Raw genomic sequence first — 57,671 nt, forward strand, 5'->3', positions numbered from 1 at the left:
AAATATCAATATCAAGTTCATCGGCTGAGTCACACCAAAAAGGATAGAGTTCTCTTAATTTTAGTGGATATCGCTCGCTATAAAGCTCATCGTCAATTTCGCACATATTACATAATTCAAATGAAGACCAATTTTCTTCTTCTTCTGTCAAATAGTACCAAATACCACTTATGGAATTCATGAAATGAAAATATCTGTCATAGTACTTAGGATAAGCATCTTTATTTTTGTTACGAGCATTTACACAAATATTTACAGGTAGTTCTTTTATTTTTTTCTTTTGATTCACACATAAGATATTTAAATCATAAGACATTTCTAACTCTCCTATCTGGTAACCTAAATGCTAGGACATCGTCAATTCAACGAATAAGCCTTTATGACTATTCGTTTCTGAGAGCAAATAATATTTAATCTCATTATCTAAAACTATTCCAGACACCTATATCACCACTATCGCTATCTTGGAAAGTATTTTCTATAACTTCCAGTTATTTATAAGTCCTTTACAAAAAAAGGAGAAGGGAAATTACTTCTCCTAAAATCTGGACTATTATCTAAGTAACAATTGGCTTTCACTTATTAATCAACTAAATAAATATCGAATTTCTTAAGAGACATCACTCCACTGAAAGTTTGAGTTTCTTCACCCCAGTATCCGATTACTCGTTCCACATCATCTTCCCAATGAGATAACCAGCTTATCATTCCAACAAAATTCAATTCTGCGCTTTTAATCCCTGCATTATAGGATTTACATGTTATTTGAAGGAAATTATTGATGATTATACTTTACAATGTCATTGTTCAACCAATCTAAATCTGTCATATAGTCATTCAATGCATTGGGATTCGTAATCACATACGGAAACTCAAACAGGAGGGATATCTCTTTCATAAATGACTCGTCATTTTTTAGACATTCATTTTCAATGTCTGCATTAAAAAAACTACTACTAAGCAGATCATTCTTAGCCTTTTCTTTTTCTGAGTTTGATATTCTAAAAATTTAGTTCTTCATTTTATTCTCCTATCCATAATAGGTCCCTTTTGAATACAATATTATTCCCCAATGTAGCTTTCGCTTATTCTTTCTAAAAAGGAGACTACTTATGGTTTTGGTACCTTTACACTTTCAAAGCTAACATTTCCACATAATATCTTTAAAAATTCAGTTTCGTTGTTGACTGTAAATATTCTTATACAAACTTGACTATCTAATTCGACTGTTGTTATTTTGGTAATGGTGAAGTGACTGAAATTCAACACGTTATTGTTCATTTCATAAAGTTCTTGTGGAATTTCAAAACTTACTTCCGTACAATTTTCAAAGGTTAATTTAATATGCTCTTCGGTTTCTTCTGTAAAATAGTAATCTAAAAGAAGACAAAAATTTACCAGGCTATTATCAAAGTATAAGTTTTCAATGATACTGTCGATAAAATCATAGTCATAAAAAAATTTTTTTATTCTTTGCAATTTGCTTTTTAAGCTCATATAAAGCCCTCCTATAGATTATTTAAAGTAGAAATGTGTCAAATTACGTACTTCTTGTTTATTTGCATTTGATGGGAATTTCCCTGTGTTGTCTAAATAATTTCCTCCCTTATTTTGCACTCTAAAATAGGATTGCCCATTTGAAGGTGACTTATGCACTCTAACAACTTCACCAGTAGAAGGATTTCTTAATATAGTAGCTGGTCCACTTTTCTTTCCCCCGGCTTCAACAGTTTTTTTCCAACCTTGAGATTCAAGTTGATTTATTAATTCGTCTGGCTTATATTTTTTTGCTAAATCAGAAAAATTATCCCCTGTCCATTCTACATTTTTACCAGACCCATTGCCCTTACCTGCATTAGCACTTACTATAATCCCACCAATCCCGAGGACCCCAGTGGCTGTTCTCATAGATATAGTGTCTCCAACAATAACTGCACCATCACCTGCAAAGGTAGTCCTTAAACCCGGAACAGTAAATTCAGGAGCTAACAGAAAAGCCATAAACGTGGAAATTGATAGGATTTCCTTTGCAAACTTTTCTTCGAGCGCGTCCAGATCCTGTAAACCATTGATATGTTGCCTCGCAGCTTCCGGAGCCATCCAAACTGCTTGTCCGCCGTTGTTAACCCAAGGAACTAGATATCGTCCAGCGCTATCTGGTTCCCCTAGAATTCTTTCTAGGCTATCTTTTTCTTTTGGTTTACTAAATCTAATGTTGGTAAGACTAGAAGTCATCGCACAAAAACGTGTTATTGTATTTTGGTAAGCTCTGTTCCAGTTTAGTAGTAGGTTTCGGCCTTCCATAGTTTTTGGTAGTCCTTTATTCCCAGTTGCTTTATTATAAGCAATATTGATCTGTTGCTGGCGATAAACATTTTGTGCAACTTGCTTTACAGCATTCCCAAAACCAAAGCTACTTGAAGATGATTTTCCAGAAATAAAGCTATTGTTATTTCTTACACTTGGATAAGGATTTACTCCAATAAGATACTTGACATTTTCGACAGTTCGTTTGACGCTATTAACAATCCTGTTAGCAACGGACTTCATTGTATTTCCAAACGACTTAACACTAGCAAACATTTTTTTCTTATGCCCAGTCGGATCTGTATAATTAATCGGATTATTCTCAACATAGGTATACCCATTTTGGCTAAGCGGATTGTCTTCTTCCCCTTCGTAACTATCTTGCGTCAGGAAGGTTCCGGTTTGACTATCGTAGTAGCGTGCCCTTAGATAATTATACCCTGTTATGTCTTGTGCTTCACCTGTATAACCATAAGGATTTCCAGTGTCATCTACTTCTTCTGGCATTCCGAATACTGAATAGCTATTCGTGCTATTGAGTTCTCCATCCTGCGTCATGCCTGTCACACTGCCTCTAGCATCCGTCAGGTATTGGTACTCATCTTTTGTTTGTTCATTCTTATAGCTGAGTCGTTCATTCCCATAGGTATAGGTTTCGCGGGCTTTTAGCTCATCATCATAGGTTTGAAGCACTTGCGTATTCTCTTGGTTAACATCATTTACGTAGTTGCGAACTTCGTAATAGTTGTAGCTATCCTCTCGAGTCGTATAAGGAATCAATACTTCCTGTACCTCAGAAGAATAAGTCACTTCGCCTTCACCTGGCAGGTTGCCTAAGCTTGGCGGATTAACAACAATTCCTTCCTCATTTGCCCGATCCTTCGCAATTTTTTGATGATACGCATGTGAGACCGTGTCAAAGACATCCATCCAAAGATTACCCACTGTTTCCGGCAAACTTGAAATTCCTTGAATAACATTCTCGCTAAATCCGTACCAGAAGAGTGAATTTTCTTCCCCATTCGGACTTGTTTTCGGCGATTTTCTGCCACCAGTGTTAGGAACCGTGTTAGACGAAGGGGCCGATTCACCTGAAGAAGATTTCTTCGCATCCTTTTCTTTTCGCTTAAAGAGCTGATAAGCTGTTTCATCTTCTGTTCGGCTAGCAGTAAATACGCGATTGTCATCACCATCATACAGAGCTGCCATCAGGAGACCTTGATTGTCTTTTACCGCAAGCAAGCGATTTTCTGTATCATAGATATAATCTAATACTTCATCGGTACCGCTTTGTTTGATCCGATTACCATTCTTATCGTACTCATAACGGATGGTTTGTTCAGGATTTTCCATACTGATCAATCGATTATTGTCATCATACGTAAAATTAGTCGTTTGTTCTTTCCCATCGATGGTTTCCGTGCTGGTTAGTTTGTTTCCAGCTAGATCATAAGAATATGCGTAGCTGGCTAACTCATTCTTTTTCTTCTTATCAGAGACCGTCATTTGAGCAACTTGACCAAGACTGTCATACTCATAGGTTTGAACGATAGTTTTGCCATCTTGAATAATCGTTTCTTCAGAAACATAATTATCTGCATCGTAAGCGTACTGATAAGAGGCAATTGTTTTTCCTTTCTTATCTTGATGGACGATTTTCTCCACTCGATTATCCAAACGATAACTTAGCGTTGAGACTGTTCCATCCTTACGTTTGATCTTCGTCATGTTTCCTGCTTCGTCGTATTCATAGGTGGTCGTTTTATTGTCACTATCGGTTACCTTTGTTAGTCGATCTAATTCATCGTAGTTGTATTTAACTTCTGATCCATCCGCATAGGTTAGTTTCTCGATATTTCCATAATCATCGTAGTCGTACTTGATTAGACTACCATCACCTTGACGAACACCAGTGATTTCATCTTCTTCATTGTATTCGTAATTCGTCTGACCGGTTAAATCATTCATAGATACCCGACGACCTTCTGCGTCATAAGTATACATGACCGTGCCATCCGATTTTTCTGAATAATTCACCTGCAGAAGCTGATCTAACTTATTGTAATCGTACTTGATCGTTTTCCCGTTGGCTTGCTGAACACTATCCAGTCGATTATCTACATCGTAGGTATACTTCGTCGTATCTCCCAAGCTGTTTACTTTTTCGATTACATTGGATAATTCATCATATTTGTACTTCGTAACTTTGCCATTTCCATTAGTAATTTCAGTTACATTTCCGACCGAATCATAGGCATAACTAGTTTTAGAGGCTTTATCCCCTGTCCCAGTAGTTGCTTCGATTAATTGATCAGCCTTGTCATAACTATAGCTGTTTACCCGCTGTCCACCGGAAGTAACGTTGGTTAGGTTATCATTCCCATCATAAGCAAATTCGTTGAAGGCTCCTTCGCTGGAGGTTACCTTTGTTAGTCGATTGTCTTTATCATAATTGTACGTTGTGATTCGTCCAGCTGTATCTGTCTCAGCGATTAAACGGTCTTCTTCGTCATAACTATTGGTGGCTACTTGTCCTAATGGATTAACGGTTTCTGTAAGATTCCCATTTGGATCGTATTTGTAGGTTTCTTTGCGTTTGCCATTAATTGTTCTTGTGGTTAATTGTCCCACAGGATCATACTCGTAAGCTGTTTGGCGACCGGTTGGCTGAGTCACTGTTTCCAAGCGATCTAACACATCATAGCTATAATTTGTTTTTATACCGCTAGGGCTTACTGCTTCAACTAAGTTTCCAGCATCATCGTAGTCAAAAGTAGTGGTTAAATCAGCAGGATCAGTGGTGGTAAGCAGTCGTCCAGCTTCATCATAGGTGTACTTGGTGGTACGTTTGGATTGATCTTCTTGCTGAATCAAATTGCCAGACACATCATAGCTATAGCTTTGAGACAATCCTTGAGGCGCGGTCTGTTGACTTAGTCGTCCAAGCTTGTCATAGGCATAACTGTATTTTGCGCCATTTGGCAAGGTACGATTGGTCGCCTGTCCATAGAGATCGTTCTCGTAGGTTGTCTGGTTCCCGTTTTCATCGGTTTCCGACAAAAGACTGCCCGTTTGGTCATAGGTATATTCACTTACACCACCAGTTGGTTTTGTAACACTTGCCAGACGGTTCATTTCGTCATAGGTATAGCTGGTCGTATTTCCTTCTCCACTTGTTTCTGTCAGTGGATTGCCCAGATTGTCATACGAATAACTCTGTACAGCTCCTGTTGGACTAACCTTCTCCATTAGACGATTCAACGGATCATATTTTAGTGCCGTTGTATTTTCTTTGGCATCTGTATAAAGAATTAAGTTTTGATTGGCATCGTATCCGTAGTTGGTTTTTTCACCATTTTCATCGGTAATGCTCGATACATTTCCCAGTACGTCATATGTGTAGGTAATGACTCCTCCGGCTGGATTCGTTTCTGTCACAATTTGATTAATATCATCATAAGTGTAGGAGGTTACCCGTCCTTTCGCATCCGTTGCTTCTTTCAGATTGCCATTTTTATCGTAGCTGTACGTCGTTAGTTTTCCTTCGACATCTGTCGAGGTTAACATATTCCCCATATCATCATAGGTGAAGGCTTCACTTGTTTTATCGGCATATTCTACCTTGATTAAGTTGCCTTGAGTGTCATATGCATACGTAGTGGTTTCACCTAGACTATTAGTTTCTGTGAGACGTTTGCCGTGATTATTGTAGGTATATGTCTCATCTAATCCTTGATTGTCCTTCACATGAACCACTCGATCACTTGTATCATATTCGTACTCAGTGACTAAACCGTTCGAATGTGTTTCTTTCACCAAACGGTCAAGAGCATCGTAGCTGTTGGTTAAGGTTGTCCCATCCGGTTTTTCAATTTTTTCTGTTTGAGCGGTTGGGGTGTAGGATAGCTTGTAAACATTCCCATTCTCATCTGTGATAGCTGTTGGATAACCAAGTTCGTTATAGGAATAAGTTTTTTGGTTGCCAAGAGCATCTGTGGAACTGGTTATTTGTTCTATCTGATTATAGGAATAGGTTGTTTTATTTCCTAATCCATCCGTTACAATTGCTGGCAGATTGTGACCGTTATACGCAGTGCTGGTTGTGTAACCTGCTGCATCAGTAACACTCGCCTGGTTGCCATTACCATCATAAGAAATCGATGATTTGTTCCCAAGTGCGTCGGTAATTGTTTCCAATGCGCCGCCTTTTGTATACGTATAAGAAGTTTTCTTCCCTCGAGCATCAGTGAAAGATAAAATATTTCCCATTGAATCATAGGTGTACGTATTTATTTCTTGGTTGGGATGAGTCACTTGAGTTACATTTCCCAATGAGTCATAGGTATAGCTGGTAGTTCGTCCGTCTACTGTTTCACTTAGCTTGTTACCATTAGCATCATACTCATAAGTAGAGACTACTCCAGCCTCATCAGTACTCTTAATCACTTGGCCTAGATCATCATATTCCATGATCACTTGGGTTCCATCAGGATGTTCCGTTTTAATGAGATTACCGGAGGCATCATAGGTATTGCTGGTTAACTGATTCAACGGGTCCGTAATAGTTGCAATTTGATTAGCTACTTCATCATAGGTGTAGGTAGTAGTACTTCCTGCTTCATTAGTGTCGCTCAGCAATCGTCCTAGTGGATCTCTTTGATAAGTCAACGTTTGACTGGCAGCATCGGTTTCACTTAATAAACGGTTCCGCTGATCATAGACATAAGTGGTGCTATTCCCTTCAGCATCGGTCATTTGGATTCTATTGCCGACACCATCATAGACATATGAATAGCTGCCTCCTTCACCGTTAGTCTTCGTTAAAGGATTTCCGACAGCATTATAGGTATAACTCGAAGTAAAACCATTCCCATCAGTTTGAGCGATCACTTGACCAGCGCCGTCAAAGGTATACGAGGTCTTCTGTCCATCTGGTGTAGTTTCACTGGTTTTCCGTCCCTCATTATCATAGGTCAGCGTTGTGACTCCACCTAAAGGATTCGTCATACTAACTGGAAGACCATGAGAATTATAGTCAATAGTTGTTGTTCCTTTAAGGGGATTCACTATTTTATTTAGGAATGCCCCAGAATAACCATAAGATGTTGTATTTCCTTCAGAATCGGTTGTGCTAGTTACACGTCCTTGTTTATCTACTTCAAAAGCTGTACTCGGGCGATCATTGATTTGAATAGCTTTTAAATTACCAGAGCCATCGTACGTATAAAGGGTTTTCTTGCCGTCGAAGTCAACTTCACTGGTAATATGATTTTTTGCATCATAGGTTGCTTGTTTTACAGCACCATCAAATCGTGTTTCAGTTAGGATATTTCCATTGTCATCGTAGGTATAGCTAGTGGTCTGACCTGCTTCATTTGTCTCACTCATCAGCCGGTTAGCTGCATCATAGGTGTTAGAGACACTTGTTCCATCCGGATAATCGATTCCTGTTGTCCTGTATTGCTTATCATAATGATAGGTGGTACTATTTCCATTCCCATCCGTTGTAAATGTTTGCCCATTACTATACTCAAGAGTAGAAACTGCGCCTGTGCCATCTACCTGTTTTACGACACGGCCCTCTTTGTCATATGTGTTTTCAATAATCTTAGTGCCATTTCCATCATACCAAGCAGTCATCAGGCCTTCTTTGTTGTACTCATAACGAGTTTTTACACCTGTTGAATCAGTAAAACCAGTCAAATGTCCATTGTCATCATATTCATAGGTTAATTTGGACCCATTAGGCACAGTAATACTTCCGATATACCCTTCTTCGTTCATAGAAACATTGTAAAGAGCTCCTGTAGGATCAGTGATTGCTGTTAATTGTGCATTCTTATTATAATCAAGCTTAGTAACGTTCCCTTTTTCGTCTTTCTGACTCGCTAGAAGACCAAAATAATTAAAGATTTTTTCTTGATTTTCACTATCTGTAATATGGTATTCTTTGACAGTATATTTTTCATTGCCATTGCCAAAATCGGCTTCTTTTGTTTCTTTGTCTTTCACTGACAGAGTTAAGTCGTAACCTTCAGGCGCCACATACTTGTTGCCCTCTTTTTTAAACTTTAAGATACTGCCATCGGTCCGCGTATAATAAAGATTGCCTTTTTCATCACTGGTTACCTGCTCGTTGTAAGCAAACGACCATCCTCGACCAAAGAGACTATTATAATCTGCCCCTTTTGAATTGTATGAACGGGTTATCTCGAAGTCGCTAGTAAAACTCGGAATCGATACATCTGTACGATCTAGATAAAAATTCCCAGTATTAAGGTTGATTGGTTCAAATCCAAACTCACAATGCAGCCCTCGCCCCATTAATAAGCTGTCAATATCTTCTTTTGTTCCATCAGATAGCTTTGGTGGATTATAGGGCTTATCTGCATTCTTTTTCGGATTACGAATAAAGAGTGTATTATTACTCAAAAGGAGCATATCCTGCACACGGTTATCATAAACAATTTGTGCCAACGGAACGCCATAATAAGCCGCTATTTTAGGCAGAGTATCATATTGAGTAACCTTATAAACAACGAATTTTTCGCTATTCTTCTTTCCGCTGCTATTTCCATCCTTTTTACTCTCAGCGTCTATCGTATAAACTTTATTAAAATCAGGACTAGTAAACGGGATCCCAGTTTGCCAATTGGATAATTTATCTCTATATTTAGTTGTTCCCTTTGGAAAATATGAATCAAACAAGCTTGAATTAGGATACTTGTAGGAGTAACTTGCATAAGACTGCCCACTATAGCTCTTTCCTGCATCACTCAATTCGTAATCGACAATCGCTCCGGGAGTAGTTAACCCGTCTGAAAACACCCCTTGAAATTGCAGCTTCCCGCTTTTGTCTGTTAGCATCATGGAGCGAAGTGCAACAGAAGTATCCTTAAGTGGATAATTTGCATCAACCGGATCCGGAATCGACCAATTAATCGTCATACTTGGTCGTTTGTCCGGAGTGAAGTCTACCTGTCCTGGGCCACCAGTTGAATAAGTTGTGTAGAAGGCTCCACCATAATCATTTTCATTCGTTGCTTGTACAACGATTCCATAGTTTGGACTTGTTCCTTGAACCCAGCTGTTTACCGCATCTCGAATATCAAAACTATGCATTCCATGCTTTGCTGGACTAATCGCATTTTCACCTGTGGGTTCTTGCGATAAACCTACAGAATTATCCCAGGTTAATGCGTTAATATCAAAATCCTGAGTAAGCTTGTAGCTGGAAAACGTTGCATTGGTTTGAGGATACTGGATATATTGGTACAAATTATAGGTAGCATTATCGATTTTTGCTTCTTTCGGAATCTTCGAAAAATCATAATTTACTTTGGTATAGATTCTGGTACGACCTACGTCCTTGGCATTCCATATACCAGTCATCGCTTGTGTAATATATCCAACATACCCATAGCCACGTCCCTGATAGGTTCCATGAACAGAACTGGTTACCGTATCAATCAGGTTTTCAGTCGGAACTGTTACTGTAGGATCGATTCGAACAGGATATGCTCGATTCGTGTCCTTAAGCCATTCTTCACTTGCATCAATTGTTAGTTCATACTTATCTTTTTGTTCTTTTAAGCTTAACTGAATCTCATCACTCGTTTCCCCAGCACTATCGATCATTACAGGAGCAGACAATACAAACAGAACTTCCTTTTTTCCTTTTCTGGTAATAATGACCTGATTGTTTTCTACAGTTGCTGAGTATTTATCAGAAGAAAAATGGTAAGTAAACTGATGCTTCTCTCGCCATTCCTCCAAAATAATTTCTTCTTTGACGCCATTATCAGTAATTGTATACTGGACATCATCTGCTTCATCGACATTGTTGTACAAAAGAGCATTTTCTTTTACTGTGGCATTTTCGTAGGTCATATCTTTAGGAATTAACTCTAGCGTATCTTCTCCTTTAGAAACTTGAATCCCTTGATTTTTATCTACTTTACTAGGCAGCACAACATCTACTGGACTGCTGTTAGGTTTAAAGACTGTTTCATCACTTTGATTATCGGTTATCAGACTTAAATCAACAGGTGTTTCCGTCCCCTCGTCATCTTTGTATGTTTTTACATCTCCGCTAATATAAGTGATGAAATGTGTTTCATCCACTTTATAAATTTGTTCTTGTCCATCTACTAAGATCGGTTCGCCATACTTTTCTCTTAAGGCTTCTTCTTCGATACTATTCTTTTTCTCTTCTACTTCGGGTAAGCGAACCTCATAGTCTTTGGGTTCTTCATCTTTATTTTCCGTTGGCTCTTCCGGTTGGGTTTTACCTTCCTCTTCCGACTGCTCACTAGAAGACTGACCTGTTTCCTTTACCTCTTCAGTAGAAGGAACCTCAACTGAATTTCCTGCATCAGGAACAACAGATTCTTGAACACTTTCAATCGTATCCTTGTAATAATTTTCTGCCTTGCTTTGATCAACGGCTTCTTTAATATCCTCTGCATATGCAATAGGCATACTTCCCATCAGCAAGCTGACCAGCGTGACATACTTAACAAAATTTCCTACTATTTTCTTCATACCATTACCCCTAACAAAATTTTAAGATCGGATTAATTCCTTATAAACAACTCCTATTGCAATTACTAAGTCAGCAACAAACATCGCTAACGAACCCATCGTTGGAAAAGTCAGACTAATCCCTATAGATATACTTAATAGTAGAAAGACACCCAGTAACATTTTCTTTAATGATGGATTTTTCCAATTAAAAGGTTCTTCTAGCAGAAGAGTGAGACAATAATAGATAAAAACAAACCGAAAAACTCCTTGTATATAAGTGGTTACAACCCAAATGAAGCTTTTCACCCATTCATAGCTCATGGACGTAGACCGATAAATCCCCTCTCCGATTAAACCAAGGACAACTCCAGAGATCAGAATCAGCAGTACGTAATTTCTAAGTGCTATACGTGTCTTATCCTTAAAAGAAACGCGTTTATAAAACTGGTAAAACAAAAACAGCAACAGGCCTAAGCCTACACTTATCGTCAAAACACCTAAAATATAAAATAGATTGGCCTTTCTGCTAGCATTAAACATAGAAATCAGCAGCTCATTTAAAAACAAGTAGCTGCCCATTCCATAAAGCATTAAGCCTAAAACATACATAAAAAAATAGCGTTTTTTTGGTGCTATCGCTAATTGATTTTTAAACTGGTTTTCTTTCTCTTTCAATCGCGTGAACAACAAATCTTCTCCCCCCATCTTTCGCATCACAAGTAGATAATATTAATAGCCTGTCAGTAGGTTTTCTCTTTAATTCACAATAATTCCCACCTAGCTCTACAGAAAGCTCTTTGATTTTTCCAAAATAAGCGTTTACGTTAGTTTTATTCTCTAGCTGAAACGTATGATAGATATGTTCATCGGTAAAACTGTATGCCGCAAAAACCTCATAAGAAATCTTTTCCTGCTGTGTTTGGACGGTTACTCGTGTATTTTTGTTAAAAAATTCAGAATCGGCAAAGTATGATAGTGTGCCAAACATAGTCCCATCCTGTGTGGCATGACCATAAATAATAGTTGCCAAATCATTAAAATCCTTTGCATTTACTCGTTCTGTAAAAATTGCGCCATAGATCGATTCGTTATGATCGATATCATGGCTAAGATAGTAGCTGTCATCAGTTGGATGCTGGGCAACAGGATAATCAATATTCGTACCGTCAACGTGTAGATACGCATAAACCTCTTTGTCATTGCTTAGAGAACTAAGCGTTTTTTCCGAAGCGGCCTCCATTGACAACTCATTTAAGTGAGTCAGTTTAGCCCAACAGAGACATAGAATACCTAGTATTAAAATAAAAGTAAGGAATCGCTTCAATTAATCACCTCTCCTTCAAATCTTATTCGCGAAGAAACTTGAAGCTCGTACTTCGCTTCAAGTCATATTGTCATTCACAGCAAAAATACTGCAGCCGATTTTCCAAACGAAAAAAGACATTCCAAATACCAACAAACTTAACCTACTCACCGCTTTCAATTCACCCACTTACGCACAAAATAATCTTTGCAAGGAATATCCATCCCTATGCTCTTTTGTTTCCCTAATAGAGTACGAGTTACTTACTTGATAATCTCTAAAGTATTTACTCAAGCATGAATTCATTTTTCTCACCAGAATTGCCAGACAGGTCTTCTCCCACAAAAATAGCAAATCCATAACAAAAATGACATATTAATAAAAGTATAAAATATTTATATATAAGAGAAGGCTTTTTATCATAAAAGACTCTTTTTAGTTCATAATCGGCCTTTTAGAGAGGTTTTATCAGGTTGATCTTCAGGTGAATCCAGGTAAATCTTAGAGAAGAAAATAAAGGAGAGAAGTTTCATCTACAAAAAAAACAATATATAAACAAGTTATATATAACTTAAAGAATTTATTCAGTTTTTTTAGCACTTGTATAACTCTAGACATTATCTGTCGTAAAATCAGCCCTAGCAAAAAAACTTTGTGTTACTAGTTTCTTGAAAAGCTGCTTTTAAACAAACATTTTTCCAGAAAAAAAGCCTGAATTCCAGTCTGTTTTAAATAACCCGCGTTTTCTATTTCCTTTCCATTGACATTTGAGAAACAAGCCTTTAGACTATAATTTACAATAACTGAATACGAGATGCCTCAAATCAATGAGGTAGAGGTCGCGAAGCTTATTAATCCTGTGGAGTGCAAGAGACATGAAGAAGCAGGTCTAGGAAGTTTCGCCGAAATGTACAGAATTCTCTTTTTGTTCTGTATGTTGGGACGCAAGCGAATAACTTGCGGACTGTCTTAGCAGTGATGCTAAGTTGCGCTATGTTTTGTGAGAGGGACATCTTCTTATAGTTGCAAGCGGCCTTTGTTTTCTGGCGGCTTTTTTCTTTTTGCTGGATTTACTTCGCAAGGACAGGCACCCATCTCGTTTATCATAATAAAGGGGAGAAAAACATGAACAAAAAGTATTTTTCAGTTATCGCATTTATTGCTTTATTTGTTTCATTTTTAGGTCTGCCGCTCGTGTCACATGCAGATGATAAAACACCAGAAGGAGAATTACGGGTCGGCATGGAGGCGGGTTATGCTCCGTTTAACTGGACACAAAAGGATGATCGCAATGGTGCGGTTCCAATCCAAGGAGATAAATCCTATGCTGGTGGTTACGATGTTGAGATCGCCAAAAGAATTGCTGACAAAATGAACCGTAAGCTGGTAATTGTTAAGACTGAGTGGGACGGCCTATTGCCTGCTTTGCAATCAGGTAAAATTGATGCCGTTATTGCAGGGATGTCTCCTACAGAGGAACGACGCAAGGAAGTCGATTTCTCAGATGAATATTACGAATCTCAGCTAGTTATCATTACCCGCAAGGATTCAAAATATGCCAAAGCTAAGTCATTAGAAGATTTTTCCGGCGCAAAAATTACTGGTCAATTGAGTACCTTCCATTATAGTGTAATTGATCAGATCCCTAACGTAGACAAGCAGCAAGCGATGGATAATTTCCCAGCCATGCGGGTAGCCTTAGAATCTGGTACCATTGATGGTTATGTGGGTGAACGTCCTGAGGGGGTCACTGTTGAATCGGTCAATCCCGACTTGAAAATGGTGGAATTCCCAGAGGGTCAAGGCTTCCAAAACAACCCTGAAGATGTTCAAGTGTCTGTTGGGATGCGTAAAGGTGATCCGCTATTAGCTGAAGTGAATCAAATCCTGAGTGAAATTCCGGCGGATGAACGTACGGACATTATGGACCAAGCAGTGAAAAATCAACCTGCCAATGAAGAGGTTGCGACTAACGAAGACGGCAGCCAAGAAAATGTCTTTGTTCGTATTTTGAAACAAAACGGTATGATGTTCTTACGAGGAACTGGTATGACCCTGCTATTGGCAATTGTTGGTACAACTGTTGGTACTGGTATCGGCTTGTTAATCGGAGTCTTCCGTACGATACCTGAATCAAAAAATAGCGCCAAACGCGGGATGCAAAAGGTATTTGGCTGGCTGCTGAATGCGTATATCGAAATCTTCCGCGGTACACCAATGATCGTTCAATCCGCCGTTATCTACTACGGAATTGCGATGGCTTTCGGAATCGACTTGAACCGAACTGCAGCTGCTTTGTTCATTGTTTCTATTAACACCGGGGCTTACATGTCTGAAATTGTCCGTGGCGGTATTTATGCAGTGGATAAAGGTCAGTTTGAAGCGGCTCATGCAATTGGGATGACGCACGGTCAAACGATGAGCAAGGTTGTATTGCCACAGGTTTTACGAAACATTTTACCGGCAACTGGTAATGAATTGGTTATCAATATCAAGGATACTTCTGTTTTGAGTATTATTTCTGTTTCTGAGTTGTTCTTCCAAGGGAAATCGGCAGCCGGAACGAACTACATGTTCTTCCAAACTTATTTCATTATCTGTGTGATTTACTTTGTCTTAACCTTCTCAGCCACTCGCCTGCTGCGCCTTGTTGAGAAGAAAATGGATGGCCCAGATGCTTACGCACGTTTAGAAGAAACGGACGTTGCGGTTGAAGCAGATAAATAATTATAGGAGGTATTCTTATGGACAGCATTATTCAAATCGAACACTTGAAAAAAAGCTTTGGCGATAACCTCGTCTTAAAAGATATTAATATGAACGTAAATAAAGGCGAAGTTGTGACGATTATCGGCGCCTCTGGTTCTGGTAAATCAACATTCTTGCGCTGCATTAATTTACTGGAAACCCCAACTGACGGCAAAATCCTTTATAAAGGAGAAAACGTCTTAGCGGATGGCTATAATCTGCCAAAATATCGTACACACTTAGGCATGGTTTTCCAATCCTTCAATCTGTTTAACAATATGAATGTTTTACAAAACTGTATGAGCGGCCAATTAACCGTCTTGAAGCGCAACGAAGAGGAAGCGCGCAAGGTAGCCATTGAAAATTTAGAAAAGGTTGGCATGTCGCGTTTCATTGATGCGAAACCAGCCCAACTATCTGGCGGACAAAAGCAGCGGGTAGCAATTGCCCGAGCGTTGTCCATGAATCCTGAGGTAATGCTGTTTGATGAACCAACCTCAGCGCTAGACCCAGAAATGGTTGGTGATGTGTTAAGCATCATGAAAAACTTGGCAGAATCTGGTTTAACCATGGTTGTGGTAACCCACGAAATGGCCTTTGCCAAAGAAGTTTCTGATCGGGTTATCTTCATGGATCAAGGGTTGATCGCTGAAGAAGGCTCACCAGAGGACATCTTCGTTCGACCAAAGGAAGCCCGCACCAAAGAATTCCTGCGTCGTGTACTTCATCCAGAACCATAAAGTGCGAAAAGGAGCTTGATCATTTTGATCAGGCTCCTTTTTTTGCAGGAAAAATTTTATGATAATACTCGTCGGCCTTTCGGTAAGACACTACCCACAAAGCAGATACTAAGAAGCGTCCCAGCATGCCAACTGCTGGATAGATGAACACTCCTACCAGTAGAATCAAATTAATAATCATTGATAAGCGGCTGCGCTTGTCTCGACTTAAAACCTTCACAACGTGACTGTTCGCATCGTTGGCTTGAATCACTTTCTTTGAAAAGATGCCAAACGAAAAACTCCACATCCCATAAACGACAACATACGCCAATTCAGGCCAAAACTGATTGGGATTGCGTCCTACCCAGCTGGTGACAGCCGGACACAGGGTCAACCAAAACAGCCAGAAAATATTGGCCCAAATTACCCCATAATTAATTTTTTCTGTCATTTGCATGACTCGATGGTGATTTACCCAAATCACCGCAACGAAAATGAAGCTGACCACATAGGCCAACAACGTGTTGAATATGCTGTAAAGCGAGGCAAACGTTGGTGGATCTGGAATCTGAATGTCCAGAACTAAGACGGTCAAAACAATCGCCACCACTCCATCGGTGAATGCCTCCAGCCTTGATTTTGTCATGTTTATCACCTTCAACCACAGCATACACGAAAAACTCATTTTCTGCATAAATTTGATCTTTTATCTGCCTCCGTATCTATAAACTGACAGTTTTTAACAAATAAAGTACAATGTAGACAAGTATCTGCCGAATTTCGGCCACCAAACTTGTAAAGGAGGAAATAAGATGCTTTATGAAGAATTGATGTTTGATTCATCGCTCCTTCTACGTTTTAAAATTTTCCATTATTTAAATCAATCCAGTATGCAAATCTTTCCCATCAGCCAATTATCTGATGAAATGGATTTGAATTACCAGCAAACCGTCATTGAATTAACTGAAATTGACCAAGAATTAAAAGATATCCATCCAGAACACGAAAGTATTATGTTACGGGCCGGAAAGATTAACTTAGAAAATATTTCTGCTACCCTTGATGAATATCGGTACCACTTATTGAAGCAATCAGTCCCTTTTCAATTTATTCTGTATTTTTTGAATGAAGAATCTCCAACGATTAAAAGTTTTTGCGATAAGTATTTTGTCAGCCGCTCTACTGTTTCTCGTAAAATTGATCGGTTGAAACGCTACTTAAAAACCTTCAATTTACGTTTTACTTACACGGAGGCAGGAATGTCTGGAGATGAACGTCTCATTCGAATTGCCCTTTTTGATATTTTATGGTTAGGAACTCGGGGGTTAGATTATCCGCTGAATGTTAATCAACAATTGGTGGATCAAGCGGTTGAAGCCTTTCAATCTTATTTTCCGCTGTCTCGTACATATTTTGGCGTACGGGAATTGCGTTTATTCGCGGGAATTTCCTTAATACGTCTAAACAAACAACATTTTACTAAATACGATGCGCGCTACAATTTCTTAATGAAGGACAATCCTTATTATGATTTCGCTTCTCTCGGAAAATTAATTGACGTGCAGCTAACTACTAGACAATTAAAGGGTGAATCCAGCTTCATTTATTTTCTCGCTCATTATGCGCCGTTCTACACGATTCGTGATGACAACAGCTTGAAACAAACCATTCATGATTTTGACGCTCGCCCGAATCCAGTGAATGACTTTGTCAATGAATTCCGCCGGTTTGGCAAAAAGACACTATTTCCAGATAAACCAGAAATTTTAGATGACCCATTGATTATTGGCAATCTGTTAAATATTACCTTTGCCTATTATGTTTTCCGTCAACCATTTCCAAATATCATGAGTATGGTACTGAAGTCAAATCAAGAACAGACCCAGGGCGAACATGTCTTGGAGCAAAATATTATGAGCTTTATGCAAACCGCCGGTGAAAATCCTGATTATCAGTTTATACGTTCTGTTCGTGTACTTTTAGGTAAATCCTTTAAGCATTTACTAATGCCTAGCTTCAATCAATTTCCTTATGCTCAGAATTTGAAGCTTGGTATCGCCATCGAACACAATGCTATGTTTGTTCGCGAGCTGTATCACTTTTTAGACGACCTGCGTTTTGTTCAAGCAGAGCCTTATGACGCTTCCTTGAAGGAGGATTATGATTTAATCATCAGCTCCTCCACGCTGCTAAAAAATGAAAATTCAATGCTGCCAATCTATGTTCTCGATCATAACTATAGAGAAAAAGAATTGATTCCTTTATATATGAAGCTGCGAGAAATTTATGGTCAAAAAAATCGCGCCAAATCAAAGGCGTAATAATTCGTTAAGGAAAAAGAGAAATCCTGCGAACAAAATTCATCGATTTCCTATTCTTTGATCATAGTTCTGTCACATTTAGCTTGTATTATATAAGCATACCAACAAACAACCCTAACACTTTTTCATTTTTTAACTCCTTGCCTGCCGGCCACCCACCGGCAGGCTTTCTTTTTACCAGTCCAACTTTTCGCAGTTTTGTATGGAGCGAAAATAATTTAGTAATTAAACAGCTATGCATTGGCCGTGCTGTTTAGTTGGATGGTATGCGTACGAAAATAAAACTCATTTTTCATGTTCTTAGAAAAATGATTCCCTTACTTGTGAGTTAGCTGCCAGTCCAACTTTTCGCAGCTATATTTAGTAAAAAATCCTTTATCAACATTTACACAAGTCGATTGTTCAACCTGTTTAGTTGGATAATCGCGTACGAAACTCTTTTCTCTGCGGTTTATTGATCCAATAGAAAAAATCAATTTAAACTTATTTGATAGTTTTTTTTGACTGTCTATTTGATATTGAGTTTATTTTTTAGCAATCTTAGTGAAATTGAGTTTCCGAAAGTCTTATATGGATAATTTTTTTCAACTTTTATAGTTTTCCAATACTTCGTTCACAGTTCTTTCACATTTTTCTTGTACTATATATGTATACCAACAAACAACCCTAACACTTTTTCATTTTTAACTCCTTGCCTGTCGGCCACCCACCGACAGGCTATTTTTTTGATAAAAATAAAATAAGAAATTAATACTGAAGGAATTACTTGCAGTTTGAAAGATTTAATCATAGATTGAAAAGTATTCAAAATAGTCTTTCAGATTTTACAGTTTTCCAACACTCCATTCATAGTTCTTTCACAACTTGCTTGTATTATATAGGTATACCAACAAACAACCCTAACACTTTTTCATTTTTAACTCCTTGCCTGTCGGCCACCCACCGACAGGCTATTTTTTTGATAAAAAATAAAAGAAGAAATTAGTACCGAAGGAATTACTTGCAGTTTGAAGGATTTAATCATAGATTGAAAAGTATTCAAAATAGTCTTTCAGGTTTTACAGTTTTCCAACACTTCATTCATAGTTCTTTCACAACTTGTTTGTATTATATAGGTATACCAACAAACAACCCTAACACTTTTTCATTTTTAACTCCTTGCCTGTCAGCCACCCACTGACAGGCTATTTTTATCTAATTTTTTAGGCAATTCTAAAGTTTTCCTTGCCTATACGATTTTTCAACGTTTGTCAAGACTAAATTCATGACTTATTCACATTTTTCTTGTAGTATATAAGCATACCAACAAACAACCCTAACACTTTTTCATTTTTTTAACTCCTTTTCCCGTCGGCCACCCACCGACGGGTTCTTTTTTTGCCAGTCTAACTTTGCGCAGTTCATTTAGTTCGAGCAAAAACCTGTGATGATTCACAAATTTACGCTCGTGCTGTTTAGTTAGATGGTAGGCGTACGAAAATCATTTTATTTTTCGTGCTCTTCGAAAAATGATTCCCTTATTCATGAGGTAGCTGCCAGTCTAACTTTGCGCAGATTATCCAGCTCGAAAGAAATTTAAAAGTTATCCTCATGTTTATATACATACTGTTTAGTTAGATGGTAGGCGTACGAAAATTTTTTCATTTTTCGTGCTCTTCTAAAAATGATTCCCTTACTTGTGAGTTAGCTGCCAGTCTAACTTTTCGCAATTCATTTAGTTCGAGCAAAAACCTGTGATGATTCACAAATTTACGCTCGTGCTGTTTAGTTAGATGGTAGACGTACGAAAATGTTCTTCTTTCCTATACTAGGTAGCTGCCAACCTACAATTCAAAGTCTTTATCAAAAGGCTCAGGCCTTATTTTTTTACCGTAAAATCTTTTCAAACACAAAAAAATGGAACCAGTCTCCTGATTCCATTTGGTTTGATTTATCTATTTTTTCGTTTCGAATAATGGGCTGACTGGTTTGTTTTCATGGATACGTTTGATTGCATCCCCCATTAATTCACCAACACTGATTTCATCAATTTTGTCGATTTTGCGATCATCTGACAAGTAGATTGAATCAGTAACTACTAAATGCTCAATTGCAGAGTCTTGGATACGTTGCATTGCTGGACCTGATAAAACCGGATGCGTACAAGATGCATAGACTTGTTTTGCTCCTGCTTCTTTTAAAGCATTGGCTGCTAGGGTAATGGTACCTGCAGTATCGATCATATCATCAATAATCACACAAGTTTTACCATCAACATTTCCGATGATATTCATTACTTCAGCTACATTGGCTTTTGGTCGGCGTTTGTCGATAATCGCAATTGGTGCCTTCAAAAACTCAGCCAGCTTACGCGCACGGGTTACACCGCCGTGGTCAGGAGAGACAACAACTACATCATCGCCGCAAACCCCTTGTTCAACAAAGTAATTAGCGATTAAAGGTGCCCCCATTAAATGGTCCACTGGAATATCAAAGAATCCTTGGATCTGTGAGGCATGCAAATCTAAGGTTAACAGGCGCGTTGCTCCTGCTTTTTGGATCATGTTAGCGACTAATTTCGCTGTAATCGGTTCACGAGCACGAGCTTTTCGATCTTGACGTGCATAGCCATAATAAGGCATTACTACGTTAATAGTTTTTGCACTTGCACGTTTTAGGGCATCAATCATGATTAATAGTTCCATCAAATTATCATTTACCGGACTACTGGTTGACTGAATAACATAGACATGCGCACCACGAATACTTTCCTCGATGTTCACCTGAATTTCGCCATCGCTAAATTGTGTGACTGAGCTTTTTCCTAATTGCACACCTACAGCTTCAGCAATTTTTTCTGCTAACGGACGATTCGAGTTCAAGGCAAAGATTTTCAATCTTGGATCAAAATACTGTTTTGACATGGGTCCCTCCACTTTCTTTTTGCATACGTTACCGATTATATACTATTTCAAGTAAAATACTAGTCATTTTTCTATAGGAAATCAAGCTATCTAGCTTAAAAATTTAAAAAGGGATATGAGAGGCATAGCCTTCTTTATTCACTTGTCTAGCTCGAGCAATCGCCATATCTCCACTTTTTACGTCTTCTGTGATGGTAGAACCGGCTGCTGTAACACTGTTTGCCTCCAAATTAACTGGTGCAACTAAATTAGAGCCTGAACCGATAAACACATGATCCCCAACCGTTGTATGATGTTTGTTCTTGCCATCGTAATTAACAAAAACTACCCCACAACCGACATTGATATCTTTTCCTAACGTAGCATCACCAACATAAGTTAAATGCCCCACCTTAGTTTGTTCACCAATGGTTGCTTTTTTCGTTTCTACAAAATTTCCGATATGGGCATGTTCACCAATATCTGATTGCGGACGTAAATGAGCATACGGACCTACATCGGCATTTTTGCGAACAATACTTTCTTCAACTACGGAAGATTTAATTTCAACGTTGTCTTCAATTGTACTGTCGACAATTTTTGAATGGGCACCGATTAGACAATCTTCCCCAATAACAGTCTTTCCTTGCAGCTGAACACCTGGCTCAATCACTGTATCAGAACCAATTTCTACACCCGCATCAATATATGTGCTGGCAGGATCAATAAAGCTGACACCATTGACCATGTGCATTTTATTAATACGTGCCCGCATGATTTCATTTGCTTTAGCTAAAGCAATACGATCGTTCACACCTAGAGATTCCTCGAAGTCCTCTGTTTGATAAGCCGCTACGGTTTTGTCTTCACTTTTTAGGATTTCGACAATATCGGTTAAATAATACTCACCTTGTGCATTATTGGTTCCAATTTTTGCCAAAGCTTCAAATAATGCTTGGTTGTCAAAGCAGTAAGTGCCAGTATTGATCTCTTGTACTCGAGCTTCTTCAAGAGTCGCATCCTTTTGTTCAACAATCTTTTCCACGATGCCTACATGATCACGTAAAATCCGGCCATAGCCAGTTGGATCTTCAGCATGCGCAGTTAAAATGGTGGCACTAGCCTTTTTACCTTGATGATAATCAAATAAATTGTCTAAGGTTTGGGTTGTTAATAGAGGTGTATCTCCACTAATGACTAAGGTTGTACCACTTTTATCCTTTAGAAATTCAGCTGCCTGCAATACTGCATGGCCTGTTCCCAATTGCTCTGCCTGCAGCGCATATTGACTGCGTTCACCTAGCTGTGCCTTTACCTTTTCGGCGCCGTGTCCTACAATTGTTACGATTTCTTTCGGGCTGGTTTCAATCACTCGTTCGATGATGTGTTCTACCATCGGTTTGCCTGCTACTGGATGCAACACTTTATAAAGCTTTGACTTCATACGGGTTCCTTTACCCGCAGCCAAAATAATGGCGTATCGATTTTCCAAAATAGTCACTCCTAATTTCGTAATCCTTCTTTGAATAAGTGTAGCTCACTACTTATTCATTTTCAATTGGCAATAAAATAAGCAAGGAGCCCTTGCTTATTCGTTGAAACAATTTCCTGGTACAACTGTAATCGTCTTAGTACTGGTATCGACGTCTTTTACATATAATAATGAACGATAATCATTAATCGCACGTTCACCCTTGAAGCGTGACTCAGCAAATACGGTAATTCCCACTAATTCTGCTTCAAATTCTTCGATTAGACTCTTCATACCATTGACGGTACCGCCGCCCTTCATGAAATCATCCACGATCAACACCTTTGATCCACGTTTCAAGCTGCGTTTGGACAGCTCCATTTTTTCAATCCGTTCAGAGGAGCCTGACACATAGTTCACACTTACAGTGGAACCTTCCGTGATCTTCGAGTCGCGACGAACGATGACAAAAGGCACGTTCAAATAATAAGAAACAGCCTGAGCGATCGGTACACCCTTGGTTGCTACAGTCATGACAGCATCCACTTCTTTATCCAAATATTGTGCGGCAATGATTCTTCCAACCATCCGCAGTAAATCTGGTTGTCCCAGCATGTCGGATAAATAAACGTAGCCGCCTGGCAGTAAACGATCCTCTTCTGACAAACGATCAGCTAATGATTCAATATACTCCTTCGCTGCTTCTTGTGAAATACTTGGTGTATAAACAACACCGCCAGCTGCTCCCGGAATCGTTTCTAAAAAGCCAGTACCTCGTTCCTTAAAGGTCTTTTTAACAATTGCTAAGTCTTCACTGATGGATGATTTCGCTGAATGGTAACGGGCAGCAAAAAAAGTCAGTGGAATTAACGTATGGGGGTGTTCTAGTAAATACTGCGTTGTATCGATCAAACGCTCACTGCGACGAATTTTCACGTCATTTTCACTCCTATCCTAATCTATCGTTACTCATTATAAGGGTTTAGCTCAAAAAATTCGAGCATTTTCTAGTTTTTGACAGAAAAAGTTCGGCTTTTCTAATAAATTGCATAAAAAAAGAGGAGAAGCCTTCGCTTTCCTCTAATCATTTTGATTTCTTTTTCGCTGAAGCATCATTTTCACCCGACGAAACACGTTCATCAGCAAGAACAGTCCGATAAAGCAAAGAGTAATGGTTGCCCCTGGTGGAATATCCATATAGAAGGAACCGGTCAATCCACTGATAATTCCCACCAAGCCAATGATCACACTAATCAGAATAACGGCATTGAAGCTCTTGCCTGCCCGCATTCCAGTTGCTGCGGGAACAATCATGATTGCTGAAATCAATAACGCGCCGGCAATCGGAATCATTACTGCGATAGCGACCCCAGTTACTACATTGAAAATCATGGACATTAAGCGCACGGGTAAGCCGTCAACCGCTGCAATATCCTCATCAAAGGTTAAAACATACATCGGACGTTTGAATAGGAGAAACAAAATACTAACTAATACGAACAAAGCGCCTAAAAATCCCACCTGCGGCCACGTAACCGTAATAATCGAACCAAACAAGTAAGATTGAATACTAACGGCTGAGCTGCCAGGTGCCAGCTTCATTAGGACCAAAGCAATAGCTAAGCCAGCTGCCATCAAAATCGCAATGGATATTTCCGAATAGGAGCTGTACATATTCTGCAAATACTCCATAATAATTGCCGCAATTACCACAACCAGCAAGGTGGTTGCCGTTGGATTCAAATTTAAGAAAAATCCTAAGGCTACTCCAGCCAAGGAAACGTGGGACAAGGTATCTGCCATTAACGATTGGCGGCGAATAACCAAGAAAACTCCCAACATTGGGGCAATTCCGGCAATAAAAATCCCTGCCAAAAAGGCTCGGATCATGAATTCATATGAAAGCAGCGCCATTGAGAATCCTCCTTCCGCACTAAGCGAATTTGCCGATCCACATAGCCCTTGATATCATCATGATCATGGGTAATCATTAAAATACTCTTTCCATGCTCGTGAGCACTGTGCTGCAGCAATTCGTAAAAATTGTTCCGAGAGCGTTCATCCATTCCCGTTGTCGGTTCATCTAGGATAAACAAATCTGGGTCATTGGCAAAAATCCGGGCTAAGCTGATCCGCTGTTTTTGCCCACCGGAGAGCTCACCAACTCGTTTATGCCGCATGTTCCACATTCCGACAGCTTCCAACGCCTTTTTCACGTGAGCATGATCTCGCTCCGTTAATTTTTTAAACCATTTTCCATTAGGATAGCGGCCTGAGCTGACTAATTCCAAGACGGTACTGGGAAATCCAGCATTAAAGGAAGCAACTTGTTGAGGGATGTACCCCATTCTTAGTTTTTTTCCTTCCGTATTTTGTTTGGCAATTGTCACCTGACCGCTGCTTGGCTTCAACAGTCCTAGCGTAGCCTTAATCAGGGTAGACTTAGCTGCTCCGTTTTCACCAGTTAGAATGACAAATTCCCCTGGATCTACCTGATAGGAAACATTTTCCAGAACAGGTTCTTCATCGTAGTAAAAGGAAAGATTTTCTACTTTTATATAGGACATTGCCATTCCTCCTTAATTCTTACTTGATACTTTCTTTCAGTGCGGAAAGATTTTTTTCCATCACCGTCAAATAGCTTTCCCCATCTTTGATTTGCTGATCGGTTAAGCTTTCCAATGGGTTTAACACCTCTAATTTAACGCCGGTTTCCTGTGATAAGGTTTCGGCAACTTTAGAAGAGGCATTTTCTTCAAAATAAATGACACTAACCTGGTTCTCGTCGACATAATGCTTCAACTCACTCAAACGAGCAGGCGAAGGTTCTTGATCTGGAGAAACACCTGCGATTGCTTCTTGTGTCAGCCCATATTGTTTCGCCAAGTAACCAAAGGCCGCGTGCTGAGTCACAAAGGTTTTATTGGATGCATCGGCAAAGGCTGTTTGATATTGCTGATCCAAGTCCTGCAATTTTTTAATATACGCTTCCGCATTTTTCTCAAAAGCTGCTTTATCGTCAGGGTATTTTTTGCTTAAATCGTCACGGATAGTTTCGACTTCTTTAATCGCCAAAACGGGGTCTAACCATACATGAGTATCAAGCTCGTGACTGTGATCGTGGCCTTCTTCCCCCTCTTCTTCTTCAGAACCTTCCATTAAAGAAATATTCTTAGAAGCTTCAATCACCGTCGTTTTCTTGTCATCCACGGTATCTGTCAGATTATCCACCCACGTTTCTAATTCGGGGCTGTTGTATACAAAAACATCTGATTCTGCAATCTTCGCTAAGTCCTTGGCTGATGGTTCATAATCATGAGGCTCTGTCCCCGCTGGAATCAGCAGCTCCACCTCTCCCTTATCACCAACTACCTCCTTGGTAAATTCATACATCGGGTAAAAAGTCGTCATGACTTGTAGTTTATCATTCTTTGTCGCCTTTTGATCCTGTTGATTGCCACAGGCAGCTAGCAAGCCTACTGCAGCTATTGATGCTAAAAATAGAAGCGTTTTTTTCATTTACTTCACACCTTTCAAATCCATTTGACCTAAAATAATCTAACAGATGTTTTTCTATCCGTCAAGACAAAGCGTAAATTTTACGTTTTACCAAATAAAAAGCCCATCAAACCGTAAAATACATGTTAATACGTTCATATGATAGAAAGATAATATATTCTCCAGGTGTTATTTTTCTTATGTACCTTCCTGCCATAGACAGAAAAAAAGACCCACAAGTGGATCTTACTTTAAGGTTCTGACAAGGTAGACCTCATCACAGAACCCTTTTAATGCATTGTAAATATGTTGTGCTCTGGAATGCTTATGGCACAAGCCATAAACCGTTGGGCCGCTGCCGCTCATCATCGCAGCATCTGCACCGTATCTCATCATCCGGTCTTTGATTCTTTGAATAATTGGGTGTTTCTTGATCGTTACAACTTCCATTGAATTCCCCAAATTTTCCGTCATCATCTGATAGTCTTGTGTTTCAATCGCCTTAATTAAAGCCGCAATGTTAGGATGGTACAAGTCCTCCATGACAATTTGCGAAAAGATACTGCGGGTGGAAACACTCATCCGCGGCTTCACCACCACTACCCAGCATTGGGGCATTGATGGCAGCAAGGTCACTTTTTCGCCAAAGCCTTCAACTAATGCAGTCTGACTATATACACAATAAGGAACATCCGAACCCACTTCTGCACCTAATGCAGCCAGCTCCTCCATTGATAGGCCCAGCTGCCATAAACGATTCACTGCCCGTAACGCAGCTGCTGAATCCGTTGAACCGCCGCCTAAACCTGCTGCAACCGGAATCTGCTTATGAATATTCACCTTTAATCCAGTGTCGATCTGGTAGCGATCCTTCACCAGCTCCAGTGCCTCATAAACATGGTTCTTCTTATCAGTGGGTAAAAATGCCTTATTGGTTTCGATGATAATTTTATTTTCAGGAATTTCCTCTAGATGTAAACGATCCGCCAGATCAATACTCGCCATAACCATTGATAATTCATGCAAGCCATCTGGACGTTTACCGAGAATGTCCAGGCCAAGATTGATCTTAGCTGGCGCTTTTTCCATGATCTCCATTTTCTCACCTATTCGAATTTTTCACTAGGAAATTCTATCATAGCTCCTCGCAAAAGTATAGTTACTCCATTTTAGCATGCTTTTAATATTATCGGTTGAATATTTTCTCAGGAACGCTTACGATTAAAGAAAAAGGAAAGAAGGAGAGTATTATGGCAGGACTGTTTCCTAAAAAAGATTGGTTGGACGGAGAAGAGTTAGTTGGAAAATTGTTAAGCAGCTTTGGCGAAGACCGAAAGTTAAATGTAGATGTGAAAGAATTTCCTGATCGCTATGAAGTGAAAGCCGACTTACCTGGTTTTAGCAAAGAAGAGATTACTGTCGAATACGATAGTGAAATCCTAGCTATCTCAGCAGAGCATTCCGTGAGTAAAGAGGAAGAAGGCGACGATGGACGCTATTTGCGTAAAGAACGCTCGACTACTGCCCTGCGCCGCCAATTTGTCGTAAAAAATGTTGCAGAAGACCAAATCACCGCCGCTTTTGAAATGGGTGTCCTTCATTTAACCTTACCTAAAATCGAAGCCGATCGACAAACTCGCAAAAAAATTGATATTCAATAAAAAAACGACCCCCAGAAGTTAGACCAAACATCTAACTTTTGGGGGTCGAGCCATTTAGAGCTTTTTATACTTCGATCATTTCATCGGTTAAGGTTGCTCCTTTGTTCTTCCCTCGTCCAATCAGCAGCAGCAGCTGCAAAGCTGAGAATAAAAAGCTGCTGGACTTCATGTAAGCAAAGTAGCGAGGCCGCCAATAATCTACGTATAATGTTTTCTCCTCTGTGACTTGCTGGAAGGCATAGAAGGAATTTCCATATTTATAAATCAGATTCATGATCCGCTCTCCTAAAAAGGAGTAGGATGTCTCCCCTACCTTGGCTAACGGCGCCATTCCCTGATAAACCAGCTGAACACCCTGACGCTTCAACTCATCCATCAACTGAAGCTTCAAAAAGGTCGGCAGTTCTTTCGGAACATCATTGCGATAGCGCAGCAAATCATAAGAGCTGCGGTTAGCATCAATCGGCTGTTTCGAAATAAAGCCGACGATCCGGTTCGCAGGATCTCTAACAATTCCCACTTGGCTTGCTTCAAGATAGGCCCGATCAAAACGTCCCACCGAGAAATGCTTTTCCTTTTCTCCATTTAACCACTCTTCAGAGATTTCCCGCATTTCCTCATACACTTCATCAGGTATCTTTTTAAAGTAGATAAATTGATAGCCCTCATTGGTCAATCGCTTGAATTCAAAGCGGTCAGAAAAAACTTCGCGAGGATGAGCTTTGAAATCCGTTACGCCATTTTCTCCGATTTTATCAAAATGGAAACCTAAATCATGCAGCAGCAAAACATAATCATCAGAAATCTTATAAAAGGCTAATTGATAGCCTAAACGATCTGCATGCTCCAGAAAAGCAATCGTTGCCTCCTGCCATTTTTCCCGATTGCCGATGGGATTACCTAAGACAAAACACTTATTGGCTTTCGTCTGGAAGCCAAATACAATCTGATCGTTGCCATTTTCCTGATAATAGTAGTAATCATACCCCGGCAAGCGCAGATAATGCCCTGCCGCTGTGCCGCCATAACGATTAATCAAATAGTTGAAGCGTTTCTCATCCCAGGATGTACCCAGCTCTTCCTTGCCCTGCGTTAAATACTGATACAAAATCGCCAGACATAGAATCGAAAGCACCAAGCCGACAATTCCAGACACCCAGATATCTTCAGATGGAAAAGCAAAGTAGCGATTAGGAATAGCCTCTGCCCGCCAAAGCTGACCACTGTGATAGCCAGCCACCGCATAGAAGATAAACAAGATTCCAAAGATCAAGCCATCAACAATCAGTGCTCCCCATGAATACACAAAGCGTTTCCGCGAAAATTCCTTACGAGAAGCCCAAACAATCAAAAGAACAATAATGTAGGCAATAATCAAGCGCAAGGAAGCCGTCTTAGCGACCGTATTAACGATTCCAAAGACTAATAGGACAATTGTCGGCCAAAAGGCTTTACGGACCTTCTCGGCGATCCCACGGGCCAGTCCTAGCAATAGGAAGCCCACTAACAGATTCAAGGTTTGATCCAAAAAATCAAAGGAGTAAGGCAATAGTATTTCAAATAACCGGCTTATGTTCGAGAGGTTAGTAAATGTCGATAGTAGAATCATCATGATTCCAGCAAAATACACAGCACATACAAGAACCGTATGGGCCAGCTTTTGTGATAAAATGCGCGGCAAATTATCAAAATAGCGATTCATTCGCATACTGGTACTAGTGATGAAGATTAAAATACCTGATAAAAACGGCAGTAAATAATAAAATAGCCGATAGAACAAAATCCAGACAACCGCCTGACTTTGACTCAGCCCAAGATGCCCCAATCCTAAAATCATCATGACATCGAAAGTACCGGCTCCTCCAGGAATCATCGTAATCATCCCAAAGCCAGTAGCAATAATAAACATCGGATAAACGGCACTAATGGCTAATTGAATCCCCATCAAATGACCCACCGTCAAAAATACGGCCAAAGCCCCCAGCCACTGACCCAAAGAGGCCAAATAGAGAATAATAATCCGTTTAGGTCTAAATTCTTTAAATAGAGTCTTTCGGCGAGAATACACGATTGCGCCTAATAGCGGGGCAAAAACGCCCCCCAGCAATAACCAAATCCGATAACGGACAAAGGGATTATCTTGGCGGAATAAAAACAAATCCAAGGCAGTAACAAAAGCTAAAATCGACAGTCCGCTCAGCATAAACAAAGCAATTTTTGAGACTGTGGCTAGAACTTTTTTTCTTTCCAGGTTTTTGCCATAAAAGCTCGCCCGCAGGCTCGCGCCAACGACACCGCCAAAGCCTGCTAAATTATTTATTGTGTTCGTCGTCCAGGCAGCCACCAGCCATCCGCTGAGATCCATCCTGGGTCGACCTTCTTCTTCTAAAGTTTTAATAGCTACATAGTCATATAGGAGCATCGGGACTACACCAGCCAAACCGGCTCCTAGCATCCCTAATAAAGACCACTGATCTTGCTGCTGAATCGTCTGCCAAACCTCATGCCAGCTCATCCCCTGGGCAATGTGTGTTACTTGATTGGCCACGAAAAATAAAACAACACCGAAGAAAAGAATCTTCAATAAGGTAGCATGACGTTTGAACCATCCGCTCATGGGCGTCATACGTTTTTCCACTTAGTTTCTCCTACTCATCTTTTCTATTATCGTAGCTTATTCTACCTCATTTGCCAACTTGAAACTGTCTATTTTTACGAACTTTTTGATAATAAAATGGCGAGAATGGATAAAATTTTTCTAAAAACAAAATAAGACAAAAATCACGAAGGATTTTTGTCTTATTGATAATTATTTTGCGTAATCAGTCGCGCGTGTTTCACGGATAACTGTTACTTTGATGTGACCTGGGTAATCCAGCTCGTCTTCAATCTTACGACGGATGTCGCGAACTAAGCGAACCGCTTCCAAGTCAGAAATTTCTTCTGGTTTAACCATAACACGAACTTCCCGTCCGGCTTGTACGGCGAAACTAGAATCAACTCCCTCAAAGCTGTTAGAGATATTCTCCAAGTTTTCCAGACGGCGAATATAATTTTCCAATGATTCGCTGCGGGCTCCTGGACGTGCTGCCGATACTGCATCAGCCGCTGCCACCAGCACTGAAATCACTGAAGTTGCTTCTGTGTCGCCATGGTGAGAAGCAATGGCATTGATCACAATTGGGTTTTCACGATATTTGGCTGCTAATTCAGCACCAATTTCAACGTGAGAGCCTTCAATTTCATGATCCAGAGCTTTCCCGATATCATGCAGCAAACCTGCACGCTGCGCCATTTGGATATCTTCACCCAACTCGGCAGCTAAGACACCAGTCAGCTTGGCAACCTCTACGGAATGATCTAGAACATTTTGACCATAACTCGTTCTAAAGTGCAGACGACCTAAGATCTTAATCAAATCTGGATGCAAGGTATGCGCACCAACTTCGAATGCAGCTTGTTCACCGTATTCACGAATGCGTTCGTCCATTTCCTTGCGAGATTTTTCAACCATTTCTTCAATTCGAGCCGGATGAATCCGACCATCTTGAATCAATTTCTCTAAGGTCATGCGGGCGGTTTCCCGTCTAATTGGATCAAAACCTGATAATACTACTGCTTCAGGGGTATCATCGATGATCAAATCGATACCGGTTAATGTTTCTAATGTGCGGATATTACGTCCTTCACGACCAATGATGCGACCTTTCATCTCATCATTTGGCAGTGTTACAACAGAAACAGTTGTTTCAGAAACAGCATCGGCTCCGCAACGTTGAATAGCCATTGCCAACAGGTTTTTCGCTTTGCGATCAGCCTCTTCTTTCGCCCGTTGCTCAGATTCTTTCACCATAACCGTTAGTTCATGGTTTAATTCTTCTTCTGTTGTTCGCATAATGACATCTTTTGCCTCTTCTTTAGAAAGAGATGCCACTTGTTCTAGTTTTGTTTGTTGTTCATCAATTAGTTGTTCTACTTCTTTTTCTCGCTCGTCAATTAATTGTTGTCTCGCACTGAGTTTTGTTTCTTTGTCTTCCAGTGAGTTTTCACGCTTCTCTAGAGAATCATCTTTACGATCTAAAGTCTGCTCTCTTTGAAGCAAGCGATTTTCTTGAGTTTTTAGTTCTTGTTTGCTTTCTTTCAACTCACTTTCAATTTGTGCTCGATACAGCTGGTTTTCTTCTTTGGCTTCCAACAAAACTTCTTTTTTTAAGGTTTCAGCTTCTTTTCTTGCTTGAGTAATAATCCCTTTAGCTGAGTTTTGTGCCCCATCAATTTCTTTTTCATGACGTGATTTGGCAACCATAAATCCTAAACCAAGACCGACAATTAAACCGATGATAGCGAGGAGAATAGGAACTGTCATTGAATCCACCTCCGTACTATCTTATTTTTTTATGTGTAGTTTTTTGATAAACGTGGTTAAAATTATCAATATGCCTACTTGCATGCGTGTGTATAGTCACACAACTTTATTCTAATGTTTGAAGGATAGGGTGTCAACTTTATTTGACGGTTGCCATTGTTTTTAGCATAAATAGAAACCCCAGTAAAAAATCATTTTCTTACACAAATAGACACTTTGTTCATTTTTAGCGCTCTATGTAAGGGTTTAGGACCTTTACGCGCACAAAAAAACACTAACGAAACAACGTGCTTCGTTAGTGTTTTAGCGTTTAGTCTTCTAAAGGAAGTTCTTCTTGTCCAGGCTCTTCTACATCTTCAGGAACCTCAACTGGCTCACCGATACCGTAAGCAGCACGTACACGACTAGAAACTTCCGCTGTCATATCAGGATGCTCTGCTAAGTATTTCTTCGCATTTTCCCGACCTTGTCCGATTCGTTCTTCCTTATAGCTGTACCAAGCACCACTTTTATCGATGATGTCTTGTTCAGCCGCCATATCCAAGAGTTCACCTTCCTGTGAAATCCCTTGACCGTACATAATGTCAACTTCAGCTACTTTAAATGGCGGAGCCACTTTGTTCTTCACTACTTTGATTTTCGTACGGTTACCGACAATGTCAGTTCCATTTTTTAGTTGTTCGGCCCGACGTACTTCCAAACGAACAGTCGCATAGAATTTCAATGCGCGTCCACCAGGAGTGGTTTCTGGATTCCCAAACATAATCCCAACTTTTTCACGAATTTGGTTGATAAATACCGCGATCGTTTTGGTCTTATTAATCGAACCAGATAATTTACGCAATGCTTGAGACATTAAACGCGCTTGCAAACCAACGTGAGATGCACCCATTTCACCATCGATTTCCGCACGAGGAACCAACGCAGCAACTGAGTCAATAACAATAATGTCTACTGCACCACTGGATACCAATGCGTCAGCAATTTCCAAACCTTGTTCACCAGTATCTGGTTGGGAAAGCAATAATTCATCAATATTGACGCCTAAGTGCTGTGCATATTGCGGGTCCAATGCATGCTCTGCATCGATAAAGGCTGCCGTTCCGCCTTGCTTTTGCACTTCAGCAATCGCATGTAACGCTACAGTTGTCTTACCAGAGCTTTCTGGTCCGTAGATTTCGATGATACGTCCACGCGGGTAGCCGCCTACACCTAATGCTACGTCTAGAGCCAATGAACCACTAGGAATAGTTGAAATCTGTTGATCAATCTTATCCCCTAATTTCATGATGGAGCCTTTTCCGTAGTTCTTTTCAATTTTCTTCATTGCAGCTTCTAAGGCTGCTTTACGATCGTCTGCCAAGCGCGAATCCTCCTTATAATAAAAACATTTCAGTGAATGATTTTCTTCGGGTCAGTAGTATTAGTTTATCGGTTCGCAGCCAAAAAAGCAAGCGAAAAACGAACAAACATTCGTATTTTAATTTTTATTTAGAATTGCCCGGCGGATCAAGTCTAATCCCTTCATAACCGCGCTGTGGCGCACATAAGAACGGTCACGAGAGAAGTGATTCTCGGTTACAATCGTTTCTTTGCCCTTCCGTGCCAACGCGATATAGACTGTTCCAGGAATTTTGCCTTCCAATTCATCCGGACCCGCTACCCCTGTAAAGGAAACCGCAAAATCGGTTCCTGCTTTAGCCAAAGCGTGCTCTGCCATCGCTTGCGCGCATTCTTGACTAACCACACCATACGTGTCCAACAAGGCTGGATCAATATCTAAGAAAGCTGCCTTTGTCGCTTTAGAATACGTTACAAAGCCACCAGGGAACACTTCTGAAACCCCAGGGATTTGTCCCAATGTTGCTTGAAATTCACCCGCAGTTAAGCTTTCCGCTGCTGTAACTGTTAAATGATGCTGCTTCAGCAGATCAACAGTTACTTCCTCCAAGCTGTTGGTATCACCATATCCATAGAAGTATTCACCAACCTTAGCCATAATTTCAGCTTCCGCTTGATCTAATAATACTGTTGCTGAAGTATCGTCCATCGTATTAGCGGTAATTCGTAAGGTTACTTCATTTGGTTTAGCATAAGGTGCAATGGTTGGGTTGGATTGATTTTTGATCATTTCAGCTAATTCTGTTACTAACAACGATTCACCTATGCCGTAAAAGCGCAATACTCGAGAAGTCAGCACTTCCTGCGTTGGAAATTCTTTTTGCAATAAAGGTTTGGCCTGCTCCAAAAACATCGGTCTTAATTCACTTGGAGGTCCAGGCAATAAAATATAATTGTTCTTTTTTCCTTTATAGAGACAACCGATTGCAAGTCCTGTCCGGTTTTGTAATGGAATACCGTCTTTCAATGTTTCTACTTGTCGTAAATTATTCGGAGTCATTGGATGCTGACGATTTTTAAAGAAGGTCATCATATGCGCGTACCCTTCAGCATCTTGAACCAGTGGTACTCCCACATGATCAGCTAAAACATTTTTAGTTAGATCGTCATCGGTTGGACCTAATCCTCCGCCTAAGATGATCAAGTCGCTACGGGTGTCCGCTAATTGCAATAACTCCTCTAAACGTTTTGGATTATCTCCAACAACTGTGTGGTAATACACCTCGATTCCTAAGTCCGCCAATTGTTCAGATAAAAAAGTTGCATTGGTATTGACTACTTGCCCCATTAATAATTCTGTTCCGACAGCAATAATTTCTGCTTTCATTTCATTCACTTCTTTCTTAAGATACGCAATTTCCCTTCAACTATACCAGAAAAAATAAAATTTCGGGAATTTTTTGCAGGAATCAGGTATTTTAGACCATAAAAAAACTGCGAAGCCAGCTTCGCAGTTCAAATCTTCTACATAGAGCCTTTAAATAAGGCCGTATTTTTAGCAAAATAATCATACCCTGAATAAACGGTAAAGAATAAACAAACATACAGCATAATTTGATCAACAGGAATACCAATGTAATTGAAGGGAACATTGTTCAAGTACAGCAACACAATTCCAATCATTTGAGTAGCTGTTTTGATTTTCCCTGGCATTGCTGCTGCCATTACACCGCCGCCTTGCTCAACAATCAACAGGCGTAACCCTGTTACTGCCAATTCACGACACACAATAATTGCAATAACCCAAGCAGGTGCTTTACCTTGCTCGACCAGGATAATAAACGCAGTCATTACCAGCATTTTATCTGCTAATGGATCTGCAAATTTACCGAAGTTAGTTACTAAACCTCTGGCACGAGCGATTTTGCCATCCAAATGGTCTGTATAGCTGGCAATCGCAAAAACAATTGCCCCCACTAGCTGCGTAATCGGCAAAGCTGTATCTCCGGCCATAATTGTTCCCCAATCCCATGGGGCCAATACAATAATCATAAATAACGGAATCATAAAAATTCGGATCACCGTTAATTTATTTGGTAAATTCAATGTCTTGCTCCTTTCTTATCAATCCGCGTAATTCAGTGCTAAACGAATATTCTTTTGACTTGCTGAATCCGCAGGCTGATAATCCAGCGGCTCATCATTTATTTGAACATCTGCATAGCGGGCTATTCCGACAGTAATCACCGCTTCTGCCGTATTGGCAGGCAGCTCGGTTGATTGCGTTTCATTTGGCTGCAAGGTGTATTGGTAAATTAACGCACCATTTACTTGAACACCAATCCACACACGTTCCTTGCCGGTGAAGGTTAGCTTAACCGATCCTTTGATCTGTTCCACCTTCATTTGCGCTTCGCTGTTTGTATTGCTTTCCATGGTGATTGCCATCTTAGGTTTTTCTGGCTCCGAGGAAGATTGGCTTGTACTTTCCACAGCTGAACTGCTTGTACTTGCACTGTCTGCCACACTTGAGCTCACAGAGCCTTCAACAGCCATTGAATTATTTGGAGAAATGATCGGCTCTCCTTGGTTATCAAGCCACATCATATATCCTACCACCACAATAATCGATAATGCAACCAAGCCTAAAAGCACCGCAGGCAAACTCGCTTTAACCCGTCGTTTCGTTGGGTGCTCAGCATGCTTATTTTTGCGGGAGCCTTCTACTGGCTCAAGCTCAGGATAAACTGGCCGGGGCTGGTCTTTCCCATCATAGACATCTAATAAATAATTGCCATCCAGCTTTACTTCCTCTGCATACTGACGGATAAATGCTCGCAAATAGTAATCACTTGGCAGCAAATGAAAGTCATTGTCTTCTAAGGCAATCAAATAACGTTTTTGAATTTTCGTTTTTTGCTGCAGCTCGTCAAGACTAATTTTTTTATCGATTCGGGCTTTTCGTAATGTTTCACCTATATTTATACTGGCCACTCGTTTTCTACTCCTTAATCCATCCAGCCGCCGGCAACCACCAGAGTAGTGCCTGTTGTATAGCTGGCTTCCTTTGAACATACGTATTTACATGCCGCTGCCACTTCGTCGGGTTCGGCCATTCGACCTAAAGGAATATCTGCCGCTAAAATCTCTTGCTCATTTGATGACCAGTTTTGATTCATTCGAGTATTCACCGCTCCTGGAGCTATTGCATTAACAGTAATGCCTAAGGAGGCTACCTCTTTTGCATAAGCTTTAACAAAGCTCTCCTGTGCTCCTTTAACAGCACTATAAACTGTCTCCATGCTGCTGCCATGCTGACCGTAGACTGAGCTGATAAAAACAACCCGGCCGCTGCCGTTTTGAGCTAATTTCACTTGCAGCTGCTGCAACAATAAAAGCGGTGTTTTTACGTGAATTTGCCATAAGCTGTCCATCTGCTGACTGGTTGTTTCCGGCAATAATTCATATACCGTAAAACCAGAAGCAAAAATAACTCCGTCCACTTGAAATAACTGGCTCACAAATGCTGAGATTGCAGATTCCTCTAGCATGTTTAAGGATAACACAAAAAAATCTTGCTGGGGATAACGTTGCTGCAAGTCTGAAACTAAATTTAATACTTTTTCCTGATTGTGATGATAGTGACAGTAAAGCGACCAGCCTTCTTCAGCCAAGGCGTAACAAATCGCCTGCCCGATATCTCCACTGGCACCCATCACAAGACCGTAAGGCATGCTTACCCCTCCTTACGCATATAGAACCGACTGAATGCCTCTTCCTTGATCAATAACTGTCCAGCAGCCAAAATATCTTGCAACTGTACACTTTGAATCAGCTCAGGCATATCAAATAACGTCCATTCACCAAATAATGATTGAGTAAACTGGTTTGCCACATATTCTAAAGCATTTAAGGATTGGAAATATTTACCCAGCATCTTTTTCTTCAACAATGCCAAATTCTCTTCATTAACCTCTGGATCCTGCTCAAAGTTCAACAAGATTTTAATTACTTCATCCGCCAGCTGCTCTGGTTTTTCAGTATCGCCACCAAAATCAGCAAAATAGAAGCTGCGATCCAGTGAAAATTCATAACCGAAGCTATCATCAATAATCCCCTCATTATATAGGCGCAAATAATTTTGGGAGGTATTTCCTACTAAAAGCTGCAGCAATAGATCAACAGACAGCTTAAAAATCAACCGTTCTTTATCATTTTCCGGCAGAGCAGAAATTCCTTTAACTCCTACGATTGATTTCGGCATAGCTACAGGCATTTTTTGCTCGCTGACCTGTATAATATCCTCTAGTCCCTCAGTTGGAAATTGACGTTGGATTGGCTCTGGTGCTGCAAATTCTTTTTGCGCTTGATTTTCTCGGATAAAGCTCATTAGCGCTTCTGGTTCTAGATTACCAACCACAAATAGCGTCATGTTGCTAGGATGATAGAAGGTCCGATAGCAAGTATACAGATCCTCCGCAGTGATTTCTGCAATGGATTCTACTGTACCCGCGATATCAATATGCAGCGGATGCTTTGGATACATATTTTTCAAAATCCCAAAAAATTGCTGCCAGTTAGGATCATCCTGATACATTTGGATTTCCTGACCAATGATTCCTTGTTCCTTTTGTACAGATTCCTCTGTAAAATAAGGCTCCTGAACAAAGTCCAGCAACGTAGCCAAATTCAGCTCCAGCTGATCTGTTGTTGAAAACAGATAGCTGGTTCGCGTAAAACTGGTGAAGGCATTGGCAGAAGCACCTTGTTCACCAAATTTTTGGAACACATCGCCTTCTTCTTTTTCGAACATTTTGTGCTCTAGAAAGTGTGCAATTCCATCCGGTACTGTAATAAATTCATCACCGCCGCGAGGAATAAAGGTATTATCGATTGATCCATAATTAGTGCTGAACAATCCATAAGTTTTGTGATACCCTTCTTTCGGCAACAAATAAACAGTCAAGCCGTTGGGCAGCACTTCTTTATATAACGTTTCATTAATTTTATCGTAGACTTGTTTATCCATTTTGCTTTCCTCCATCCAAAAAGAAGATCGCCTGCAGCTGCATTTGTTTCGCAACCTGCTGTACTTCTTGTTTGGTTACCTTCTCTAGTCGTTTCAGCCAAGCTTCGTCAGAGAGCTGACTGCCTGGCAGCCATTGATCCAAATAGGCAATCTCAATCACGTTTTGTGGACGATCCAAACCTAAGAGGTACTGATTTTTCAACATAGCCTTGGTTTGCTGGAAGGCTAGATCTGTAAAATCTCCTTGCTGCAAGTCTTCTAATTGTTCAGAAACTAAACGCAGCACCTTGTTACGATTCTCACTGTTGATTCCCGTCTGTACACTCATATAACCACGGAAGGTATCAAAGGTAGTAGAAGCATAATAGGCCAAGCTTTCTTTTTCCCGAACATTCATGAACAATTTCGAATGAGGAAACCCACCGAATAAACCATTAAAGACCAATAGCGGGAAACGCTGGGCATCTTCGTAATAAATCCCAGTTGCGTATGCTAAGTTTAATTTACCTTGAATTACCGGTTCTTGCAGCTGCTGTTCACGAATGACATTGCTGACAGTCTGTTCGTAATAAATTTCAGGTGAACGCTCTTCACGATCTGTAAACGGCAAGGCAGCAAACAGCTCCGCTACCTCTGCTTCGCTGACATCTCCTACTACGAAAAGATCCAATTGATCATTTGCTAATACCTCTTGGTAGTAATCCGCCAAGGTTTGAGCCGTTTCCTGCTTCAAATCAGACACTGTTCCAAAGCTTGGAATTTGCTGAGCTTCATCAGTAAAGTAAGTTTCTTGTAATTTCAACGAAGCCAGCGTTTGCTTATCTTCCTCCAGGCTCTCTAAATAGCCCTTCAAATTTTCTTTTTCCAATTGAAAGGTTTGTTCATCGAATTGGCCATCTTTGATATTAGGATAAAAAAGAACCTCCTTAAACAGGTCCACTGCTTGAGCCAATATCGTTGGGTCGTCAACATATTTTCCATTTACTACACTAATCCCAAGGTTCATCCAATGAAGATTGCCCTTACGTCCTACACTCAGTCCAAAACCCGCACCATAAAGCTCTGCTAAATGTGCACTTAGTTTTGTTTGATCGGGATAATTTAATGAATTGGTTTCTAGTAAGTTCGCAAGAAGCGTACGCGTTGTCATTTTTTCTCTACGCAGTCTTGTTGTAAATCGTCCATAAATTTGAATCGTTTTATATTTTTTCGTCGGTAAGACGTGAAGCCGAATGCCTTTTTTTAGTCGAATCATATACAAGCTCCTTTGATTTGTCATTACCTTCAATTATAGCACAGGAAAAAGTCTAAAGCTGGCATTTGCTATAAGCAAGCCTTTTGTTTCATCTTTTTTAGGGAGTTCGCTATACTGGAGAATGTAAAGGTAAGGAGGAATAATATGTTTAAAGAATTTAAGGAATTCCTGATGCGAGGCAGCGTACTTGATTTAGCAGTCGGGGTTGTTATCGGGAGTGCATTCACTGCCATTGTAAATAAAGTTGTTGAAGGACTAATCACTCCACTAGTCGGCTTAGTGGTTTCATTGTTTACTCGAGGACAAAATCTAGAAGATGCCGTTTCTGTTTTAGATTGGTCACCAGTTAAAGGTGTTACCTTTGCATTTGGTGATGTAGTTAGTGCGATTATTACTTTCTTAATTACTGGTTTTGTCTTGTTCTTAATTGTTAAAGCAGCTAATCGGGCGAAGAATTTAGGCACTAAAGAAGAAGCTGAAGAAGAAGTAGCAGCACCGACAGCTGAAGATTATTTAGCTGATATTCGTGATATGTTGGCGGAACAAAAACATTTGCAAGAAAATAGCACGGATAAAGATAAATTAGAGTAACTAGATACTTGAGCAACGAGCCTAGAATATGTCAGCGCTCGTTGTTCTATTTTAGATAAAATAAAAACCACGGAGCAACTATGCTCCATGGCTCTTAAACTGCTTCAGTTAAAAATTCAATTTCTACTGTACGTGTTAATACATCGGAATAACTATAAGATACCCGTTCAAAAGAATTTTCTTCAGGATCCAAATCGACTACAAACACAGATGGATAAATTTCAGTTAGAATTCCTCTGCGTTGCGTTTGACGTTTTCTGCCTGTTTGAGCGACTAGTAAAATCGGACTGCCCAAGCGATCTTCTAAGCTCTGCTTGATGGTTGCTAAAGTTGTTGGCATTCAGTTCACCTCACCCTACAGTATAACAGAAAAAGTTGAATTTTACAATGTTATCATAAAAGAAATTGCTTTGCAACCCTTTTAGTATCAACCACGAATGTATCCGATTACAAAAGTTCTTCTTGATAAGATAACTCTTTTTTTAGTTTTCTTTTGGCTCGGTTCAAGGCACTTTCTGCCTGCGAACGTTTCAATCCCATCTCTTTGGCAGCTTCGGTAAGTTCGATATTATTTATGTAAGCTTGAAATATTTTTGCCTCAATCAGGGAGAATTCAATCGTTGAATTCTCAATCGCCTCACGAATCATCAATTTTTCTTCTATTTGTTCACTATAAACTAGATTTTGAGTAAAATACTCCAGCCCGTCACTTTCAACGGACACTACATTTTTCTCGCTGCGTCGTTTTTTTGCTTCTTGCTTGCGCAGCTCGCATAATATTCTATTTTTTAGCACCTGCTTGAAATAGAGACCAAAAGTCACATGGCTGCCATATTCATAGCTTTCAATTGCATCCTGCAACGCGAGCCGACCTTCTTGCAACCAATCTTCCTCATCAAATAATCGTATATAGTAAACCTGCTTCATCGCCTGAACCACTCCTTTGTATGCTGTAAAGAGTGTTTCAAACGCTTCTTCATCACCTAATTTTGCTTTTTTTAACCAACCATGTAACTCAACCTTTTCCATGTAACCACTCCTTTCTGAATAAAAGGATACCTGATTTTTTCCAGATTAGAAGTGGTTAAGGAACAACTTTTTATTTTTGGCTCAATTCGTCCCTTTTTTGGGACAAATCGTGCAATTGTCGTTCGTTCCATGGAGAATTACGTCGAAAATCAGTAAATTGCGTATCTTTAGTATTACCCAAAATAGTTTCTTCAATCTTTTTTACGTCTTTATAAAGTTCACGAGCAGAGGTTCGCAAAGCTCCTTGTGAGAAAACAGTCCATTGCTCAGCTAAATCACTGGTTGCTACAGTCACTTGTGTTAATCGATCATTCAATTCTTTAGCGGTACGTTCAATATAGCTATCCGCTGTTTCATCTTCTTTAGTAAAGACTACTGACAGCTGATACTTCTGATAACTTTTTTGAATACCCGGAACTAGCTGAGCATCAAATACTACAATTACCTCTAGTCCCTGGTATTTTGCATAATTAGACAAACGATTAAGCAGCACTTCCCGCGCTTCCTCTAAATGATCTTGCTTTTTCAATTGAGAAAGATCTGGCCAGGCACCAATCATGTTGTATCCATCGACTAATAATAATTGCTTTTTCATTAGTAGCCACTTCGCTTTCTAAGTACTTCATACATCAAAAGTCCCGCAGCTACACCTGCATTTAAGCTTTGGACGTGCCCAGTCATTGGAATCGTCAGCATTTCATCGACTTCCTTTTTCAGGCCTGCACTCATTCCTTTACCTTCATTGCCAATGATTAAAGCAATTGGACCATCCACCTTCCACTGACGATAATCCGTTCCTTGCATATCGGTTCCAAAAATCCAATAACCGGAATCCTTTAATTGTTTAATCGTTTGACTAAGGTTAGTCACTCGAGCGATAGGCACATATTCCACTGCGCCTGTCGATGCCTTCGTGACCACCGGAGTAATTCCAACTGAACGATGCTTAGGAATGACTACTCCACTTACACCACTGGCATCAGCCGTTCGTAAAATTGATCCAAAATTATGGGGGTCCTCTAAGCTGTCCAAAATCAATAGAAAAGGTGCCTCTACTGTTGCTACCTGTTCAAGCAGCTCATCTATCGTTAAATATTGATAAGGAGTGATCGCCAGCAAAATTCCTTGATGGACTCCTTGATCACTTAATGTATCCAGCTTTTGTTTCGGTACCCACTTAACTGGCACAGCTTGCGTTTGAGCCAAGGTCTTCAACTGCTCAATTTTTTCTCCGCGGGCATCCTCTTGTAAAAACAATTTATTTCCACGTCCAGCCTGCAAGGCCTCTACTGTTGCGTGATGCCCGAAAACAAAATTTTTCTCTTCATTTGTTTCTTCTGGTATATTCACCGCTTTTTGCGGCTTGCGTTTACGCTTGTCTTTCATCCAGTTCACCTACTTTCTTAATACACCAACTCATTAATTCTTCCAGTCGTTCTTTTTCACCTAATAAATGTAAATACCCCATCACTGCTTCAAAACCTGTTGACATACGATAGGTCATTTTATCGGTATTTTTGGCAGATGTATAGCTTTTCGCATTTCGGCCGCGGCGATAAACACCCTGCTCTTCCTCGGTTAACAGGTTGATTTTTTCCATCTCATGAATCAGCATTGCTTGGGCTTTCGCTGAGACATAACGGGTAGCCATATGATGCAGCTTATTAGGGCGGGTTTGGCCTGAAAGAACCAAGAAATCCCGCACATAGCTTTCATAAATAGCATCCCCAACATAGGCTAAGGTTAATCCACTTAATTGTTTTACGTCTATCATCAAGCTCTTCTCCAACGGGTACCCTGTGGCGTATCCTCCAAAATAATTCCTTGATCCTTCAATAGATCACGAATTTCATCACTGCGGGCAAAATTTTTATCTTTGCGGGCCTGATTACGTTCAGCGATCAATTGATCCACCTCTTCATCTAACAGTTCAGCAGTTTCAAAAGTGATTCCAAAGACAGCCAATAATTGCAGCAGCATATCCAAGCCATATTGTAGTGTAGCAGCAGAAACTTCTGCTCTCTCAATGTATTGATTCAACCATTTTGCTAATTCATAAACCACTGTAATTCCGTTTGCTGCATTGAAATCGTCATCCATCTCTTTAACAAAACGAGCTTCCAGTGCTTGAATAGCCTGAATATTTTGTTCGTCGTCTGCCAATTTGTCTTCAGCAGTATCTTTACGGAAGTTCACATTCTCAACTGTCGTACGTAGACGCTGCAAGTTTGCTTGGGCATCTTTCATAGTTGCTTCGCTATAACGGATTGGACGGCGATATTGTGTAGTTGCCATGAAAAAGCGCAATACTTGCGGATCAATTTCTTTCACCATATCGTGCACTGTCACAAAGTTGCCTAACGATTTGCTCATTTTTTCATCGTCTTCACCAATAGTCACATAACCGTTATGCATCCAGTAATTGGCGAATTTTTTGCCCGTTTTTGCTTCGCTTTGAGCAATTTCATTTTCATGATGAGGAAATTCTAAATCCTGTCCGCCACCGTGAATATCAATGGTGTCGCCTAAATGCTTAGTGGCCATCACCGAGCATTCAATGTGCCAGCCTGGACGCCCCTTGCCCCAAGGTGATTCCCAAGAAATTTCCTCTGGTTTAGCAGCTTTCCACAAAGCAAAATCTAACGGATCTTCTTTTTGCAGCTGCTCCGTACCGGTACGCTGACTAGCGCCTACTTCCAATTCATCAATCGACTGATCGCTCAATTCTCCATAGTCTTTGAACTTCCGGGTGCGATAATAAACATCGCCATTGGACTCATAAGCGTAGTCTTTTTCAATCAAAACCGCAATAAACTCGATAATATCTGGAATATGGTTAATTACTCGTGGATGCAAGGTTGCTGGTTTTACATTCAAAGCCGCTGTATCCTCTTCAAAGGCGGCGATAAACCGATCAGCAACTTCTGGAGCAGTAATGGATAATTCTTTAGCTGCTTTAATAATTTTGTCATCCACATCAGTAAAATTCGAGACATAGTTCACTTCATAGCCGCGATATTCAAAGTAACGACGAATCGTATCAAAAGCTATTGTACTGCGAGCATTACCAATATGAATATAATTGTAAACAGTCGGTCCGCAGACATACATACGGATTTTTCCCTCTTCAATTGGTTGAAAGACTTCTTTTTCACGGGTTAAGGTATTATAGATTTCAATCATGTTGAACCTTCTTTCCATTAATTCTAACTACTTTAGCTGGCACACCAACTGCGGTGGCATGATCAGGTATATCATTTAAAACAACAGCGCCAGCACCAATTTTTGCACCAGCACCAATTTCCACAGGTCCTAAAATTTGTGCATTGGCTGACACAAAAGCACCTTTACGAACTGTCGGATGCCGCTTGCCGGTATCCTTGCCTGTCCCTCCCAATGTTACACCGTGGAACATGACTACGCCTTCTTCTACTTCAGCGGTTTCACCAATCACCACCCCAGCACCATGGTCAATAAAAACCCCTGGGGCTATTTTAGCTCCTGGATGAATTTCAATTCCAGTTAAAAAACGCCAAAATTGCGAATGGATCCGTGCCAGCAAGAAAAGGTTGTGGCGGTAGAAAAGATGGGACAGCTTGTGGAAAAACAAAGCATGTATCCCTGGATAAGTTAATACCACCTCAACACTTGACTTAACAGCAGGATCATTTCGTTTGGCAGCCTCTATTGCGGCTTTCCACCATCCCATTTTAATCGCTCCTTTATTTTCAAACAACGAACTCTCCTTACTTTTACCTACCAAAAGCATAACTTTTACCATTTAATAACAAAAAACACGCGTCTTTTGAGTTTCCTCAAAAGACGCGTGTTCACGTGGTCCCACTTTTGTTTGCAGCTCTTGCTGCCTCTGACGGATAACGGTCGTTTGCCGTTTTTGGCTACCAGAAACTCGCCAAAACCACTCCAAGATGCATTTCACAGGGTTCATCTTATCTGCTTACACCAGCCGCAGACTCTCTTAGAAGACTTCTTCCTGCTACTTCTTCTTATCAATGTGTTTACATTACTTGATTTAAATGTGCCAAAGCCTTTTCTTTACCTAATAACTCGACAGTTTCAGGTAATTCAGGGCCGTGTGTAACGCCACTAACAGCAACACGGATCGGCATCCAAAGGTTTTTACCTTTGACACCCGTTTCTTTTTGAACAGCCTTGATCGCTGCTAAAACACCTGCTGCATCAACGGTTTCCATATCTTCTAGTTGTTCTTTAAACGCACTTAGAACCATGGGAACAGTTTCTTGCGCTAAAACTTCTTGAGCGGCTTCATCCAATACAGGATGTTCTTCAAAGAATAATTGAGATACTTCCACGATTTCAGCTGCAAAGCTCATTTGTGGTTGGTATAAACCAACTACTCGTTGAACCCAAGCTTTACGATCTTCACTTGGATTTTCTTCTACTTTACCTGCTTTAATTAAAAATGGCAAACACAATTCAGTCAATGTGGTTAAGTCCATTGCTTTGATGTAGTGATTATTTACCCATTCTAATTTCTTTTGATCAAAGGCTGCAGGTGATTTGCTTAAACGTTTGGTATCAAACATCTTAACTAACTCTTCTTGAGAGAAGATTTCGTCTTCACCAACTGGCGACCAGCCTAGCAAAGCAATAAAGTTGAACATTGCTTCTGGCAAGTAGCCTAATTCGCGATATTGCTCAATGAATTGCAGGATTGATTCATCCCGCTTGCTTAGCTTTTTACCGGTTTCGCTATTAATAATTAACGTCATATGCCCAAAGGTTGGACGAGGCCAGCCAAAGGCATCGTAAATCATTAATTGTTTTGGTGTATTAGCAATATGGTCATCGCCACGTAATACGTGGGTGATCTTCATCATGTGATCGTCTACTGCTACTGCAAAGTTGTAAGTAGGCATGCCATCGCGTTTTTGAATAACAAAATCGCCGCCGACATTATCTGATTCAAAGTTGATTTCGCCTTTTACCATATCTTCAAAGCTGTAAGTTGTGTTACGTGGTACGCGGAAACGAATAACTGGTTCTAAGCCTTGCGCTTCTTTTTCTGCTTGCTGCTCAGGACTCAGGTTGGCACATTTGCCGCCGTAGTGAGGCATTTCGCCACGTGCACGCTGCGCTTCTCTCTCAGCTTCTAATTCTTCCTCTGTACAATAGCACTTATACGCTAAATTACTGGCTAGTAATTGGTCAATCAACGGTTGATAGATTGCTTTCCGTTCTGATTGTCGGTAAGGGCCGTATTCGCCTGGTTTATCAGGAGACTCATCCCAATCCATTCCCAACCAAGCTAAGTTTTCCAGCTGGCTTTTTTCACCATCGGCAATGTTGCGCTTTTGGTCAGTATCCTCAATACGAATGATAAATTCACCATCATTGTGACGAGCAAATAAATAGTTGAATAACGCTGTCCGGGCATTTCCAATGTGTAAATGTCCAGTTGGACTTGGTGCATAACGCACACGAATTTTTGACATGTGAACTCCTCTTTCCCGCATAATTAAGCAGAGCAATTGCCTGCTTTACTGCTCAAATTGTACAATCAATCAGCTATTTAGTAAAGGGTCAATCCTTTTTCCCCTCTTGATACTCAATTTTTTTCTCAGGAGAATCATCTTTAATGTTGCGGTTGGAATGGGCTGGTTTGGCAAAAATCATTCGACCAGCTGCTGTTTGCAAAGCACTAGTTACGACAACTTCAATATGTTCGTTCATATAATGTTGGCCATCTTCAACAACCACCATCGTTCCGTCATCCAGGTATGCTACCCCTTGCTGACGCTCTGTACCAGCTTTTACCACCAAGACATTCATGTTCTCACCAGGAATGACTACTGGCTTAACTGCATTGGCTAAAGCATTAATATTCAGCACAGCCACATTTTGGAATTCTGAAACCTTGTTCAGGTTGTAATCGTTGGTGACGATCACACCATCTAACAGCTTCGCCAATTTGATTAGTTTACTATCGACTTCATTAATATCTTCGAAGTCGCCATCATACATTTCTACAGCAATTCCATCTTCTTTTTGCAAAGAATTTAGAATGTCTAATCCTCGGCGCCCTCTCACTCGTTTCAAGCTATCGCCAGAATCAGCAATGTATTGTAATTCATACAGGACAAAGTTCGGAATCATCAAGACACCTTCTAAAAAACCGCTTTTGGCAATGTCATAGATTCGGCCATCAATAATCACACTAGTATCCAAGATTTTGTATTTATGGAAATTATCATCTGCCTTGCGATCCAGTACTTCACCTTCTGGATTTTCTGCCTTTTTCGTACGTGGTGTGAAGATTCTCTTCCACTCGTCGATTCGGGTAGTTCCCATTCGAAACCCTAGGTAACCTAACAGAATCATAATGATGATTGGCAGTGCACTGTTAACCACTGGAATCTCCAGATTATACAGTGGATTAGTAACAAACAGGCCTAATGTCAGACCAATAATTGCACCCACCGTTCCAAATAATAAATAAGTTAAACTAAACTCGTTTAATTGCTTCTCAATTTTTTTGACACTGGTTGTAATCGGTTCGACGAGGACCAAAGATAATAATAAAAAAATAATTGCGCCAATCAGGCCATTCGTCAACGAATTATTCAACCATAAATTGCTGCTTTGTCCAATTGCCATCCAAGCTGTCGGCAGCAAAGTAATCCCCATGCTGATCCCAACTAAAACTATAATGACAGTTAATACACGTTTTTGCATAACTTCCCTCCTAAGTAGTCATTTATTCTCACAGACCTTTTTATCAAGGCCTGTTAAGAAATTCACTTTAACACCTAGACCATTGACAGCTGATGCCAATAGTCTAGGTTGGTCATTGTAATTCTTTACTATTTAAATACTTTACGCAGCGTTTCACCTAAAGTAGCAACTGGAACCAGTTCGATCCCCTTAGGTACCTTCCAGTCACCCATATTGTTTTTAGGTAGATAGATTTTTTTGAAACCGAGTTTTTTAGCTTCTTTAACACGCTGCTCTATACTGTTGACTCGCCGGATTTCGCCAGTCAAACCAATCTCACCAATAAAACATTCAGTAGCTTCTGTGCCTTTTTCTTTATAGCTGGAAGCGATTGCTACGCCAACTGCCAAGTCAATGGCCGGCTCGTTTAATTTTACCCCGCCGGCTGCTTTTAAGAAAGCATCCTGATTTTGCAGCAGCAAGCCTGCCCTTTTTTCTAAAACTGCCATAATTAAGGAAATTCGATTGAAATCCAAACCAGTGGTAGTCCGTTTCGCATTACCGAAAACAGTCGGGGTCACTAACGCTTGCACCTCAACTAAAATTGGACGGCTGCCTTCCATCGCCACCACAATTGCAGAGCCAGTTGCACCTTCTAAGCGCTCCTCCAAGAAAACCTGAGATGGATTGGCTACTTCAACTAAACCAGTCTCTCGCATTTCGAAAATCCCGATCTCATTGGTTGAACCAAAACGGTTTTTCACCGCCCGTAAAATACGGAAGCTGTGATGCTTTTCCCCTTCAAAATATAAAACGGTATCCACCATATGCTCCAGCATTCGCGGGCCTGCAATATTTCCTTCTTTAGTTACGTGACCGACAATAAAAATGGCAATCCCATTCGTTTTAGCCAATTTTAACAGCTCGGCGGTTGTTTCCCGAACCTGACTGACTGAGCCAGCCACACTAGAAATATCCGGTTGAGTCATCGTTTGAATCGAGTCAATAATGACAAATTCCGGTTTGATCTGCTCAATTGCCCGGCTAATTTCGCCCATATCCGTTTCTGGATATAGATAAAAATCCGTCTGGCTGGAACCTAGACGTTCTGCTCTAAGCTTAATTTGCTGAGCACTTTCTTCGCCTGAAACATATAAAACTTTCCCGCCAGTTGCTGCCAGCTGATGAGAAACCTGCAGCAGCAAAGTAGATTTCCCAATTCCCGGATCTCCACCAATTAACACTAATGAACCTGGGACCACACCGCCGCCTAGTACACGGTTTAGTTCAGCCAGCTGCGTTTCAATCCTCGTTTCTTTTTTGAAAACAACATCCTTTAGCAGAGTGGGCTGCGCTTTTTCACCAGTTAAGCTGACCCGATTACGCCGATCCTCTGTGTCTTGAATGACCTCTTCTACCATCGTATTCCAACGGCCGCAGTTAGGGCAACGACCTAAATATTTTGGCGAGACATAGCCGCATTCGTGGCAAATAAATTGTGTTTTGGCCTTTTTCGCCATGATTCACACCTCTTTAATTTTAACATAAAACTAGTTTTTTGGATGCTGATCTGAGGAGCCGAATCCGCCCGTTCGTTCATTGGTTGCCTGATCATTATCTGCTTTTAAGAAAGGCAGAAAAATCCCTTGGCCAATGCGTTCACCTTTTTTTATCGTAACATCCGTCAAACCAAAATTGGTAAATTGGAACATAATATGTCCTTCATTATCCGGGTTATTGTAATAGTCGCTGTCAATCACACCGACACCGTTACTTAGACTTAAAAAGCGTTTCAAGGGATTGCTGGAGCGATTTGCCAATTGCAAATATTCATCTTCTCCCATGTAAGCTTTAATTCCTGTTGGCACCAACACTGGCTTAACCAGTTTTTCTTCTGGATCTGCCTGTCCAGTAACCTGAGCTACCAGTTGTTTCCAAAATGTTGGGATCACAATGTCTTCAGCTGCTTCAAAATCATAGCCAGCTGCATTTTTAGTGGCTCTTTCTGGCAAATGAATCTCTTTATCTTGATACTTAGTAACTATTTCAAATCCTCTTTTTTTCATAAGTCGCTCCTTTAAAAATCTTAGTGTTATTCTACCATAGAGAACGTATGCTTATGAAAATGTTTTGCGAAAACTACATGGAAATTTAGTGAATCTTAGGGATTTGCTCCAGAAAGAAAAAGAGCAGGCCCTCAGCTCTGCTCTCGTATTGCATAATTCGGATCAAATTCATCCACTTCAATATAAATATATGCCTTTTTATCCGGCAGCGAATGACGAATCTGCCGCTCAATGTCATTGATAAGTTTGTAACTAACGCCTTCATAGGCATCCGTTATGTCCATTTTAGCTGCAATCAACACTTCTTCCGGACTCAAATGAACGGTTTTCACATCAATCAGCTGTTTAACCTCTGGTCGCTGAAAGGCGTGTTGAATTTTTGCCAAATCAGTTTGAGAAACACTTTCTCCCACAATTAGGCTGTAAAACTCGCGGGCTAAAAAGATCGAAGCAAACATTAACAACAGTCCGATTAGTAAGCCGCTCAAAGCATCGAACATCGGATTCCCAGTTAGCGTTGTCAACAGGGTTCCAATAATTGCTAAAACTAGACCGATTACTGCACAGAAATCCTCAGTAAAAATAATTAGAATCTCACTATGGCGGCTTTCATGTAAAAAGCGAAACAGCGGTAATTTTTCAACATTTAACTCACGTATTTCTTTTAAAGCTACCCGCAGCGAACTACCTTCAACCAAAATACCAAAGACTAAAATTACTAAAACAATCCCTGGATTTTCCACCTCATGATTTGGGTGGAACAATTTCTCTAGAGCCTCCATTACCCCTAATGCGCCCCCGCCGAAAAACAGCATGGTGGCTACAATCGTGCTAAAAAAATACTTTGCCCGTCCTTCACCAAATTGATGCAGGGCACTTTGCCCGCGTCCAGCACGTTTATCGCCAAACAGCAGCAGGATTTGATTGCTGCAGTCGACTACACTATGGATACTTTCATTTAGCATGGCCGCACTGCCGCTGATTGCATAGCCAACAAATTTACTGATAGCCACCAAGATATTTGCGATCAAAGCGGCTAAAACAGCTGTCGGTCGCTGCTTGTCCATCTTCTCATCTTCTCTCTGTTTCAATTCTTGCTTTCAGTATATAACAGAAATAAGCCAAACCCGTGAATCGGTGCTCAGCTTATTTTTTGACAATTCCATATAAGAACATATCAATCGCTGCAGGAAAAGAATTCCCTTGCTTGTCATACGTTTCTGGCTGCAAATACGCTGCCAGCAAAATGAACAATTGCTTGACTGCTAACTCCACTTGAATCTCTGAACGTAAAGCAACCCCTTCCTTTTTCAGCACCTCGATAAAGGGCGCTTCATAAGACTGCTGCCATAAAAGATATAATTCTTCTGCTGATTCTTTGGATAGTGCATAGTGCATATCATGCATCATCATATAAAAATCAAACGGATGCCGCTGCCGTAAATAAACCATCATTTCAGTTAGTTTTTCTGTTAAAGTCGATTCATTTTCTTTAGCCAGCTGCCGCAGCTGTTGGCCCACTTCCTCTGCTAAAGCACGCATTACAGCAACATAGATATCTTCCTTCTTTTTAAAATGGTAATACAGATTAGGTTGCGTAATTCCTAAGGCATCAGCAATTTGTCGAGTAGAGGTAGCCTCATAGCCTTGATTCATAAACAATTGCTCAGCCGTTTCTAATATTTTTTGATACATTGTTTTGCTCACGTCTGAATCGACTCCCTCTGGTGATCGATTTTTTGCAGCTCTTTTCGAATGGCCTGAAAAATTCGCAGCTTTCGCGCCTGTTTCACCATCTGTCGCTGAGTAAACACCTGGTAGTCATTCTCCCGAATCACTTGTAAAATCTCGCGATAAAAATAGCTTGCAGCCAGCAATGGTCCACGACAATCCTCATCAATCCACGGCATCATCGTTAAGCCCTTTTGATAGCTTTCCTCTGCCCGCTTCGCCTCAAATTCCCATAAGTTAATAAATGCTTGGGTTTGACGATGCGCTTTGAGATCTTCTGGGGTTACACCAAACTCTGTCATTTTATCCTTGGGTAAATAAATCCGGCCAGCTGCTTCATCTTCGCCAATATCGCGCAAAATATTCGTGATTTGCATAGCTTCTCCCAGTGCTTTGGCTTCTTCCACAATTCTTTTCCAATCCTTTGAAAGAATCGGCAGCAGCATTAAGCCAACTGAACCAGCTACGTAATAACTATACTCTTCTAGTTCCTGTTGGGTGTTCGGCTGTTGAAACTGCACATCTCTGCGTTGCCCCTCCAACATGTCATAAAAAGCCTGAAGATCTAAAGGATAATGATCAAAGACCACAGCTAGCGCTCGCCATAGAGGCTCATCTGGATGTTCTCCTTTTTGAAAGGCCTCCAATTGTGCCTTCAATTCAGCCAGCTTTTCTGGATTTTTTTCTACATCAATTGCATCATCCGCACGGCGGCAAAACGCATAAATGGCATAAACACTCATTGCCTTTTGCTCCGGCAGTTTAGAAAAAGCCGCATAAAAGCTTTTGGAATGATGTTCAATGATGCGTTCGCAATAATCAAAATCCGCTTGATAGCGACGAAAATCGGTAACAATTTTATTGGTCATCACGAACCAGCTCCTCTACTGCTAACTTAGCGCTTTGCATAACAATTGGCACCCCAGCCCCCGGATGAGTGCTGCTGCCGCAAAAATATAACCGATCTGCATAGTCAAATTTATTGTGAGGACGATAGTAATTGCTTTGCTTTAATGTCGGTTTTAGTCCAAAGGTCGCTCCCCGATAAGCATTAAAATTATCGGCAAAATCTCTTGGTGTAAACTGTTCTTCAAAAACAATATGATCATCAATATCTGAGAAAACCGTTTCCTGTTTAATTTTCTGAATCACATGGTTGCGATAAATAGAAATAGTCTCCTCGCTCCAATCCGAAAACTTGGACAGCTCCGGTACGGGAATTAAGACATACAATGCTTCATGACCTTCCCTAGCCATCTCAGAATCTAATAGGCTTGGTACATATAAATAGTAGGAAGGATCGTCTGGCAATACACCTTGATCAAAAATATCGGTAATATTTTTCTCAAAATCTTTGGCAAAATGAATCGAATGCAGTGCTTCAACATCGTACTTTTTGTCTAATCCAAGATATAAAAGGAAGCAAGAGCAGGAATACTCCATTTGATCAATCTTTTGATCCGTGTATTTGCCGCGATCTTTTTCGTTAGGCAGCAAATGCTTCATCGCATAAGGAAAATCTGCGCCGCAAACAATAGCGTCAGCTAATATTCGCTCGTCATTAACTTTAATCCCGACTGCTTCTTTATTTTCTATTATGATTTCCTGCACCTCAGTATCGCAATAAATCTCGCCGCCTAGTTCTTTAAATAGACGTTCCAGCCCTTGCGCCAAGGTGTACATGCCGCCCTTCATAAAATGAATTCCATACAACAGCTCAATCATTGGAATGATCGTATAAAGTGACGGACCCTGATAAGGTGAAATGCCAATATATAACGTTTGGAAAGCCAGTGACTTTCGTAAACGGTCATCTTTTACAAATTTTGAAATGGAACTGTACGCATCGCCGAAGGTTTTCAATTTCAAGCCATTTAACAATGATTTAGGATTGTAAAAATCCCAAAATGAGCGAAACGAACGCATAATAAAGGCATCCTTGGCGATAATATAACGTTTATAAATATCTGCTAAAAAGGCAAAATAACCTTGAGCATCTTCTTCGGAAATTCCTTCAAGGGTCTTCGTTAATTCGACCAAATCTGACGAAAACAATAACGGGTCATCATCAGTAAAATACAGCTTTAACATCGGATCGATTTTTTCCATTGGGATATAATCATCAGGATTTTTGCCGCAAAATTCGAACACTTCTTGATAAATATCTGGCATCATGACAATAGTCGGGCCTACATCAAAGGTAAAACCATCCTTTTTGATCTGATTCATTTTTCCGCCAACTTGACTGTCCTTTTCATAAAGCTGGACTGCATAGCCCATTTTTTGCAACCTCACCGCTGCAGTGAGTCCTGCGACTCCCGCCCCTATTACTATTACCTTCTTCAATGTCATTCGCCTCCTCTTACCATTTTATAACTTATCATTTGATAAGTAAAAATATATAACCGAAAAAAACTTCATAAAAGTGGGTTTAAAGCAGAAAAACGCTGATCACCTCACTTGATCAGCGTGTTCTTCCAACCAAATAATCAAGCGCTGGGCTACTTCTTGATTTTGGTCACTAATGGTTGCTTTTCCGTCTCCCTTTTGCGGACCATAGGAGCCAAAGCCAGCGTGGTTACCGCCAGGAATTTCCTGATATTCAGTATTTTTTGGCAGCTCTTGCTTGGCTTTCTGATAAGCCTCTTGATTCAATACCTGGTCATTTGCTCCAGTTAGAGACAGGACCGGAACTTGAATGTTGGCTAAGCTCCCCTTGTCATCAGGATAACTAGCTAAGAAAAAAACGCCTGCTAATTTTTCTGTGTGCTCCTTGGCAAAACGGCTGGCCATTACTCCACCTAGAGAATGTCCACCTACTATATACTTGCGATCAGGCTGCTCATCCAAGACTTTAGCTCCGCGATTTGGGGCCAGCACAGCCAAATCCAATGGCATCTTCAACAGGTAGACCGGATAACCGGCTTGTGCTACTTTTTGAGCTCAAGAGCTGTAGCTGCCTGGATCGACTAAAGCACCCGGATAAAAAATCAGCATCGGCTTCGTATCATCCTCAGAAGGAAAATATAACCAGTTGCTGTCATCATCTGCTTGCTTAGTAATTTGCTGAGCATCGCTAGTAGGCGGATACGTCTGTGTTTGTAAATAAGCAATTCCGCCGGCCACAACAACTGCTACTCCGATAAGGATTGTCAGAAGAATCTTTTTCCATTTTTTCACTGCCATCGTTCCTTTCTATTCCTCTCATCATAGCATCGGAAACAAGAATTCCTATAAAGTTTGCTTGAATCAATTTATGCTCTCAAAAAAAGGTCAATTACCACCTGCTCTGGTGGCAATTGACTACTTCTTTCGCCATTATCCTTGTCTAAATAAATAAATTTTAGTCCAGGGAGTCATTGATTTAATATTCGACATGTTGTTATGCGGGAAGGTACTATGCCAGATTCTATCATGATTCGGAGTATTTCCCCAGAAAAAGCCAAGATGGCAATCATAGTTTGGTTTAGAGTAATCTGGTTCAAAATAAAGAATATCACCTTTTTTAGCCAAGCCGCTTTGCAGCAGCGAACTTACTGAAGTATAGGTTTCGTATTGGACATTTTTGGTTAAAGCATCCCGCCAATTATAGCCATTTGCTACACCACCCCAAGCATTGGCAACATTAGTAATTGCGGCTAAATTTCCGCCGGCTCTCTTAATTACACTAGCAATAAAACCTGTACAGTTCATACCTGGTCCGCTGCCATTAGGATCACCATTAGGACTCATAGAAGTACTGGCATTGCCAGATAAGCCTCTGAACGGGGTGTACAAATAATAGCGATCATTTTCATGCTTTGCTAACTCATTAACAATTTGAGCATGAGTGATTCCAAAGAACCCAGATGCCCATTGGACAACACTTTCTGGTTGAAAAGGCGTGCTGTACCAGCCAATTCCTTCGTAACGCCAGCCATGGTTCCTCAAATTATCCCGTTCATTCCCATTCACAGTATAGTGATGAGCGCCTACGCCTCCATTAGGGTTATAAACACGGTAAACTGGCATTCCCGAGTCGGATGTGTGCCAGCCAATCCCTTCATACCGCCAGCCAATGCCTCTAAGCATATTGCGCTCATTACCGTTCATTGTATAAAAATGTTCTCCAGTGTTAGGGTTGTACAAGCGATAAACTTCAAGCCCGGATAAGACAGAACGCCAACCGATTCCTTCATACCGCCAGCCTACACCCTTAAGCATATCTCGCTCATAACCATTCATTGTGTAAAAATGTTCTCCAGAATTAGGATTGTAAATTCTATATACTGGGACATCTTGTACAACTGCCTTGGCTTTAGTTGGTACTTTTGTAGTTTGGACTGCCGCTTTAGTTTGCTGCGGCGCTTTTGCTGGTGTCGGAGCAGGTTTAGCCGGCTCAGTATAATTAGCTTCAGGCACCTTCTCAATTGCCTGATTGCTTTCTGTTACATCTGCTTTCTCTGTCTGTTCTTCGTCTACAGCAGGTATTTTTTCTTGGTTCTCTTCTTTGCTATTCTCTTGCTCGTTTTGGTTTCCTTGATTTTCCTCAGGTGGCTCTATTGCCTCGGATGAATCGTTTTGTTCTTCATTCAACGAGGGCGTTGATGGTTCCACAGTTTCAGTTGGTACTTCAGGAGTACTAACTTCTTCCCCGTTTGCATCTGTCTCTTGATTGTCACTTGCGGCAGTTGAATTCGTTTCCAATTGTGTTTCTGAGTATACCGGAGTACTTTCGACAACTGCTGCTTCATTTCCAATTTCAGACGCAAAGGCAGTCTCATTTTCTTGCTCATATAATGCTGCAGAGAATAATAGCCCTGCTATGATCAAAAGATATTTTTTATTGCCCTTTTTCTGCTTTCTAAAATCCATTACTACACCTCCTAATTTTTTCATAAAAAAACAATTCTTAACTCATATAAATTTTAAACTATTTGCTTTGCCCTTGTCAAAAAAACTTGATCATTTATGATGATAACTTTTCCCTATTAGTTCCCCTGTATAATCTGTAGCATTTTAAAACTGTCAATGATAAAATAAATAAAGCACTTCTGTTAATTATAACGCATGTTTCAAAAGATTACGGAGGAGATAATACGATGAAAAAGAATGTTTGTTTGTTATTTTGTACTGCTTTTCTTTCTTCAATATTTTTGATAGGAACAGAAAGCTTAGCCGTTGAAGAACCCTCGACAGCTGAAGCAACTATTACAGAAACCCAAGTTTCCAGTGACTCGGCAACCGTTGACGATTCTGCTGTGGCTCCTGCTACAGCTTCTGTAGAGGTCGAAACAGCAGCTGAACAGCCCGCAGATTCAATTGAACCGGCTATGGCTCCTGCTACTTTTGCTGCAGCTGCTGCTCCAACTACAACCGGAATTCCTATGTATCGGCTGTATAACCCCAATAGCGGCGAGCATTTTTACACTGCGAATGGGATCGAAAGAGATCAAATAGTGAACGCTGGCTGGTATTACGAAGGAATTGGGTGGTCAGCTCCGAATGGAGGCCAACCCGTTTATCGGCTTTACAATGCAAATGCAGGAGATCATCATTATACTTTAGATGCTAATGAACGAGATCACTTAAAAGGTGTTGGCTGGCGTTATGAAGGGGTCAGCTGGTACTCACCAGCTAGTGGTCAACCACTCTATCGGTTGTATAATCCGAATGCAAAAGCTGGGTCTCATCACTATACGCTAAACGGCGCAGAAAGAGATCATCTGCAAAAAGTTGGCTGGCGCTATGAAGGAATTGCTTGGTATGCAATCGGAGGAGCAGTGGGGGTTAGCAACAACGTTCTGCTTAATGCTCCTTACATCAATCAAAATACGGCTGGAATGCCGATGGGTTGCGAAGCTGCTTCCTTACTGCAAGCCTTGCAGCTAAAAGGGTATGCTAAAAATTACAACCTGAAGTCCTTCATTAAGGAGATGCCGTTAGCTAGTGATAATAATCCTAATAATGGATTTGCTGGTCAGCCGGATAAGCTTATGAACAATGTCTACCAATCTATCTTCCCAGCACCACTTGCCAATTGGGGCAATCGTTATGGAAAAGTAGCAAATATTTCAGGTGCTTCTGTCGGAAGTCTTAAACAAGAACTTCGTAACGGTAATCCAGTGGTTGTTTACGTAACGTTGAAC

45 protein-coding genes, 1 pseudogene, 1 riboswitch and 1 other annotated feature (2 of these 48 running past the window's edge) are annotated in these 57,671 nt (G+C 40.5%); of the genes and pseudogenes, 6 read left to right on the plus strand and 40 right to left on the minus strand.

Features of this window, described 5'->3' with window-relative positions; translation table 11 throughout:
* From I588_RS11760 to I588_RS11780, 5 genes are all read right to left on the minus strand, one after another.
* A protein-coding gene (locus I588_RS11760; protein WP_010756338.1) for a hypothetical protein crosses the window boundary here: on the minus strand, window positions 1-316 show its 5' portion. Its footprint begins 167 nt before the window's first position; only the first 316 of its 483 coding nucleotides appear in the window; it begins with the start codon at window positions 314-316; its stop codon lies beyond the left edge, outside the window.
* 794 nt (window positions 317-1,110) lie between these two features.
* A complete protein-coding gene (locus I588_RS11765; RefSeq protein WP_010756336.1) occupies window positions 1,111-1,497 on the minus strand; it encodes a hypothetical protein in 387 nt (128 codons plus the stop codon).
* 18 nt (window positions 1,498-1,515) lie between these two features.
* On the minus strand, window positions 1,516-10,851 hold the full coding sequence (locus I588_RS11770; protein ID WP_010756335.1) for a DUF6531 domain-containing protein: 9,336 nt from the start codon (window positions 10,849-10,851) through the stop codon (window positions 1,516-1,518).
* Between the two features lie 21 nt (window positions 10,852-10,872).
* On the minus strand, window positions 10,873-11,520 hold the full coding sequence (locus I588_RS11775; RefSeq protein ID WP_245569574.1) for a hypothetical protein: 648 nt from the start codon (window positions 11,518-11,520) through the stop codon (window positions 10,873-10,875).
* Complete coding sequence (locus I588_RS11780; RefSeq protein WP_010756333.1) at window positions 11,483-12,157, minus strand: class B sortase; 675 nt, start codon at window positions 12,155-12,157, stop codon at window positions 11,483-11,485. The genes I588_RS11775 and I588_RS11780 overlap by 38 nt, the downstream gene beginning before the upstream one ends.
* Window positions 12,158-12,961: 804 nt before the next feature.
* A riboswitch (Lysine riboswitch) is annotated at window positions 12,962-13,138 on the plus strand.
* Between the two features lie 123 nt (window positions 13,139-13,261).
* On the opposite strand from I588_RS11780, the gene I588_RS11785 reads away from it, so the two are divergent.
* The gene (locus I588_RS11785) at window positions 13,262-14,863 is read left to right on the plus strand and encodes an ABC transporter permease subunit (RefSeq protein WP_010756332.1); all 1,602 of its coding nucleotides are present in this window, start codon (window positions 13,262-13,264) and stop codon (window positions 14,861-14,863) included.
* Between the two features lie 17 nt (window positions 14,864-14,880).
* Complete coding sequence (locus tag I588_RS11790; RefSeq protein WP_010756331.1) at window positions 14,881-15,624, plus strand: amino acid ABC transporter ATP-binding protein; 744 nt, start codon at window positions 14,881-14,883, stop codon at window positions 15,622-15,624.
* Window positions 15,625-15,652: 28 nt separating this feature from the next.
* On the opposite strand, the gene I588_RS11795 is transcribed toward I588_RS11790, so the two are convergent.
* Window positions 15,653-16,252: a TMEM175 family protein gene (locus I588_RS11795; RefSeq protein WP_034692887.1), complete on the minus strand. Its 600-nt coding sequence runs from the start codon at window positions 16,250-16,252 to the stop codon at window positions 15,653-15,655.
* Window positions 16,253-16,418: 166 nt separating this feature from the next.
* Here I588_RS11795 and I588_RS11800 point away from each other — a divergent pair, with 166 nt between their 5' ends.
* On the plus strand, window positions 16,419-17,927 hold the full coding sequence (locus I588_RS11800; RefSeq protein ID WP_010756329.1) for a helix-turn-helix domain-containing protein: 1,509 nt from the start codon (window positions 16,419-16,421) through the stop codon (window positions 17,925-17,927).
* 1,934 nt (window positions 17,928-19,861) lie between these two features.
* Here the strand turns inward: I588_RS11800 and I588_RS11805 are convergent.
* From I588_RS11805 to ispE, 7 genes are all read right to left on the minus strand, one after another.
* Window positions 19,862-20,830, minus strand: coding sequence for a ribose-phosphate diphosphokinase (locus I588_RS11805; RefSeq protein WP_010756328.1), 969 nt, complete (start codon window positions 20,828-20,830; stop codon window positions 19,862-19,864).
* A 103-nt stretch (window positions 20,831-20,933) separates the two neighbouring features.
* A complete protein-coding gene (gene glmU / locus I588_RS11810; protein WP_010756327.1) occupies window positions 20,934-22,301 on the minus strand; it encodes a bifunctional UDP-N-acetylglucosamine diphosphorylase/glucosamine-1-phosphate N-acetyltransferase GlmU in 1,368 nt (455 codons plus the stop codon).
* Between the two features lie 96 nt (window positions 22,302-22,397).
* Window positions 22,398-23,216 (minus strand): pur operon repressor, encoded by an 819-nt coding sequence (purR, locus tag I588_RS11815; protein WP_010756326.1) that lies wholly within the window; start codon window positions 23,214-23,216, stop codon window positions 22,398-22,400.
* Between the two features lie 144 nt (window positions 23,217-23,360).
* The gene (locus tag I588_RS11820) at window positions 23,361-24,194 is read right to left on the minus strand and encodes a metal ABC transporter permease (protein WP_010756325.1); all 834 of its coding nucleotides are present in this window, start codon (window positions 24,192-24,194) and stop codon (window positions 23,361-23,363) included.
* A complete protein-coding gene (locus I588_RS11825; RefSeq protein WP_010756324.1) occupies window positions 24,167-24,847 on the minus strand; it encodes a metal ABC transporter ATP-binding protein in 681 nt (226 codons plus the stop codon). The genes I588_RS11820 and I588_RS11825 overlap by 28 nt, the downstream gene beginning before the upstream one ends.
* Window positions 24,848-24,866: 19 nt before the next feature.
* Window positions 24,867-25,799 (minus strand): metal ABC transporter substrate-binding protein, encoded by a 933-nt coding sequence (locus I588_RS11830; protein ID WP_010756323.1) that lies wholly within the window; start codon window positions 25,797-25,799, stop codon window positions 24,867-24,869.
* Window positions 25,800-26,024: 225 nt separating this feature from the next.
* The gene (ispE, locus tag I588_RS11835) at window positions 26,025-26,876 is read right to left on the minus strand and encodes a 4-(cytidine 5'-diphospho)-2-C-methyl-D-erythritol kinase (protein ID WP_010756322.1); all 852 of its coding nucleotides are present in this window, start codon (window positions 26,874-26,876) and stop codon (window positions 26,025-26,027) included.
* A 152-nt stretch (window positions 26,877-27,028) separates the two neighbouring features.
* Here ispE and I588_RS11840 point away from each other — a divergent pair, with 152 nt between their 5' ends.
* Window positions 27,029-27,439 (plus strand): Hsp20/alpha crystallin family protein, encoded by a 411-nt coding sequence (locus I588_RS11840; RefSeq protein ID WP_010756321.1) that lies wholly within the window; start codon window positions 27,029-27,031, stop codon window positions 27,437-27,439.
* A gap of 64 nt (window positions 27,440-27,503) precedes the next feature.
* On the opposite strand, the gene mprF is transcribed toward I588_RS11840, so the two are convergent.
* The 9 genes from mprF to yfmF all read right to left on the minus strand — a co-directional run bounded on the left by mprF (window position 27,504) and on the right by yfmF (window position 39,430).
* A complete protein-coding gene (mprF, locus tag I588_RS11845) occupies window positions 27,504-30,065 on the minus strand; it encodes a bifunctional lysylphosphatidylglycerol flippase/synthetase MprF (RefSeq protein WP_081632997.1) in 2,562 nt (853 codons plus the stop codon).
* A 183-nt stretch (window positions 30,066-30,248) separates the two neighbouring features.
* Window positions 30,249-31,805, minus strand: coding sequence for a ribonuclease Y (rny, locus tag I588_RS11850; RefSeq protein ID WP_010756319.1), 1,557 nt, complete (start codon window positions 31,803-31,805; stop codon window positions 30,249-30,251).
* 310 nt (window positions 31,806-32,115) lie between these two features.
* Window positions 32,116-33,168, minus strand: coding sequence for a recombinase RecA (recA, locus tag I588_RS11855; RefSeq protein ID WP_010756318.1), 1,053 nt, complete (start codon window positions 33,166-33,168; stop codon window positions 32,116-32,118).
* Window positions 33,169-33,285: 117 nt separating this feature from the next.
* Window positions 33,286-34,533, minus strand: a complete 1,248-nt coding sequence (locus tag I588_RS11860; protein ID WP_010756317.1) for a competence/damage-inducible protein A — start codon at window positions 34,531-34,533, stop codon at window positions 33,286-33,288.
* A gap of 137 nt (window positions 34,534-34,670) precedes the next feature.
* On the minus strand, window positions 34,671-35,252 hold the full coding sequence (pgsA, locus tag I588_RS11865; RefSeq protein WP_010756316.1) for a CDP-diacylglycerol--glycerol-3-phosphate 3-phosphatidyltransferase: 582 nt from the start codon (window positions 35,250-35,252) through the stop codon (window positions 34,671-34,673).
* An 18-nt stretch (window positions 35,253-35,270) separates the two neighbouring features.
* On the minus strand, window positions 35,271-36,140 hold the full coding sequence (locus I588_RS11870) for a RodZ domain-containing protein (RefSeq protein WP_010756315.1): 870 nt from the start codon (window positions 36,138-36,140) through the stop codon (window positions 35,271-35,273).
* 14 nt (window positions 36,141-36,154) lie between these two features.
* Window positions 36,155-36,880 (minus strand): elongation factor P 5-aminopentanone reductase, encoded by a 726-nt coding sequence (gene ymfI / locus I588_RS11875; protein ID WP_010756314.1) that lies wholly within the window; start codon window positions 36,878-36,880, stop codon window positions 36,155-36,157.
* Between the two features lie 2 nt (window positions 36,881-36,882).
* Window positions 36,883-38,175: an EF-P 5-aminopentanol modification-associated protein YfmH gene (yfmH, locus tag I588_RS11880; RefSeq protein ID WP_010756313.1), complete on the minus strand. Its 1,293-nt coding sequence runs from the start codon at window positions 38,173-38,175 to the stop codon at window positions 36,883-36,885.
* A complete protein-coding gene (yfmF, locus tag I588_RS11885) occupies window positions 38,168-39,430 on the minus strand; it encodes an EF-P 5-aminopentanol modification-associated protein YfmF (RefSeq protein ID WP_010756312.1) in 1,263 nt (420 codons plus the stop codon). The genes yfmH and yfmF overlap by 8 nt, the downstream gene beginning before the upstream one ends.
* A gap of 144 nt (window positions 39,431-39,574) precedes the next feature.
* Between yfmF and mscL the strand changes: the two genes are divergently transcribed.
* Window positions 39,575-40,021: a large conductance mechanosensitive channel protein MscL gene (gene mscL / locus I588_RS11890; protein WP_010756311.1), complete on the plus strand. Its 447-nt coding sequence runs from the start codon at window positions 39,575-39,577 to the stop codon at window positions 40,019-40,021.
* 94 nt (window positions 40,022-40,115) lie between these two features.
* On the opposite strand, the gene I588_RS11895 is transcribed toward mscL, so the two are convergent.
* The 18 genes and pseudogenes from I588_RS11895 to I588_RS26440 all read right to left on the minus strand — a co-directional run bounded on the left by I588_RS11895 (window position 40,116) and on the right by I588_RS26440 (window position 56,397).
* Window positions 40,116-40,361 (minus strand): Veg family protein, encoded by a 246-nt coding sequence (locus I588_RS11895; protein ID WP_010756310.1) that lies wholly within the window; start codon window positions 40,359-40,361, stop codon window positions 40,116-40,118.
* Window positions 40,362-40,468: 107 nt separating this feature from the next.
* Window positions 40,469-41,050 (minus strand): sigma-70 family RNA polymerase sigma factor, encoded by a 582-nt coding sequence (locus I588_RS11900; RefSeq protein WP_010756309.1) that lies wholly within the window; start codon window positions 41,048-41,050, stop codon window positions 40,469-40,471.
* A 70-nt stretch (window positions 41,051-41,120) separates the two neighbouring features.
* A complete protein-coding gene (locus tag I588_RS11905) occupies window positions 41,121-41,645 on the minus strand; it encodes an NYN domain-containing protein (RefSeq protein ID WP_010756308.1) in 525 nt (174 codons plus the stop codon).
* Window positions 41,645-42,436 (minus strand): 23S rRNA (guanosine(2251)-2'-O)-methyltransferase RlmB, encoded by a 792-nt coding sequence (rlmB, locus tag I588_RS11910; protein ID WP_010756307.1) that lies wholly within the window; start codon window positions 42,434-42,436, stop codon window positions 41,645-41,647. The genes I588_RS11905 and rlmB overlap by 1 nt, the downstream gene beginning before the upstream one ends.
* Window positions 42,420-42,824, minus strand: coding sequence for a Mini-ribonuclease 3 (locus tag I588_RS11915; protein WP_010756306.1), 405 nt, complete (start codon window positions 42,822-42,824; stop codon window positions 42,420-42,422). Before I588_RS11915 ends, rlmB begins: the two co-directional genes overlap by 17 nt.
* The gene (gene cysS, locus I588_RS11920) at window positions 42,824-44,233 is read right to left on the minus strand and encodes a cysteine--tRNA ligase (protein ID WP_010756305.1); all 1,410 of its coding nucleotides are present in this window, start codon (window positions 44,231-44,233) and stop codon (window positions 42,824-42,826) included. Before cysS ends, I588_RS11915 begins: the two co-directional genes overlap by 1 nt.
* Window positions 44,226-44,759: a serine O-acetyltransferase EpsC gene (gene epsC, locus I588_RS11925; RefSeq protein ID WP_010756304.1), complete on the minus strand. Its 534-nt coding sequence runs from the start codon at window positions 44,757-44,759 to the stop codon at window positions 44,226-44,228. The genes cysS and epsC overlap by 8 nt, the downstream gene beginning before the upstream one ends.
* A gap of 106 nt (window positions 44,760-44,865) precedes the next feature.
* Window positions 44,866-45,073: a binding site (T-box leader), on the minus strand.
* On the minus strand, window positions 45,070-46,527 hold the full coding sequence (gltX, locus tag I588_RS11930; protein ID WP_010756303.1) for a glutamate--tRNA ligase: 1,458 nt from the start codon (window positions 46,525-46,527) through the stop codon (window positions 45,070-45,072). (Overlaps the previous feature by 4 nt.)
* Window positions 46,528-46,615: 88 nt before the next feature.
* Window positions 46,616-47,767, minus strand: a complete 1,152-nt coding sequence (locus I588_RS11935; RefSeq protein WP_010756302.1) for a PIN/TRAM domain-containing protein — start codon at window positions 47,765-47,767, stop codon at window positions 46,616-46,618.
* Window positions 47,768-47,895: 128 nt separating this feature from the next.
* Window positions 47,896-49,266, minus strand: a complete 1,371-nt coding sequence (gene radA / locus I588_RS11940; protein WP_010756301.1) for a DNA repair protein RadA — start codon at window positions 49,264-49,266, stop codon at window positions 47,896-47,898.
* A 30-nt stretch (window positions 49,267-49,296) separates the two neighbouring features.
* Window positions 49,297-49,812 (minus strand): dCTP deaminase/dUTPase family protein, encoded by a 516-nt coding sequence (locus I588_RS11945; RefSeq protein WP_010756300.1) that lies wholly within the window; start codon window positions 49,810-49,812, stop codon window positions 49,297-49,299.
* A 131-nt stretch (window positions 49,813-49,943) separates the two neighbouring features.
* Entirely contained in the window at window positions 49,944-50,879 is a 936-nt protein-coding gene (locus tag I588_RS11950; protein ID WP_010756299.1) for a cation diffusion facilitator family transporter, read from the minus strand.
* A 79-nt stretch (window positions 50,880-50,958) separates the two neighbouring features.
* Window positions 50,959-51,507: a TetR/AcrR family transcriptional regulator gene (locus tag I588_RS11955; protein WP_010756298.1), complete on the minus strand. Its 549-nt coding sequence runs from the start codon at window positions 51,505-51,507 to the stop codon at window positions 50,959-50,961.
* Between the two features lie 8 nt (window positions 51,508-51,515).
* A complete protein-coding gene (locus I588_RS11960; protein WP_010756297.1) occupies window positions 51,516-52,412 on the minus strand; it encodes a phytoene/squalene synthase family protein in 897 nt (298 codons plus the stop codon).
* Window positions 52,402-53,889 (minus strand): phytoene desaturase family protein, encoded by a 1,488-nt coding sequence (locus I588_RS11965; protein WP_034692963.1) that lies wholly within the window; start codon window positions 53,887-53,889, stop codon window positions 52,402-52,404. Before I588_RS11965 ends, I588_RS11960 begins: the two co-directional genes overlap by 11 nt.
* A 105-nt stretch (window positions 53,890-53,994) precedes the next feature.
* Window positions 53,995-54,474: pseudogene (locus tag I588_RS11970) on the minus strand (alpha/beta family hydrolase); the annotation flags it as partial.
* Window positions 54,475-54,486: 12 nt separating this feature from the next.
* Window positions 54,487-54,723: a hypothetical protein gene (locus tag I588_RS28140; protein ID WP_010756294.1), complete on the minus strand. Its 237-nt coding sequence runs from the start codon at window positions 54,721-54,723 to the stop codon at window positions 54,487-54,489.
* A gap of 138 nt (window positions 54,724-54,861) precedes the next feature.
* Window positions 54,862-56,397, minus strand: coding sequence for a hypothetical protein (locus I588_RS26440; protein ID WP_010756293.1), 1,536 nt, complete (start codon window positions 56,395-56,397; stop codon window positions 54,862-54,864).
* A 227-nt stretch (window positions 56,398-56,624) separates the two neighbouring features.
* Between I588_RS26440 and I588_RS11980 the strand changes: the two genes are divergently transcribed.
* Window positions 56,625-57,671: the 5' portion of a C39 family peptidase gene (locus I588_RS11980; protein WP_010756292.1), read on the plus strand. Its footprint extends 195 nt past the window's final position; 1,047 of the gene's 1,242 nt are visible here — the first part of the coding sequence; the start codon lies at window positions 56,625-56,627; the stop codon falls past the right edge of the window.

Source organism: Enterococcus pallens ATCC BAA-351 (genome assembly GCF_000407485.1).
GTDB lineage: Bacteria > Bacillota > Bacilli > Lactobacillales > Enterococcaceae > Enterococcus_A > Enterococcus_A pallens.

What these genes read in the sequence shown, in the direction of transcription:
- I588_RS11765 (WP_010756336.1), bottom strand. Translation starts at nt 1,497, where the DNA reads ATGAGCTTAAAAAGCAAATTGCAAAGAATAAAAAAATTTTTTTATGAC.
- I588_RS11770 (WP_010756335.1), bottom strand. Translation starts at nt 10,851, where the DNA reads ATGAAGAAAATAGTAGGAAATTTTGTTAAGTATGTCACGCTGGTCAGC.
- I588_RS11785 (WP_010756332.1), top strand. Translation starts at nt 13,262, where the DNA reads ATGAACAAAAAGTATTTTTCAGTTATCGCATTTATTGCTTTATTTGTT.
- I588_RS11790 (WP_010756331.1), top strand. Translation starts at nt 14,881, where the DNA reads ATGGACAGCATTATTCAAATCGAACACTTGAAAAAAAGCTTTGGCGAT.
- I588_RS11795 (WP_034692887.1), bottom strand. Translation starts at nt 16,252, where the DNA reads ATGACAAAATCAAGGCTGGAGGCATTCACCGATGGAGTGGTGGCGATT.
- I588_RS11800 (WP_010756329.1), top strand. Translation starts at nt 16,419, where the DNA reads ATGCTTTATGAAGAATTGATGTTTGATTCATCGCTCCTTCTACGTTTT.
- I588_RS11805 (WP_010756328.1), bottom strand. Translation starts at nt 20,830, where the DNA reads ATGTCAAAACAGTATTTTGATCCAAGATTGAAAATCTTTGCCTTGAAC.
- I588_RS11820 (WP_010756325.1), bottom strand. Translation starts at nt 24,194, where the DNA reads ATGGCGCTGCTTTCATATGAATTCATGATCCGAGCCTTTTTGGCAGGG.
- I588_RS11825 (WP_010756324.1), bottom strand. Translation starts at nt 24,847, where the DNA reads ATGTCCTATATAAAAGTAGAAAATCTTTCCTTTTACTACGATGAAGAA.
- I588_RS11830 (WP_010756323.1), bottom strand. Translation starts at nt 25,799, where the DNA reads ATGAAAAAAACGCTTCTATTTTTAGCATCAATAGCTGCAGTAGGCTTG.
- ispE (WP_010756322.1), bottom strand. Translation starts at nt 26,876, where the DNA reads ATGGAGATCATGGAAAAAGCGCCAGCTAAGATCAATCTTGGCCTGGAC.
- I588_RS11840 (WP_010756321.1), top strand. Translation starts at nt 27,029, where the DNA reads ATGGCAGGACTGTTTCCTAAAAAAGATTGGTTGGACGGAGAAGAGTTA.
- mprF (WP_081632997.1), bottom strand. Translation starts at nt 30,065, where the DNA reads ATGACGCCCATGAGCGGATGGTTCAAACGTCATGCTACCTTATTGAAG.
- rny (WP_010756319.1), bottom strand. Translation starts at nt 31,805, where the DNA reads ATGACAGTTCCTATTCTCCTCGCTATCATCGGTTTAATTGTCGGTCTT.
- I588_RS11860 (WP_010756317.1), bottom strand. Translation starts at nt 34,533, where the DNA reads ATGAAAGCAGAAATTATTGCTGTCGGAACAGAATTATTAATGGGGCAA.
- ymfI (WP_010756314.1), bottom strand. Translation starts at nt 36,880, where the DNA reads ATGCCTTACGGTCTTGTGATGGGTGCCAGTGGAGATATCGGGCAGGCG.
- yfmH (WP_010756313.1), bottom strand. Translation starts at nt 38,175, where the DNA reads ATGGATAAACAAGTCTACGATAAAATTAATGAAACGTTATATAAAGAA.
- yfmF (WP_010756312.1), bottom strand. Translation starts at nt 39,430, where the DNA reads ATGATTCGACTAAAAAAAGGCATTCGGCTTCACGTCTTACCGACGAAA.
- mscL (WP_010756311.1), top strand. Translation starts at nt 39,575, where the DNA reads ATGTTTAAAGAATTTAAGGAATTCCTGATGCGAGGCAGCGTACTTGAT.
- I588_RS11895 (WP_010756310.1), bottom strand. Translation starts at nt 40,361, where the DNA reads ATGCCAACAACTTTAGCAACCATCAAGCAGAGCTTAGAAGATCGCTTG.
- I588_RS11900 (WP_010756309.1), bottom strand. Translation starts at nt 41,050, where the DNA reads ATGGAAAAGGTTGAGTTACATGGTTGGTTAAAAAAAGCAAAATTAGGT.
- I588_RS11905 (WP_010756308.1), bottom strand. Translation starts at nt 41,645, where the DNA reads ATGAAAAAGCAATTATTATTAGTCGATGGATACAACATGATTGGTGCC.
- rlmB (WP_010756307.1), bottom strand. Translation starts at nt 42,436, where the DNA reads ATGAAAGACAAGCGTAAACGCAAGCCGCAAAAAGCGGTGAATATACCA.
- I588_RS11915 (WP_010756306.1), bottom strand. Translation starts at nt 42,824, where the DNA reads ATGATAGACGTAAAACAATTAAGTGGATTAACCTTAGCCTATGTTGGG.
- cysS (WP_010756305.1), bottom strand. Translation starts at nt 44,233, where the DNA reads ATGATTGAAATCTATAATACCTTAACCCGTGAAAAAGAAGTCTTTCAA.
- epsC (WP_010756304.1), bottom strand. Translation starts at nt 44,759, where the DNA reads ATGGGATGGTGGAAAGCCGCAATAGAGGCTGCCAAACGAAATGATCCT.
- gltX (WP_010756303.1), bottom strand. Translation starts at nt 46,527, where the DNA reads ATGTCAAAAATTCGTGTGCGTTATGCACCAAGTCCAACTGGACATTTA.
- I588_RS11935 (WP_010756302.1), bottom strand. Translation starts at nt 47,767, where the DNA reads ATGCAAAAACGTGTATTAACTGTCATTATAGTTTTAGTTGGGATCAGC.
- radA (WP_010756301.1), bottom strand. Translation starts at nt 49,266, where the DNA reads ATGGCGAAAAAGGCCAAAACACAATTTATTTGCCACGAATGCGGCTAT.
- I588_RS11945 (WP_010756300.1), bottom strand. Translation starts at nt 49,812, where the DNA reads ATGAAAAAAAGAGGATTTGAAATAGTTACTAAGTATCAAGATAAAGAG.
- I588_RS11950 (WP_010756299.1), bottom strand. Translation starts at nt 50,879, where the DNA reads ATGGACAAGCAGCGACCGACAGCTGTTTTAGCCGCTTTGATCGCAAAT.
- I588_RS11955 (WP_010756298.1), bottom strand. Translation starts at nt 51,507, where the DNA reads ATGTATCAAAAAATATTAGAAACGGCTGAGCAATTGTTTATGAATCAA.
- I588_RS11960 (WP_010756297.1), bottom strand. Translation starts at nt 52,412, where the DNA reads ATGACCAATAAAATTGTTACCGATTTTCGTCGCTATCAAGCGGATTTT.
- I588_RS26440 (WP_010756293.1), bottom strand. Translation starts at nt 56,397, where the DNA reads ATGGATTTTAGAAAGCAGAAAAAGGGCAATAAAAAATATCTTTTGATC.